The organism is Pseudotabrizicola formosa, assembly GCF_002900965.1.
Taxonomy (GTDB): Bacteria; Pseudomonadota; Alphaproteobacteria; order Rhodobacterales; family Rhodobacteraceae; genus Pseudotabrizicola; species Pseudotabrizicola formosa.
On the sequence record NZ_PJOM01000001.1, the window covers coordinates 555,418 to 608,099 of the forward strand.

The following is a 52,682-nucleotide window of genomic DNA, read 5'->3' on the forward strand; positions in this document are numbered from 1 at the left end:
CTTTCCGAATGCCATCGCTCCGGTGGTCAATGTGGTGATGCTGAACCTTGCCTATCTGGTGGTGGGTGTGGTCGTGGTCGAGGTGGTCTTTGTCTATCCCGGCATGGGGCAGTATCTGGTGGACCATGTGGCCAAACGCGACCTGCCGGTGGTGCAGGCGGTGGGGCTGATCTTTGCCGCCGTCTATATCGGGCTGAACATTCTGGCGGATGTGATTTCCATCCTTGCCAACCCAAGGTTGAGGCACCCGAAATGAGGATACCGATTTCCGCCTTGATCGGGATGGTCTTTACGGGGGCCTTCTTTCTGGCCGCGATCTTCGCGCCTCTGGTTGCCCCGTATGGCATGGCTGAAATTGTCGGTGGGGTCTGGGATCCTGCATCATCGGCCCATTGGTTCGGCACCGATGCCATTGGCCGTGATCTGCTGAGCCGGATGATCTATGGCGGGCAGACCACCATCTTCGTTGCCTCTGCCGCGACGATCCTGAGCTTTACCCTGGGGTCGGTGCTGGGGTTTTCCGCGGCGGTGGCCGGGGGCTGGGTTGATCAGGGCTTGAGCCGGATGGTCGATCTGATGATGGCGATTCCGTCGCTGATCCTGGCGCTGGTGATCCTGTCGGTGCTGCCGGTGACGCTGACGGTGCTGATCGTGGTGATGGGGCTGCTGGATGCGACGCGGGTGTTCCGTCTGGCCCGCGCCGTGGCGGTGGACATCACGGTGATGGATTATGTCGAAGCCGCACGCCTGCGCGGCGAGGGCTGGGCCTGGATCATCTTTCGCGAGATCCTGCCCAATGCGCTGTCGCCCTTGGTGGCAGAACTGGGACTGCGGTTCATCTTTGCGGTGCTGTTCATCTCGACCCTGTCGTTCCTCGGCCTTGGCGTGCAGCCACCCCTGGCGGACTGGGGTGGGATCGTGAAGGAAAACGCCTCGGGGCTGGTCTATGGCATTCCGGCCGCGCTGATCCCGGCCTTTGCCATCGCGGCGCTGGCGATTTCGGTCAATCTGGTGGCCGATTGGGTGCTGTCGCGCACCACAAGCCTGAAAGGCGGGCGCGGATGACCGGGCGTCTGGTTTTGCTGAAGATGCCGGGGGGGTTCACACCCCCCCAGCCCGTTGGTTTCTTGAACCAATGGCGGAACCAACGGGCAACCCCCGTGGGATATTTGAGAACAGATAATGAAAGAGGCGCAGAGTTCTTGGAGGATGGGGCATGAGTGACGCACTGTTGCAAATCCGCAATCTGCGGATCGAGGCCACCTCTTATCCGCCCGGCGAGGCCCCACGCGATGTGGTGCTGGTGGATGATGTCTCGGTTTCGGTCGAAAAGGGGAAGGTGCTGGGGCTGATCGGCGAATCCGGCGCGGGGAAGTCCACCATCGGCCTGTCTTCGATGGCCTATGGCCGGGGCGGGGTGCGGTTGACCGGCGGGACGATCACGCTGAACGGGCGCGATATCCGGCTGGCCGATGCGCGGGCGCTGCGCGCCCTGCGCGGGCGCGAGGTGACATATGTCGCGCAATCGGCGGCAGCGGCGTTCAACCCGGCGATCAAGCTGATGGATCAGGTGATCGAGACCTGTCTGGCGCATGATGTGATGGGGCGGGCGGAGGCAGAAGCGCGGGCGGTGATGCTCTTTGCCCGGCTTGGCCTGCCGGAGCCGGAGCGTTTCGGCCAACGCTATCCGCATCAGGTGTCGGGCGGGCAGTTGCAGCGGGCGATGACGGCGATGGCGCTCTGCCCCAAGCCTGACCTTGTGATCTTTGACGAGCCGACAACGGCGCTGGATGTGACCACCCAGATCGAGGTGCTGGCCGCGATCAAGGAGGCGATCCGCGACACCGGGGTGGCGGCGCTGTATATCACCCATGATCTGGCGGTGGTGGCGCAGGTGGCCGATGACATTCTGGTGCTGCGCCACGGCAAGCGGATCGAATATGGCGCGACCGAGCAGATCATCACCGCGCCGAAGGAGGCCTATACCAAGGCGCTGGTATCGGTGCGGTCCATCGAGCATGTCGAAAAGCCCGATGCACCGGCGGTTCTGGAGATTCAGTCTGTCACGGCGCGCTACAAGGGCACGAATTTCGATGTGCTCAAGGCCATCACGCTGGATCTGCCCGCCGGGCAGACCCTGGCCGTGGTCGGCGAAAGCGGATCGGGCAAATCGACGCTGGCGCGGGTGATCACCGGGTTGTTGCCGCCAGCGCAGGGGCGCATCCGCTTTGCCGGACGCGACCTTGCGCCGGATCTGGCGGCGCGGACCCGCGATGATCTGCGCGAGGTGCAGATGATCTATCAGATGGCCGATACGGCGATGAACCCGCGCCAGACCGTGGGCACCATCATCGGGCGGCCGCTGGAGTTCTACTTTGGCCTGAAGGGCGAGGCAAAGCGCAAGCGCATTCAGGATCTGCTGGAGCAGATCGAGATGGGCAAGGGATTCATCGACCGCTATCCGGCGGAACTGTCGGGCGGGCAGAAGCAAAGGGTCTGCATCGCCCGCGCGCTGGCGGCCAAGCCGAAGCTGATCATCTGTGATGAGGTGACCTCGGCGCTGGACCCGTTGGTCGCGGATGGCATCCTGAAACTGCTGCTGGCCCTGCAGGCGGCAGAGGGGGTGGCCTATCTGTTCATCACCCATGACCTTGCCACGGTGCGCGCGATTGCCGACCGGATCGCGGTGATGTACCGCGGCGAGGTGCGGCGCTATGGCACGAAGACCGATGTGCTGACCCCGCCATTTGATGATTATACCGAGCTTTTGCTGTCCTCGGTTCCCGAGATGAAGATGGGCTGGCTGGAAGGCGTGCTCGACAGCCGCAAAATGGAAGCTGCCGGAAACTGAGGCGCGCGCCGGCGCTCTGGAAGGCTGATGGCGGACCAGTTGCGCCTTGCCCCGTCGATCCTGACGCGTCGGGTCAGTTGGCGTAGCCGGGGGCCTCTGCGTCAAGAATGGCCCTGATCTCGCGCAGGTGGTCTTCGGCATAGCCGGGATAGGTTTCCCATTCCCGGGCGGTTTTCTCGGCGATCTCGTCCGGCAGGATGCGGAGCGGCTGGCCGGTTTGCAGGGCGCGGATATAGGTTTCGGCCGCGCGTTCGAAGTAATACAGCCGGTTGAAGGTTTCGGCCACGGTCGCCCCGACGACCAAGACGCCGTGATTGCCCATGATCAGCGTGGTGATCTTCGGGTCGGACAAAAGCTGCACGCAGCGCGCCGCCTCCTCTTCAAAGGCCATGCCGCCGTAGTGGTCGTCGACGACGGTTCTGTTGTGGAACATTGCCGTCGTCTGATCGATGGCGGGCAGGCGGCTGTCCTTCAGGCTGGCCAGCACCGTGGCGTGGATCGAATGGACATGCATCGCACAGCGGGCATGCGGACAGGCGCGGTGCAGGCTGCCATGCAGGCCCCAGGCGGTGGGATCGGGCGCATCAGGCCGGTTCAGGGTGCCGGGGTCGTTCGCGTCAATCTCGATCAGGCTGCTGGCGGTGATCCGGCTGAAATGGCGCCCGGCGGGGTTGATCAGAAAGCGGGTGCCATCGTCGCTGACCGCCAGGCTGAAATGGTTGGCGACGGCCTCGTGCATGTTCAGCCGGGCGGTCCAGCGGAAGGCTGCGGCCAGGTCGGTCCGGGCGGTCCAATGGGTCTGGTTGGGCAGATCTTTCATGACATATCTCCGGGGTGCCATTGGCCTTTGGCCATGGCGGACAGGGTATCGGTGACGCGGGCAAAGCTGGCCCGGGCGCGGGCGACAGTGTGGCGGGCGCGCAGGTGGCCGTGGACAAGGCCGAGGTCGGTGATGGCAACGGCCTTCCCGCCAGCGGCGGTGATGCGGGCGGCATAGGCGGCGGCATCATCGGCCAGCGGGTCACATTCCGCCGCAAGGGCAAGCGTGGGGGGCAGGCCAGAGAAATCGCTGGCCATCAGCGGTGCCGCCGTAGGGTCGTTGCGGTCTGCGCCCCGGATGCGGGCATAGAACGCGACATCATCGGCCGTCAGCATCGGGGCCTGCGCATGGCGCTGGTAACTGGCCCCGCGCCCGCCAAGGCCGGGATAGATCAGCACCTGCCCCAATACGCGCGGGTCGGACAGGGCCGCCGCGACCGCAGCCGCAAGCGCGCCTCCGGCGCTGTCCCCGGCCAGCAGGATGGGCCCCGGCGTGGCGCGGGCGACCGCGAGGCAATCTTCAAAGGCGGCGGGGTGCGGGTGTTCGGGACACAGGCGGTAATCGACAGCCAGCACCGAAAGCCCGGTTGCGGCGCAAATCTCGGCGCAGACATCATCATGGCTCTCCAGCCCGCCCACGACAAAGCCGCCGCCATGGAAATAGATCACAGCCGGAGCCCGGCCCTGATAGCGGCGGCAGCGCACCCCTGCCACGTCTTCATCCTGCGCGGTCACGCCAGGGGGATGACCGTTGTGAAAGCCCTGGCACATTGTGTCGTAAATGTGGCGCTGATCCGCGATGGAGAGCGCGGCGGTGTCCGGCGGATAGGCGGCCTCGGTCTGGCGGATGAAGGCCCAGGTTTCGGCGTCGATCAGGCGCTGATACTCCGGCAGGGTGATGGGGCTGTGCATGGGTTCTGGCATGGCGCAACTGTGACCTGCGTCGCGACGTGTCACAAGAGATTTCCCGCGCAGCAGCCCTTGGCGGCTGGTGTGGCCCCTGCGGATGTTTTGCGAGGGGCGAGGGGCGCAAGAGAGAGAGAGAGAGAGAGAGAGAGAAAGAAGCCAGGAAAAAGGGCGCAGCCAAAGGTGCGCCCCAGTCCGTCAGCGATCCGTGTCGTCCGTTTTCCGCTCTGCGCTGCGCGCAGATGCAGATCAGGACAGCGACAGATTGGTTGCGGATTCACGCCCGTCGCGGCCGGCTTCGATGTCGAAGGTCACGGCCTGGCCATCTTTCAGGCCACGCAGACCGGCACGTTCCAGCGCGGTGATGTGGACGAAGACGTCTTTCTTGCCACCCTCAGGGGCGATGAAGCCGTAGCCCTTTGTTTCATTGAACCATTTCACGGTGCCCTTGGCCATCGTGAAGTCTCCCGTAGTAACGCCGCCCGCGGGATTGCGGCGGCCCGGCGCAGTCAGCTGATCGTCGATTGCTGTGGCCGTGAGGCGAAGACAGTGGTCGAAATAGTTAACGTCGCCAATAAAATATGAGGTCGGACAGGCAAAAAGGCAAGAATATTTGCGCAGGCGATGCACAGGGCGGGGGGCGTCCCGTCCAAGGTCAGGCGGCGCTGGCGTCAGCGGTCATCGGCTTTGTCGAGGCTGCCGCGTCGCGGCGCAGGATGAGAGCGAGGCCAAACACCAGACTTGCAATTCCGACGCCAGACCAGATGGCCAGCGCGGTCAGCGCCCCCGAGTCAAAGACGACAAGCGACACAAGCGCGACCCAAAAACCGACCATTCCCCCCGCAAGCGCGAAAACAACTGCCATCCTATTCCCCTGTCTCTGCTGGTCTGAGACTCGGGCCGGATTGTGGCAGGAATGTGGCAGGGCCTTGCGGGCGTGGCGCCGGATTTTTCAAACTTTATGCGTGCTGCCGTCATCCGACAGGGCTTGTGCAGGCCACAGGCACTGTTTCAGACGGGCCAGGATTTGGCGGCTTCCTTCAGATGCGTCAGGAACGCCTGTACCTTGCGGGTGCGGTGCAGGTCCACATGGGTGACGATCCACAGCGGCGCATCCCATTCCGGGCGGGGCGGCAGGATCTCTATCAGGTTTTCGGCGACTTTCTGTTTGTAGGCTGCCACAAAGCCGATGCCCGTGCCCTGATGCACGGCTTCTTCGATGGCGGCCGGTTCTGTTCCCCGGAAGCTGATGGCACTGGCAGGTACCGTGCTGCGCAGCCAACGGTAGAATGGCGCGCGATTGGCCTCGTTGTCGACGCAGACAAAGCGGTGGTTGGCAAATTCGGATTCGTCCTTTGGCTGGCCATGCCGCGCAACATAAGATTTCGACGCGTAAAGCCCCGTCCGGATATGCGTCAGCGGCTGCGCCACATTGTCTGGTTCTTCCGGGGCGGCCCCGGCACGGATGGCAACATGGGCCTCGCCATAATCCAGCCGGAACACCCGCATATCGGTCAGGAACCGCACCTGCACCAGCGGATACTGTTCCTGAAACGAGGCAAGCACCGGGACCAGCAGATCAGCGATGCCGGAGATCGAGGTGACAGTCAGCTCCCCCGCGACCGCTTCGCCCTGTCCCTTGATGCGGCTGGACAGCTGGGCAAACTGCTCTTCGGTGGTTTGTGCCACGATCAGCAGGTCGCGGCCTGCCTCGGTGGGGGTGTAGCCGCGGGCGTGGCGCTGAAACAGCCGTGTGCCAAGGGTGCGTTCCAAGGCGTCGATGTGGCGGATGACGGTCGCATGATGCACGCCCAACACCTCGGCCGCACCGGACACCGTGCCCAGACGGGCCACCTGAAACGCGGTTCTGATTTCATCCCAGGCCGGTTGTGCCATGGTCGGGCTCTCTTCTTGCAGGCGGATAAAGATGGGTCAATGCTGTGCATTGGTGCACAAGGTGGCGTCAAACTTTTGTACTGTAAAGAAATAATCTTGTGCAGAGCGCCCCTCGCCAGCTTTATTCCAGGGGCCGGCCCCGCGGTTTGGCTTCGGGCTCTGGCCGCTGCCGGGCGATGGCTTGACTCGCGCCGTCATGCGGCCTATCAGGCGGGGAATTCCCCGGAGGCTGTCGCTTCCGGTCCCTTGGCTTTGCCGGGATCGCCATCTGCCAGCGCGTTGCGCCCGCAGGTGCCCTTGGTCATTGCTGTAACGCCCTTTGCGGGAGACGACCATGTTCGAGAGCCTTTCAGACCGCCTTGGCAGCGTCTTTGATCGCCTGACCAAACAGGGCGCGCTGTCCGAGGCCGATGTGATTGCCGCCCTGCGCGAAGTGCGGGTGGCGCTGCTGGAGGCCGATGTATCGCTGCCGGTGGCGCGCGATTTCATCAAGCGGGTGCAGGAGAAGGCGACCGGGTCGGCGGTGACGAAGTCGATCACCCCGGGGCAGATGGTCGTCAAGATCGTCCATGATGAGCTGATCCGGGTGCTGGCGGGGGATGAACCTGCGGACGCGCTGAAGATCGACAACCCGCCTGCCGCCATCCTGATGGTCGGTCTGCAAGGCTCGGGGAAAACCACCACCACCGCCAAGCTGGCCAAGCGGTTGAAGGACCGCAATGGCAAGCGGGTGCTCTTGGCCTCGCTCGACACCAACCGCCCGGCGGCGATGGAGCAACTGGCCATTCTGGCGGGGCAGGTCGGCGTGGACAGCCTGCCGATCGTCAAGGGTGAGTCAGCGGTGCAGATCGCGCGGCGTGCGAAAACGCAGGCCGCGATGGGCGGCTATGATGTGCTGTTCCTCGATACCGCGGGCCGGTTGCACATTGACGAAGTGCTGATGGATGAAGTGCAGGCGGTGCGCGACATCGCCCAGCCGCGCGAAACGCTGCTGGTTGTCGATGGCCTGACCGGTCAGGACGCGGTGAACGTGGCCGCCGAGTTTGATGGCAAGGTCGGCATTTCCGGCGTGGTCCTCACGCGGATGGATGGCGACGGGCGTGGCGGTGCGGCTCTGTCGATGCGGGCGGTGACCGGCAAGCCGATCCGTTTCGTCGGCCTTGGCGAGAAGATGGATGCGCTGGAGACCTTCGAGGCCGAGCGCGTCGCGGGCCGCATCCTTGGCATGGGCGACATCGTCGCGCTGGTCGAACGCGCGCAGGAAACGTTTGAGGCCGAACAGGCCGAGCGCATGGCGCGGCGGTTCTCCAAGGGATTGTTCAACATGAACGACCTCAAGGGCCAGCTGGAGCAGATGCAGAAGATGGGCGGCATGCAGGGTCTGATGGGCATGCTGCCGGGCATGGGCAAGATGGCAAAGCAGGCCGAAGAGGCTGGCTTTGACGACAAGATGCTGCGCCGTCAGGTGGCGCTGATCAACTCGATGACCAAGAAGGAACGCGCCAACCCCGACCTGCTGGCCGCCAGCCGCAAGAAGCGGATCGCGGCAGGCGCGGGGCTGGAAGTGTCAGAGCTGAACCGTCTGCTGAAACAGCACAAGCAGATGGCCGAGATGATGAAGAAGATGGGCAAGGGTGGCGGCATGAAGCAGGCCATCAAGCAGATGATGGGCAAGGGCGGCATGCCCGACCCGTCCAAGATGTCGCCCGCCGAGCTGGAAGCTGCTGCCAAGGGCATGAAAGAGTCGATGGGGCAGGGCGGGTTTCCCGGCATGCCGCGTGGCATGAGCCTGCCATCGGGCCTGTCGGGGCTGATGAAGAAGAAATGACCCCGCCCGTGCTGCATACCCAGCGCCTGACCCTGCGTCCCCCTGTCATGGCCGATTTCCCGGCCTATGCGGCGTTCTGGGCGTCGGACCGGGTTGTCTATATGGGCGGGCCGAGGGATGCGGCGGGGGCGTGGTTCTGGTTTTGCCATGATGTCGCGCAATGGGCGCTGCTGGGCCATGGCGCGCTGATGATGGATCTGACGGCCAGCGGAAAAACCGTGGGGCAGGTCAGCCTGAATGGCGGACCGAAATTTCCCGAGGTTGAACTGGGTTGGCAGGTCTATCACGGGCACGAAGGCCAGGGCTATGCGACCGAGGCGGCGGGCGCGCTGCGCGACTGGGCCTTTGCCAGCCTGCCTCTGTCGTCGCTGGTCAGCTACATCGACGCAGACAATGCCGCATCGATCCGTGTGGCACAGCGATTGGGGGCCGAGCGTGATGCGGCGGCACCCCGCCCGGACCCGGAAGATCAGGTTTGGCGCCATGCGAGGGGGACTCTATGACTGACGCCGCAACTGCCACACGCGCCGCCGAGGTGCTCAAAGAGCATCGCCAGTCGATCGACCGGCTGGATGCCATTCTGGTCTATACGCTGGCCGAGCGGTTCAAGCACACGCAGGCGGTGGGGCGGCTGAAGGCCGAGCACGAGCTGCCGCCAAGCGATCCGTCGCGTGAGGCGCGCCAGATTTCGCGTCTGGAACAATTGGCGCAAGACGCCGATCTGGACCCGGAATTTGCCAAGAAATTCCTGACCTTCATCATTTCCGAAGTCATCAGGCATCACGAGAAACTGCAAAAGTAACCCGGGAAGGCGGGGTGAACCCCGCCCTACCCAAGCGACAAACCTTAAGGAGACTACCCATGGCTGTTAAAATTCGTCTGGCACGCGGCGGTTCGAAAAAGCGCCCGCACTACTCGATCGTTCTGACCGACTCGCGCAACCCGCGCGATGGCCGTTTTCTGGAAAAGCTGGGCGTTTATGACCCGATGCTGAACAAGGACGACGAAAAGCGCGTTGTCATGAACATCGACCGGATCAAGGAACTGATGGCAACCGGCGCGCAGCCGACCGATCGCGTGACCCGTTTCCTCGAAGCCGCCGGCGTGCTGGACAAGAAGGTCCGCAACAACCCGAAAGCAGCGGTGCCCGGCAAGCAGATGGCAGAACGCGCTGCCAAAAAGGCCGCTCGCGCCGAAGCCCCAGCCGAAGAATAATCGGCCTGATGATCCCCGGCCTTGGCCTGGTGCGCCGGTCCATCACGCTTGCCCTGTGCGGGGCGGCGTTCTGGGCCGGCATGAATGTTTCCCGCATCCAGAGCCAGACGGCCTGTCTGGATGCGGGGGGATCGTTTGATCCGCGCGGATTTTGCAGCACAGGGGTGTCTTTGCCATGACGAATGACCGGATCTGTGTCGGCTCTATTGCAGGGGCCTTTGGCGTTCAGGGCGAGGTGCGGCTGAAATCCTTTTGCGCCGAACCCGAGGCGATTGCGGCCTACGGGCCGCTCTACACCGCGGATGGCAGCCGCAGTTTCGACGTGAAGCTGACCCGGCCGGTGGCGGGCGGGCTTGGCGCGCGGATTGCGGGTGTGGCGACCAAGGATCAGGCGGACGCGCTGCGTGGCACCGATCTCTATGTCGACCGGGCGCGTCTGCCGTCTTTGCCGGATGATGAATTCTACCACTCCGACCTGATCGGTCTGGAGGTCTATGACACCGGAGGCGTGTTGCTGGGGGCGCTGCGGGCCGTGCACAATCATGGCGCGGGCGACCTGCTGGAGGTCTATGCACCGACCCGCAAGCAGCCCCTTCTGATCCCCTTCACCAAGGCGGCGGTGCCGACGGTCGATCTGGCCGCACGGCGCATCGTGGCGGATCTGCCCGAGGGGCTGGAGTAGCGCATGTCTGACGAGCTTCCCGATGAGGCGGCCCTGTCGCGTGCGCCATCCCGGTCGCACGGGCGGCTGTCGGCCAAACCGGTGCTGCGCCCGCGCGATCTGTTCGACGATGCCCGCGCGGTGCGCGGTGCCTGGCTTGCGCGGGTCATCACCCTGTTTCCGCAGGCCTTTCCGGGGGTGTTGGAACAGTCCCTGACCGGCAAGGCGATGGATCTGGGGCTGTGGCGGCTCGAAACCTATGATCTGCGCAGCTTCGGCATCGGCAAGCATCGCAATGTGGATGACACGCCAGCCGGAGGCGGGGCCGGCATGGTGCTGCGCGCCGATGTGGTGGACGCAGCCATTACCCAGGCAAGCGCGGGGGCGAATCCCGACCGCGCCCGCTGGCCCGTGGTGTACCTGTCGCCACGCGGCACGCCGTTTGATCAGGCGATGGCGCGGCGCTTTGCGGGCTGTGACGGGCTGACGCTGTTGTGCGGGCGCTTTGAAGGCGTGGATCAGCGGGTGCTGGATCACCATGCGGTGGAAGAGGTGTCCTTGGGGGATTTCGTGCTGACCGGCGGCGAGATCGCGGCGCAGGCCATTCTGGATGCCACGGTACGGCTGTTGCCCGGGGTGCTGGGCAATGCCGAAAGCATCGAAGAGGAAAGCCATTCCAACGGGTTGCTGGAGCATCCGCATTACACGCGCCCCCCGGTCTGGGAGGGACGGGAAATTCCGCCGGTGCTTCTGTCGGGTGACCATGCCAAGATTGCCAAATGGCGCCGCGCAGAGGCCGAAGCCCTCACAGCAGAGCGCAGGCCCGACCTTTGGGCGCGCAAGACCCGCGGTTAACGCGTGCGCCCGGCCCTGATGGCCACCGCAACCCCGGCCGCCAGCACCATGGCCATGCCCAGCAGGCTGAGCGGGGCAGGCACATGGTCAAAGGCCAGCCAGCCCAGTAGCCCGGCCCAGACCAGATGCATGTAATTCACCGGGGCAAGCAAGGCGGGCGGGGCCTGACGATAGGCCATGGTGAACAGGAAATGCCCGGCCGTCGCCACCACCCCCAAGGCCCCGATCAGCGCCAGGTCTGACAGGGGCGGCATTGTGGCGGGCAGCGATTGCACGGCCATGACACAAAAGATCACCAGCCCGGCCACGGCGACATGAAACAGCATCGACATCGTCGATTCCGTCCGGGCCAGAACCCGCGTCATCAGGTGATAGGCCGTCGACAGGGCGGCGTTCATCAGCGCAAAGATCACCCCCCAGGTGTCGAGCCCGCCCCCCGGACGCATGACCAGAATGACGCCCCCAAAGGCCAGAACCGCGCCAAACCAGGCCGCAGGATGGACCTTTTCCTGCAACAGCGGTCCTGACAGCAGCATCACCAGAATCGGGGCCAGATAGATGATCGCCACCGTTTCGCCCACCGGCATCCGCTGCAGCGCAAGACCCATGGTAAGCGAGGCCAGCGCCAGAATGATGCCTCGGGTCACCACCCAGCTCCTGCGCTGCGCCTGCCACAGGCCAAATCCATGCCGCGGCATCATGAACAGCATCAGCAGCACGACGTTCACCAGATAGCGCCCGGTCTGGACAAAGGCGATGGGGTAGCGCTCGACCAGATATTTGGTCAACGTGTCGCCAGCGGCGAACAGGAAGACGGCACTCATGACGAACAGCACGCCTTTCAGCGCGCTTCCCCCGGCGGTTTTGTCCATGTGTTCGGGAATCTCCATTGCGGGGTTCTTTTCTGCGCAAATGCCGCAGGGTGCAAGCCTGTGCCACTTGACCGGTTGCCATGATTGCCCCTATACGCGCCTGTCCGGGACCGGAATGGTCCGTCGGACCCGATTCCTGTTTGCCTTATCCCGGGTTTCTTCCCCGGTGCGCTGGCCGACAGGGCGGTTGCTATGGAAAAGCTGGCCTGATCTCTGGCGGGCTCATCGCATGCGATGGGGACCCGGTGAAGACCAAGAGCTCTGAGGCACGGCATCACCTCTGCGGACCCACCGCAGGTTGCGAAAGGACCAGGCATGAACCTGATCGCCCAACTCGAAGCCGAGCAGATTGCTGCGCTTGGCAAGACCATCCCGGATTTCAAGGCCGGGGACACTGTCCGCGTCGGTTTCAAAGTGACCGAAGGCAGCCGCTCGCGTATCCAGAACTACGAAGGCGTCTGCATTGCCCGTCAGGGCGGCGCGACCATCTCGGCATCCTTCACCGTGCGCAAGATCTCGTTCGGCGAAGGCGTGGAACGCGTGTTCCCGCTGTATTCGACCAACATCGACTCCATCGATGTGGTGCGTCGCGGCAAAGTCCGTCGCGCCAAGCTGTATTACCTGCGCACGCGCCGCGGGAAATCGGCACGTATCTCGGAAGATACGACCTATAAACCGAAATCTGAATAAGGATCGGACCGATGAAAGAAGGCATTCACCCCGACTATCACTTCATCACCGTGAAGATGACCGACGGTTCGACCTATCAGACCCGTTCGACCTATGGCAAAGACGGCGACAGCCTGGCGCTCGACATCGATCCGCTGGCGCACCCGGCCTGGACCGGTGGCAACGCCAAGCTGATGGACACCGGCGGCCGTGTGTCGAAGTTCAAGAACAAATACGCTGGTCTGGGCTTCTGATCCCGACCTTTCGTATGATGGAACAGCCCCGCTTTTGCGGGGCTTTTTCATGTTCTGACGCCACAGGTTCAGAAAGCAATGATCCTGACCGCGCCGGGTTTGCCTTCGCGCTTCCCCTTGGGCGGCAACCCGCCTAAAAGAGCGGACAGACTGTGGCAAAGGGGCAAGGCATGGCGCATATCATCGTCGTGGGCAACGAAAAGGGCGGGTCGGGCAAATCGACCACCTGCATGCATGTGGCCACTGCCCTTGTGCGGCAAGGCTTCCGCGTCGGCGGGCTGGATCTTGACCTGCGGCAGAAATCCTTTGGCCGCTATGTCGAGAACCGCCGCGCCTATCTTGCCCGCAGCGGGCTGAACCTGCCCACCCCCGATTACCGCGACCTTCCCGAGGTGGACGAATCCACGCTTGCCCCCGGCGAAAATCCGTTTGACGCCCGCTTGTCGGCGGCCGTGGCCGCCCTCGACCCGGTGTCGGATTTCATCATCATCGATTGCCCCGGCAGCCATACCCGGCTGTCACAGGTGGCCCATTCGCTGGCCGACACGCTGATCACGCCGCTGAATGACAGTTTCATCGACTTTGACCTGCTGGCGCGGACCGATCCGGAAACCGGCAAGGTCAAGGGACCGTCGATCTATTCCGAAATGGTCTGGAATGCCCGCCAGTTGCGGGCACAGGCGGGGCTGAAGCCGATCGACTGGATCGTGCTGCGCAACCGTCTGGGTGCGCAGCAGATGCATAACAAAAAGAAGGTCGGTGCCGCGCTGGAAGAACTGTCCAAGCGCATCGGGTTTCGCGTCTCGCCCGGGTTTTCCGAGAGGGTGATCTTCCGCGAGCTGTTTCCGCGCGGGATCACCTTGCTGGATCTCAAGGATACCGGCGTTGACCAGCTGAACATCTCGAACATCGCGGCACGGCAGGAAGTGCGCGACCTGATGCGCGAGCTGCGCCTGCCGGGCGTTACACCGGAGTTCTGATAAAGAGCGTGGCCCGCACTTCGCGCCGTGCATCGCGCGTGCCAATGCGCGTCAGGCGATGGTAAAAGAAGTCATCATCGTTGGCCTTTGGGGCAAAAAAGCCGAATTTTTGAAACAGCGTAAGGGCGTAGGTCATATCCGGCTCCTGAAGTGATGTGTTATCCCCGCTGATGACAAGGTTACTGGGGCTTGCGGCAAAATCACGGCGGGCTGTGGCCCAAGGCAAGGCATTTTGGCGGGTAAACTCTGGCAGCCCAAAATTGTCACAAAGCGCCGCCCGCCATGCCCATTGGGCTTGAGCCAATCCGGCGGCAATGCCACAACATGGCCCGGAGGACCGCCATGCCCAATACCTTGTTTGACAGAGTGTTCGCGCCACTTGCCGGGCAAGACCGGCCCTTGCTGCATCTTGCGGACGGCAGCCAGATCTCTGCGTCTGCCTTTGCCGTGCTGGTGGCGCGGCTGGCCGGCGCGCTGGTGGCGCTTGGGGTGCAACCGGGTGACCGGGTCGCGGTGCAGGTGGCGAAATCGCCCGAAGCCCTTGCGCTCTATGGGGCCACTGTCGCGGCGGGGGCGGTGTTTTTGCCGCTGAACACCGGCTATACGGCGGCGGAACTGGATTATTTCATCGGCAATGCCACGCCTCGGGTCTTTGTCGGCGACCCGGCGCAGGCGGCCGCACTGGACCCGTTGTGTGCCACACATGGTGCGCGGTTTATGGGCTTGTCCGGTCACGGCAGCGGCAGTCTGATGGATCTGGCCGCGCGGCAGGAGGCCGCCTTTGCGCCGGTGGACCGGTCCGGTGCAGATCTGGCAGCGATCCTTTACACCTCTGGCACCACGGGCCGGTCCAAGGGGGCGATGCTCAGCCATGACAATCTGCTGTCCAATGCCCGGGTGCTGGCCGAGCTGTGGCGCTTTACCGATGCGGATGTGCTGCTGCATGCGCTGCCGATCTTTCACACCCACGGGCTGTTTGTCGCATCGAATGTCAGCCTGCTGACCGGGGGACAAATGGTGTTCCTGCCCGGATTTGACACAGAGGCGGTGATTGCGGCCCTGCCGAAATCCACCGCGATGATGGGGGTGCCCACCTTCTACACCCGCCTGCTGGACGACCCGCGCCTGACGCGCGATCTGGTCGGGCATATGCGGCTGTTCATCTCCGGCTCGGCCCCGCTGTTGTCAGAAACCCACATTGCGTTCGAGGACCGCACCGGCCTGCGTATTCTGGAACGCTATGGCATGACGGAAACCAACATGAACACCTCCAACCCCTATGACGGGGAGCGTCGGGCGGGAACGGTGGGGATGGCCCTGCCGGGGGTGGAGGTGCGGATCATGGCCGATGGGCAGGAGGTGGCACCGGGCGAGGTCGGCGTGATCGAGGTGCGCGGCCCCAATGTGTTTCAGGGCTATTGGCAGATGCCCAACAAGACCGCCGAAGACCTGCGCCCCGATGGCTGGTTCATCACCGGCGATCTGGCCACCCGCGACCCTGATGGCTATGTCACCATCGTCGGCCGCGCCAAGGATCTGATCATCACGGGCGGTTACAACGTCTATCCCAAGGAAGTCGAGGAGTTGCTGGACACATTGCCCGGCATCGCCGAAAGCGCGGTCATCGGCGTGCCGCATCCCGATTTCGGCGAGGCCGTCTTTGCCGTCTTGGCCCGGACAAAAGCTATGGCACCGGAACTTGATCAGGTCCGTGCCGCTGTCGCCGCCTCCTTGGCCAAATTCAAACACCCCAAGGGGTATGCGGTGGTCGACACATTGCCACGCAACACCATGGGCAAGGTGCAAAAGGCCGAGTTGCGCAAGACACACGCCCGTCAGTTCACATCCTGACCGCCGCCATTTTCGGTCTGCACCTGTCCCGGGCTCCGGGGCAGCGCCCCGGCGCTGTCGGCATCGTCGCCGTCACCAGACAATTCCCCGGCCAGAAACCGCTCGAACGCATCCAGATCGACCGGTTCGAACTGGCCGAACCCCTGCATCCAGACCGAGGCCGCGCGCAGGGCATCCGGTTCCAGCTTGCACCAGATCACCCGGCCGCGCTTTTCACGGCTGATCAGACCGGCATCTGTCAATACGGTCAGATGTTTCGAGATTGCCGCAAGGCTCATCCTGAACGGCTCTGCCACATCGGTCACCGCCATGTCATCTTCCAGCAGCATCGCCAGGATCGCCCGCCGGGTGGGGTCGGCGAGGGCGGCAAAGACCCTGGACAGCAGATCGGGGGAAAGCGCATCGGTCATGGCCAAACCATGGGCAGGCTTTGGTAAAAAGATCAACCATCCGGTTGAGGGTTTTGCGCCGCGACGGGCGGCCTTTTGAAAATCAACTGATCAGTTGAATATACCACCATGGCCGGTTCAGGGGATGCAAGGCGGGCGCGGCACAGCCCTTAGGATTATAAGTATCTGATTTTAAATAATATTGTCCTGCCGCATGTCGGCTTGACTCGGGCCTTCTCTGCCATTAGCACCGCAGCAACCATCTTCATGGGGGCAAGGCTGGTGTCCGACCCGCAAGATCCGTCCGATAGCGCCCGGTTAAAGGCGTTGGAGGCCCGGATTTCAGCGGCAAAGGCTGCAAGCGAACCGACGCCTCATATGAAGAAAGACTATTCTCAGGCACAGGTCGCCTGGCGGATGGTGATAGAGCTTGTGGCCGGTCTGTTGATCGGTTTCGGCATCGGATACGGGCTGGATACCCTGCTGGGGACCATGCCGATATTCCTGGTGCTGTTCATCGGGTTCGGTCTGGCTGCGGGGGTGAAAACCATGCTGCGGTCGGCCAATGAAGTGCAGGAACGCCGGCTGGCCCAGGACGCAGCCGAAAAGAGGGATGACTGACGTGGCGGAAGAAACAGGCTTGGTGTTCCACCCGATGGACCAGTTCATCGTCAAGCCGCTGTTCGGCGACGGCCCGGTGATGTGGTACACGCCGACCAACGCAACCTTGTGGATGCTGCTTGCCGTCGTCTGCGTGGTTGCCCTGTTTGTGCTGGGGACGCGCGGCCGTGCCGTCATCCCGACGCGGCTGCAATCTGTGGCCGAAGTGTTCTATGGGTTCATCTACAAGATGGTCGAGGATGTAACCGGCCATGACGGGGTGAAGTATTTCCCCTGGATCATGACGCTGTTTCTGTTCATCTTCTTCTCGAACATGCTGGCCCTGATCCCGACCGCCTTTGCGCCGACCTCGCATATCGCGGTCACCGCCGTGCTTGGTTTTGGCGTGTTCATCGCCGTCACGGTGATCGGCTTTGTCAAGAATGGCGCATCCTTCCTCGGGATGTTCTGGATGAAAGAGGCCCCGCTGTTCTTGCGCCCGATCATCGCCGTGATCGAAGTCATCTCGTATTTCGTGCGGCCGGTCAGCCATTCCATCCGTCTTGCGGGCAACATCACCGCTGGCCATGCCGTGGTCAAGGTTTTCGCGGCCTTCGCAGGCATCGCCTTGATCGCGCCGGTTTCCATCCTTGCGATCACCGCCATCTATGCGCTTGAAGTGCTGGTGGCCGTGATCCAGGCCTATGTCTTCACCATCCTGACCTGTGTCTACCTCAAGGATGCGCTGCATCCGGCCCACTGACACGCGCTCGACACTCTCAAAGAAATCCAAATTCCATCGTAAGGAGCATCACATGGAACTCGCAGCAGCAGCCGCACTCGGCAAATACATCGGCGCCGGCATCGCAGCCATCGGTGCAGGCATCGCAGCCGTCGGCGTGGGCAATGTCGCCGCCAACTATCTGGCTGGCGCTCTGCGCAACCCGTCGGCAGCCGCATCGCAGACCGCGACCCTGTTCATCGGTCTGGCCTTCGCCGAAGCTCTGGGCATCTTCGCCTTCCTCGTCGCCCTCCTGCTGATGTTCGCAGCCTGATCCTTATTGACGTCTTGCGAAACAGGGGTGCAGCGCAATCGCGTTGCCCCCTTGAGTTTCAAAGGGTCCGATGGAGGACATGATGGCTACTGAAACACTCGCAGATGGTGTGGTGCAGGGCGGGGCCGCTGTTGGGTCCTGCCTTGGGCTTGACGGCAGCGCCATCGGCATGCCGCAACTGTGCACCGACTGGATGCCGAACCAGATCTTCTGGCTTCTGATCGCCTTGATTGCGATCTACTTTTTCCTGTCGCGGATCGGTCTGCCGCGGATCGGTGCCGTTCTGGCCGAGCGTCAGGGCACGATCACCAATGACCTTGCCGCAGCCGAAGAAATGAAGCTGCAGGCCGTTGCGGCCGAGCGTGCCTATGTCGAGGCGTTAGAGCGCGCCCGGGCGGATGCGAACAAGATTGCGGCAGAAACCCGGGCCGATATCCAGAAAGATCTGGATGTCGCACTGGCCAAGGCTGATGCCGAGATTTCTGCCAAGACCACAGAGTCCGAGGCCCGCATCGCAGAGATCCGCGCCGGTGCCATGGACGCGGTGACCCAGGTTGCCAAGGACACGGCGAAGGAACTGGTTGCGGCCTTGGGCGGTTCGCCTGATGCCCGCGCCGTGACGGCAGCAGTATCTGCCCGGCTGAAAGGGTAAGGCGATGACCAGACTGACAACCATTGTGCTGGCCCTCGCGGCAAGCCCGGCCTTTGCGGCGACAGGTCCGTTCTTCAGCCTGCGCAACACCGACTTTGTCGTGTCTATCGCTTTCCTGGTGTTCATCGGCATCCTGCTGTACTTCAAGGTTCCGTCGCGGATCACGGGGATGCTGGATGCGCGTGCGGTGCAGATCAAGGCCGATCTGGAAGAAGCCCGCGCCCTGCGGGATGAGGCCAAGGCTTTGCTCGCGTCCTATGAGCGCAAGCAGAAAGAGGTCAAGGAGCAGTCCGATCGCATCGTTGCCGGCGCAAGGGCAGAGGCCGAATCTGCCGCGCTGCAGGCAAAGGCCGATATGCAAAACGCGATTGCGCGCCGTCTGGCCGCTGCCGAAGAGCAGATTCAGGCCGCCGAGAATTCGGCTGTGCGGGCTGTGCGCGAAGAGGCGATTTCGGTTGCCGTTGCGGCGGCGGGCGCGGTTCTGGCCAAGCAGATGACCGCCGAGAACGCGCAGGCCTCCATTGATGCCGCGATCAAGCAGGTCGATGCAAAGCTGCACTGACAGGCCATCAGGCCCGATCTGACAAGAAAGCCGGCCATCAGGCCGGCTTTTTTCTATCGGGTCCGTTCGTGCTCAAAGCGTTGCTGCGCGATGACCTCGTTCCGTTCGGCCTTGATCTGATCGGCCAGCGACAGTTCGACATAGGTCAAATGCGCCTCGACCGCGGCGCGGGCGGCCTGCGGGTCGCGTGCCTGAAGCCCGACGTTTATGGCCCGATGCTGATCCAGCAGCATGCCCCGGGTGGTGCGGTTGCGGAACATCATCTGGCGATTGTAAAAGACCCCCTGCCGCAGCAAATCATACATGGACCGCATCATGTGCAGCATGATCACGTTGTGGCTGGCCTCGATGATGGACAGATGGAATTCGGCATCCAGCCCGGCCTCGTCGGTGGGGTCGCGCTTGAGATGCGCGGCCTCCATCTTCTGAAAAATGGCGTCGACAACCTTCAGATCGGTGTCCGACGCCAGTCGCGCCGCACGCTCGGCCGCCAGCCCCTCCATGTCGCGGCGAAAGGCGATATAGTCGAACACCGCCTCTTCATGGCTGGCAAAAAGCTGGACCAGCGCATCGGAAAAGGCCGAACCCAGCACCTCGGCCACATAGATCCCGGCCCCGGCGCGGCTGATGAGCAGGCCACGGGCCTGCAGATCGGCGACAGCGTCGCGCAAGGAGGGCCGCGATACCCCCATGCGATCTGACAGTTCCCGCTCGGATGGAAGCCGTTCGCCCGGGCGCAGGATGCCGCGCAAGATCAGCTGTTCGATTTGGCGCACAACCGATTGCGACAGTTTTTCGGTCTGAATTCGTGTGTAAGGCATAACCCCGGGAACCTGCGTGTATTGGTCAGAATCTATGACCACCGGCCAGTCTTCTCAAGCGCAATCTGTCTGCGCGTCGCGCAACAAAAAAGGCCGCCCCTTGGGGCGGCCCTTTCCCGCACTGTGCGGAGCTTAAGACGTTGGCCGGATGATGATTTCCACCCGGCGATTTTGGGCGCGACCATCTGCCGTGGCATTGGACGCAATCGGCTGGTCAAAGCCACGGCCGATTGTGGTGATCCGTCCAAACGGCACACCGTTCTGGGTCAGCACGCTTGACACCGCACTGGCGCGGCGCTGTGACAGATCGTAGTTATAGGCTGCCGTCCCGGTGTTGTCGGTGTGGCCGATCACTTCGATCCGGCTGTTGGGATAGCGCAGCAGGCTGGTGGCGACGCTGCCCAGATCAGACCGCAGGTCTGGCCGAAGCGAGGCGCTGTCCACCGCAAACAAAAGATCCTGCGGCATGTTGACGGTCAGATAATTGCCGTTGTTGGTCACCGTGACATTGGGGTTGTTGATCGAGCCGCGCAGTTCTGCGGCCTGACGGTCCAGCGTGGCACCGATGGCCCCACCGGCAACGGCCCCAATCACGCCACCCACGGCCGCCTTGGCCAGACGGTCGCTGCCCGAGCTGGCCCCGGCTGCGGCCCCGACCAGGCCGCCCATGATCGCCCCTTGCTGGGCGCGGGCGTTCGGGTTGTCGGGGTAGGCATTGGGGTCAACGCATGCGGTCAGCGCCAGAAGCGATGCCGCGGAAAAAAGAAGGGGGGTCTTGAAGATCATTTCTGCCGCCTCATGAATATTATGCCCTGCGAACGTGGTCCGCAGAATGCTAGCAATGTATATCAACGCTTAAGGTCGCCAGAAAGTTCCCATCTGCCTTGCGCAGATTTCCGCGCATCACACTGTAGTGTCCTCCAAGGTGGCATCCGCGCGTGCGGCTTCATAAGCCAGCATGGCACGCTTGACCGGCAGTCCCCAATGATAGCCGCCCAAGGCCCCGCTTTTGCGCAAGGCGCGGTGGCAGGGGATCAGCAGGCTGATCGGGTTTCGCCCGACCGCCGTGCCAACGGCCCGCACTGCCTTTGCATGGCCGATGACGGTTGCGATGTCGCTATAGGTGGTGACATGGCCCGAGGGGATCTGCAGCAGGGCCTCCCAGACCTTGATCTGAAACGGGGCGCCGATCAGGAACAGCGGCGTATCGCCATTCTGGCCGGGGCGGGCGCCAAAGGCCTGCAAGGCCCAGGCCCGCAGAAAGCCGGGGTCATGGATGAACCGGGCCTTGGGCCACCGGCGCAGCAGATCGTCCAGCGCGGCCTCTTCGCCGGTTTCGGCGGCAAAGCCGATGCCGCAGATGCCGCGCTCGGTGCCGGTCACGATGGCGCGGCCAAACGGGCTGTCAAACCAGCCATGACGGATCGTCAACCCCTCGCCAGCGCGGGCAAAGTCTCCGGGCGTCATCGCCTCCCAGGTCAGGAACAGGTCGTGCAGGCGGCCAGAGCCCGACAGGCCCGCACCATCGGCGGTCGCAAGCGTGGTGTGGCGCGTGGCCAGCAGGGACTTGGCGTGATCCAGCACAAGATATTGCTGATAGCGCTTGGGGCTGACCCCGACCCAGGCCGAGAACAGCCGCTGGAAATGCGCCGCACTCATGCCCATGCGGGCGGCCAGTGCCTCCAGCGTCAGGCCCGGGCCGGCCCTGTCGATCTCGCGGATGGCGCGGCCTATGACGTTGTAATGATAGTCTGGTGACAGGTCTGACATGGCGGCCCTCCTACACCGTCAGTCTATGAGCCGGGCTGCGGCTTTGCGACCCGTTTCCTGCGGCTTTGTGCGCTTGCGGGGCCGGGCGATCTGTGGTGCAAAAGCCCATGGTCAGACAGCTTGATTACCACGCGATGCGCGCGATCTTCACCCGGTTCCAGTCAGCGGAACCGGAGCCGAAGGGCGAGTTGGAGCATGTGAACGCCTATACGCTGGTGGTGGCGGTGGCCTTGTCGGCGCAGGCGACCGATGTGGGGGTGAACCGGGCCACGCGCGGCCTGTTCGCGGTGGCCGACACACCGGCCAAGATGCTGGCCCTGGGCGAGGACCGGGTGATCGAGCATATCAAGACCATCGGCCTCTATCGCAACAAGGCCCGCAATGTCATCAAGTTGAGCCAGATTCTGGTGGACCAGTATGGCGGCGAGGTGCCATCAAGCCGGGCGGCGCTGCAATCCCTGCCGGGCGTCGGGCGCAAGACGGCGAATGTGGTGCTGAACATGTGGTTTCATCAACCGGCTCAGGCGGTGGATACGCATATCTTCCGCGTCGGCAACCGCTCGGGCATCTGCCCCGGGCGTGATGTCGATGTGGTCGAACGCGCCATCGAAGACAATGTGCCGGCCGAATTCCAGCACCATGCGCATCACTGGCTTATTCTGCATGGCCGCTATATCTGCGTGGCGCGCAAACCCAAATGCGGTATCTGCCCGATCCGGGACTGGTGCCTTTACGAGGAAAAGACGGAATGAAAACCTATCAGGTCGTAGGGATCGGAAACGCCATCGTCGATGTGTTTACCCAATCGGATGACAGCTTTCTGGAACTGATGGGCATTGAAAAAGGCATCATGCAGCTGGTGGAGCGCGAGCGCGGCGAATTGCTCTATGCCGCGATGAAGGACCGCAAGCAGGCCCCCGGCGGGTCTGTTGCCAATACGCTGGCGGGCCTGGGCAATCTGGGGCTGAGCACCGGGTTCATCGGGCGGGTGCATGATGATGCGCTGGGGCGGTTCTATGCCCGATCGATGGAGGAGAATGGCACCAGTTTTGTGAATGCCCCGGTGCCGGGCGGCGAATTGCCAACCTCGCGCTCGATGATCTTTGTCTCGCCCGATGGCGAGCGGTCGATGAACACCTATCTGGGCATCTCGTCCGACCTGGGGCCAGAGGATGTGGCCGATGATGTGGCCGGGCAGGCGGAGATCCTGTTTCTGGAAGGCTATCTTTATGACAAGCCCAAGGGCAAGCAGGCCTTTGAGCGGGCGGCGCAGCTGTGCCGGGCCAAGGGCGGCAAGGCGGGGATCGCCTTGTCAGACCCGTTCTGCGTGGATCGGCACCGCGACGGCTTTCGCCAGCTGGTCAAGGATCTGGATTACGTGATCGGCAACCAACATGAATGGGAATCGCTCTATCAGACCGACCTGAGCACGGCGCTGGAACAGGCGGCGCAGGAGTCGGGTCTGGTCGTCTGCACCCGGTCTGGCCACGATGTCATTCTGGTGCAGGGCGATGAAAAGGCGGTCGTTCCTGTCAAGCGGATCGTGCCGGTCGATGCCACCGGCGCGGGCGATCAATTCGCGGCAGGCTTCATCTATGGCATGGCGACCGGGCAAAGCCTTGCGACATCGGGCCGCATGGGCTGTGTCGCGGCGGCCGAAGTGATCAGCCATTTTGGTGCACGGCCAGAGGCGGATCTGAAAGCCCTGTTCCGGCGGGAAGGGCTGATCTGACGCCTGCCGCCTGCAGCCACAGCGCATCCAGCCGGTCGATTTCGGCCGGATCAAAACGGTCCTCTTCCTTCCAGTATTTGCCGGAGGGGACAGTGTAATCAAGCTCCGCCTCGCGCTGCAGGGCGGCTTCGGTCAGGGCAGGATCAAAGTCCTGTGGCACCTGTGCGTGCAGGGCATGCGGCACGGCACGTGGAAAGATCAGGCGGCTTTCGGGCGCGTCGGACAGGTTCACCGCCGCACAGCCCGCTTGCGCCGCCAGCAGCAGGAAGCGTGCCGATTTCGCCTCCAATGATCGCAGGCTGATATCGGTCCGCAGGGGGTCGGCGGTGCCGGTGCCGTAGAAATGCGTGTTCCCGGTGGTGGGATAGACCATATCGCAGCCGACAAAGCCGATCACCTGCGGTCGAAGCGCCGTCAGCGCCCAGTAGCCAGCAGTAAACGCCATGGTGCCCCCGGCATAGACAAACCCCCCTTGGGCGTTCTGCAAGGGCACGTAATCGGCAGAGGTCACGATGCTCTGGCCGGGGTTCAGCATCGCCGGCCGGCGGTCGGCCGGGAAATCATCAGGATGGATCAGCACATCCCAATCCGGCCGTACCTGCCAGGCGTTGTTGATCACAACCAGTGTCGCATCCCGCTTGGGCCAGGCCCGCGCCGCAAGCACACCGGGGCCCGATCCCATGATGATCACTGTCTGCATCTGGCACCCCATATCCTGCTGAGCGGGGAGTTAGAGCACAGTTTCCACAAAGCCATGACATGTCACAGGAAAAGGTCACTCTCCCAGCTTGGCATGCACCTCATCCAGATCAATCTGCCCGGTGGGCAGCTTGTTGGCCGGATTGTCGAAGTCATATCTGAACAGCTGGAAATCGCGCTTGTAGATTTCCCAGACCAGATGGCGCGACAGATCGTCGAAGTAGTCTTCAACCGGATGCGCGCGTTTTGGCCCGTGGCCCTCGCTTTCGTTGAAGCGGGGGATCTGCTTCAGATCGACCGGATGACGGTGGCTGGTATTGTCCAGCACCACCTGCATGCCGTCATTGAACATCTCGGTAAAGAAGATGTGGTCATAGCGCCCGCCGTTGACGATGAAGGTCGAGATATGGCCCGACATCGCCGACCAGTGGATGTCAGGCTCCATCGGTTTGCGCCAGCGGATGGTGTCGCGCGCGAACAACAGAAAGCGGCGGAAGCTCTTGATCTGGTCGAAGTCGAAATCCGTCTCCGGGCTGCCCACATCGATCCCGTATTTCTGCGCCAGTTGCGGCACCAGATTGCCGCGATAGCGTTTGCCATTGCGCTGGATGCCGCAGATCTTGTCAAAGAAGGACGACAGGATGCGCTGATAGGGGTTGCGCACGCAGGTGAAGGCATAGGAGTCATGCGCCTTTACATTGCGCTCGATCAGCGGCTGGCTGTCTTCCTGGGCCCATTTGTGCAGGCCGGTTTTCGAGTCGTGAATGTCGCCCTCGAAAAACCGGCCATGGTCAGAAAAATACATGATCTGGCCGATGGTCGAACAGGCGCATTTGGGCACCACGCGGTACACCATGCTTTCGCTTTCCGTCATCCAGGTGCCGGGGAACCCCATAACCAACTGCTCCATTTCCGCCGGGCTTGGCCGCCCGCTGCGTTCTTCGGTGCAGAGTCGCAAATAAACGCTGTCGTTTCAACGTGTGTTAAAGCTATCTAGGGAAACAGTACGCCAGCCGCCTTGGGGACTCTTCTTCGTATGGCAAGAATAGCCTATATCCTGCTGACCCATAAGGACCCTGATGGCATTATCGCGCAGGCCGAACGGTTGACGGCGGGTGGCGATTTTGTGGCCATCCATTTTGACGCGAATGCGCCCTTGCAGGATTTTGACCGGATTCAGCGCGCGCTTGCCTCCAACACCTCGGTCGTGTTCGCCGCACGCCGTGTCCGCTGTGGCTGGGGAGAGTGGAGCCTGGTCGAGGCAACGTTGCTTGCGCTGCGGGCGGCGGTAGAGGCCTTTCCGCGAGCCACCCATTTTTACATGCTGTCGGGCGACTGCATGCCGATCAAATCAGCCGATTACGCCCATGCCTTTCTGGACCGCGATGAGGTGGATTACATCGAAAGTGTCGATTTCTTCAGCTCGGACTGGATCAAGACCGGCCCGCGCGAAGAGCGGCTGATCTATCGCCACTATTTCAACGAGCGGACGCACAAGGACTGGTTCTATCGGTCGATCAACCTGCAACGTAAACTGGGGCTGACGCGCAAGGTGCCTGCCGATCTTCAGATGCAGATCGGCTCGCAATGGTGGTGCCTGCGCCGCCGCACGATCGAACAGGTGCTGCACCTGTGCGACCGCCGCCGCGATGTGATGCGGTTCTTCCGCACGACCTGGATTCCGGATGAGACGTTTTTTCAGACCTTGGTGCGCCATCTGGTGCCCGATCACGAAATCCGCTGCCGGTCGCTGACCTTTCTGATGTTCACCGATTACGGCATGCCGGTGACATTCTACAACGATCACTATGACATGCTGCTGAGCCAGGATTACATCTTTGCCCGCAAGATCAGTGCGCAGGCCAAGGATCTCAAGGCCCGTCTGGGCAAGCTCTACACCACGAAAAACGTACAGTTCCAGATCTCGGATGAAGGGCGCAGCCTGTTCCGCTTCCTGACCGGGCGGGGACGGATCGGCCGCCGCTTTGCGCCACGGTTCTGGGAGCGCGAAAGCACGGTCGGGCGCGAACGGCAGCTGATGATGGTGACCTGCAAGAAATGGCATGTCGCCAAACGTCTGGTGGATCGGGTGCGGCAGGTCACCAACATGGCGGCGGTGGACTATCTGTTCAACGAGGACAGCACGCCCTTGCCCGATCTGGGCGGCATCCAGAGCACGCTGGAAAAACGCACCCGCCACCGCCGCGCGCTGGTGCGGATGCTGTTCGATTATTGGGAAACCGATAAGCTTGTGCTGTGCATCGACCCGGCGAATGTCGATCTGATGCAGGATTTCTACAATGACAAGGCAACCGTGCGCCTGCTGGAAATCGACTGCGACTTTACCGATGACTATCTGATCGGGCATGCGCGGCGCGTCGGTCTTGCCGGCGACCGCACCCCGCAGGAAACCATAAACCGGCTGCTGCCGACAATCCGCTACGATGTGAAGTTCGAATCCGACCGGCTGCGCGATGCCGGCTTCAAGGGCTTTCATCGCATCCGGCAGTCCGCGAGCGTCGATGAAAACACGACGCCGCTGGCCGCGTTTCTTGATGTTCCGATAGACCAGGCGCGCGAGATTGCGGCCAGTGACTATCTGTTTGTTGACTGAACCCCTGGGTGGACCTGACCGATGACCAAAGCCTATGATCCGAACAATATCTTTGCCCGTATCCTGCGCGGTGAAATTCCCAACAAGACCGTGCTGGAAACCGCGCATTCCCTGGCCTTCCACGACATTTCACCCCAGGCACCCGTCCATGTGCTGGTGATCCCGAAAGGGGCCTATGTGGATTTCGCCGAATTTGCGGCCAGGGCACCAGCAGAAGAGCTGGTCGATTTCCACCGTGCCTGCGCGCAGGTCTGCGACATGCTGGGCCTGACCGGGCCCGAGGGCTACCGCGCGATCACCAACGCAGGCAGCCATGGCATGCAGGAAGTGCCGCATTACCACCTGCATATTCTGGGGGGCCGGGTTCTGGGCCGTCTGGTCTCGCCCGACTGATCTGATGGCGCGGCTGCGCCGCACGCTTTTATCTCGTCGCGCGCGTGCCGCGCGTCTCCTCGGCGCTGCGCGGCCTTGGGTCAGTGGGCGGCTGCCCAGTTGGGGCCTTGCCCCGATTCCACCGTCAGCGGCACCTTGAGGGTCAGCACCGGGTGATGCGCATTTTCCATGATTGCCTTGGCGATCTGCGTCAGTTCGGCCGCGGCATCTTCGGCCACGTCGAACAGCAATTCGTCATGCACCTGCAGCAGCATCTTGGCATCAAGGTGACGGATGGCCTCCGGCATGCGGATCATGGCGCGGCGGATGACGTCGGCGGCGGTGCCCTGAATGGGTGCGTTGATGGCGGCGCGTTTGGCGAAACCGGCGGTGGGGCCTTTGGCATTGATGTCGGGCGTGTGGATTTTGCGACCAAACAGGGTCTGCACATAGCCCTTGGCCTGCGCCGATTTGACCGTTTCGGACATGTATTCCTTGATGCCGGGAAACCGCTCAAAATAGCGGTCGATGAACCCTTGGGCCTCGGCCCGCGGAATCCGCAGGTTGCGGGCCAGGCCAAAGCCGGAAATGCCATAGATCACGCCGAAGTTGATCGCCTTGGCCCGGCGGCGGATCTCGGGCGTCATCTGGTCCAGCGGCACGCTGAACATTTCCGATGCGGTCAGCGCATGGATGTCGATGCCCTCCTTGAACGCCTGTTGCAGCGCGGGGATGTCAGCGACATGGGCAAGGATGCGCAGCTCGATCTGGCTGTAGTCAAGCGAGACCAGCACCCGCCCCTTGGGCGCAACAAAGGCCTCGCGGATGCGGCGGCCTTCTTCGGTGCGTACGGGTATGTTCTGCAGGTTTGGATCGGTCGAGGACAGCCGCCCGGTAACCGCTCCCACAAGCGAATAGGACGTGTGAACACGCCCGGTGTCCGGGTTGATATGGTCTTGCAGCGCATCGGTATAGGTGGATTTCAGCTTTGACAGCTGCCGCCAGTCCAGCACGCGGGCGGCCAGTTGCGCCCCCTTCGGATGGGTGTCTTCCAGCGTCGTCAGGTCTTCGAGCACATCGGCCCCGGTGGCATAGGCCCCGGTCTTGCCCTTGGTGCCGCCCGGCAGGCCAAGGCGATCAAACAGCACCTCGCCCAACTGCTTGGGAGAGCCGACGTTGAACGCATCCCCCGCAAGGGTCTGGATCTCATCCTCCAGCCCGGCCATTTTCTGGGCAAAGGCGTTGGACATGCGCGACAGCGTATCGCGGTCCACCTGAATGCCGTGCATCTCCATCCGCGCCAGCACCGGCACCAGCGGGAGTTCCAGCGTCTCGTAGACCGTGGTCACGCCCACGCGATGCAGGTTGGGGCGGAACGCCTGCCACAGGCGCAGGGTGACATCGGCATCTTCGGCGGCGTATTTCACCGCATCGTCGATCGCCACCCGGTCAAAGGTGATCTGCGCCTTGCCCGAGCCCAGCAGCGGCTTGATCGGAATGGGCGTATGGCCAAGATAGGTTTCCGACAAGATGTCCATGCCATGATTGTGCAGGCCGGCATACATGGCCGAAGACATCAGCATGGTGTCTTCCACCGGGGCGACGGTCACGCCAAGGCGGGCAAAGATCTTCCAGTCATATTTCATGTTCTGTGCGATCTTGAGGATCGCCGGATCTTCGAGCACGGGTTTCAGCACCGCCAGCACCTCCTCCAGCGCCAGCTGCCCCGGCACCAGATCGGTGGAGCCAAACAGATCGCCGCCCCCCTGCTTGTGGCCGATGGGGATATAGCAGGCCCGGCCCGGATCGACGCAGAGCGAGATGCCCACCAGATCGGCCCGCATCTCGTCCAGGCTGGTGGTTTCGGTATCCACCGCGACATGGCCGATATCCCGGATGTGATCGGCCCAGGCCTGCAAGGCGGGCAGATCGCTCACGCGCTCATAGGCGCTGTGGTCAAAGGGCAGGCGCTCGGGGGCGGTTTGCGGTTCGGCAGTTTCCGGGGCGGGAGCGGGGGCTTCGACCTGCAGCCGTTCGGACACGCGGCGGGTCAGCGTGCGAAATTCCATCTCCTGCAGGAAGGTCAGCAGCTTTTCGGCCTCGGGTTGGCGCACGGCCAGATCGGTCAGGCTGAAGTCCAGCGGCACCTGCGCATCCAGCGACACAAGGCGCTTGGAAATGCGGATCAGGTCGGCATTCTCGATCAGCGCCTCGCGGCGCTTGGGCTGCTTGATCTCGGCCGCGCGGTCCAGCAGGGTTTCCAGATCGCCATATTCATTGATCAGCAGGGCGGCGGTTTTCAGCCCGATCCCCGGCGCACCCGGGACGTTATCAACCGAGTCCCCGGCCAAGGCCTGCACATCGACCACGCGTTCCGGCCCCACGCCGAATTTCTCGATCACCTCATCCCGGTCAATGGTCTTGTCCTTCATCGGGTCGCGCATCCGCACGCCGTTGCCGACCAGTTGCATCAGATCCTTGTCGGAGGAAATGATGGTACAGGCCCCGCCCGCCTCTACCGCCTGCCGGGCCAGCGTGGCGATGATGTCATCGGCCTCAAACCCGTCAATCTCGATACAAGACACGTTGAAGGCGCGGGTGGCGGCGCGGGTCAGCGGAAATTGCGGGCGCAGGTCTTCGGGCAACTCAGGGCGGTTGGCCTTGTAGGCGGGGTAGATCTCATTGCGGAAGGTGATCGACGAATAGTCAAAGATCACCGCGATATGGGTCGGTTCCTCGCGGCCCGATTTCGTCAGTTCGCCCCAGAGAATGTTGCAAAATCCCGCGACGGCACCGACGGGCAGGCCATCGGACTTCCGCGTCAGCGGTGGCAGGGCATGGTAGGCGCGGAAGATATAGGCCGAACCGTCGATCAGATGCAGATGGTGCCCTTTGCCGAACTCTTCGCCCATTGCCACTCTCCCGTCATGCGATTTCGGGTTAGTCTTGCCATGTTCCGGGCTGCCCTGCCACCCTTCGCGCCGCAGATTGTACAGGCACCCCGAAAAGGGGCCCGCAGGAGGCACAAGGGCCGTCTTGACTGGGCCGGCTTGACAGGGGCGGCAAAGCGCGGCACGGTTTGCGCCATGCTGCACCTGATCGCCCCCAACGCTTCGGCGTCGTTTTATTGGACCTGCGCCATATAGGCGGCAGGGCAGTTTCGTTTGAAACCCCCATCAGCCGCCCGCAAGGGTCAGGCCGATGGAAATGGTTCCCCCTCGCGGGCCCTTCGCGAGAGAGAGACCAGACCGTGATTCCGAACCATCCCCCCATCGACATCCGCCCGCTTGGCCTGGCGCATCTGCCCGAGGTGCACCGCATGCTGATCGACCTTGCCGCCCATCATGGCGATGTGGCCACAATCACCCCCGCCAGGCTGCGCGCATTGGTGCTGGATACGCCCGAGGTGCGCGGGCTGGTTGCCTTTCCGGCGGACCGTCCGTCCCGTCTTCCGGTTGGCTATGCGCTGCTGACGCGGCGCACCGACCTGATCACCGGGCGGTCGGGCTATGACATCGCGCATCTGTTCGTGCAGGACGTGTTTCGGGGCCATGGCATCGGGCGGGCGCTGATTGCGGCGGCGCGGACTCTGGCACTGTCAGAGAATTGTAGCCGGCTGACACTCAGCACACATCCGGGCAATCCCGGGGCGGCGGCAGCCTACCAAGCGATGGGGCTGACGCAGCGGCCTGCGCCGGGCCCGTCCTTTGCCGTGGCTTTGGGATAAGCGTCGCGGTCAGTGATCGCCGTGAGCATGATCGCGGTCGATCACATACCGCTTGTCGCAATAACCGCATTCGACAAAACCGGTACCTTGCGGGATCGTCAGCCAGACGCGGGGATGGCCCAAAGCGCCCTCGCCGCCATCACAGGCGACCTTCCAGGTGGTGACGATCTGGGTTTCTGGCGCGTCGGTGGGCATGGCTGGAATCCTATGGTGTGCTGTGCGCGCATCATACGGAAAACCGGCGGGCGGGCAAGGGTGGCGCAGGGTTGTCCAAGGCAAGCCTGTCATAACCTGTCCGCCCCGGCCCTCCCTCTCCGCGCCCCGAAGCTGGCCTTTGGCCCTATCTGCAAGACCGCACAAGCAGCCCTACCTGTGCCATACGTTTGCCATACCTGAACCAGACGCGCACCAGACCCAAAAAACCGCTCTCCTTGCGGCCGGAATGCGCTCTGCGAGCGCTCAGGCTGGGCACGGGGGGCATCCCCCAGAAGGGCCGCCGTAATGGCGGCCCGCAGTCAGTCGCCAATCGGGCGGTGGCGGGATTTCAGCGCCTGCAGCCACATCAGCCCATGCACGGTGGCCCGGCTGGGGCGGTATTCCCCCGCCACCCAGACGTCGGCAGCCGATGCATCCAGATCGGCACACAGGGCCGGCAGATCAAAGCCGCCCCCGCCCGGCTCGTTGCGCGCTGGAAACCCGGCAATCTGCACATGGCTGACGCGGTGACGGTGCGTGGTCCAGACCGTTGTGGCATTGCCGTGTATGCGCGCTGCATGCCAGAGATCGAATTGCAGCCCGATCTGGCGGGTGTTGAGATCCTCCAGAATCCGGGCGGCCTGATCGAAGTCATTCAGGAAATAGCCAGGCATATCGTCCGGATTGATCGGCTCGACCGTCAGGGCAAGGTCAGGGGCCTGCTGCACGGCCCAGAGAAGGTTCTCACGGTAGACCTGTTCAGCCTGCGGTCCCTTGGCAACCCCCGCCATAACGTGCAGCCGATCTGCGCCCAACCGGCTGGCAAGCGACGCCGCGCGCAGAAATCCGTCGCGGAAGGTGGCTTCCATGCCCGGCACCGCCGCAAAGCCCCTGTCCCCCGCCGGCCAATTGCCCGGTGGCGTGTTCATCAATGCCAGCGGCAGGCCGGACAGGGCCTTTTCCCAGTCCGACTCGGCGTGGTCATAGGGGAACAGCACTTCAGCCCCGTCGAAGCCGGCCTGAGCGGCCAGTTCCGGTCGGTGCAGGCTGGGCACCTCGGTGAACAGCATGGTCAGATTGGCAGCAAATCGGGGCATTCAGGGCAGGTCAGCCGATGGGATCATGGGAAAGAAAACATCCGCAGACCAAACGCCGAACCAGGGTGTGCCGTCAACATCTTCCTGCATGCCAAGGTCCACAAGCCGGTAGAATGTCTTGCGGTCGATCAGCGCCTCCATCCCGCCGCGGATAAGGAGGTAAGGGGCAGGTTCCCCGGTTTCGGCATTCTGCGCGACCCGGATCGCATGGTCCGGCCCGGCCATCACCACGTCTTCGGTGCTTGTGGTAAAGGTCAGTCGTTGGCCAGGCCCCGTGCCCTCTTGCGCAAAATCCACCACCAGAAACGGCGCATCATCGACTTGGATTCCAAGCTTTTCGACAGGCGTGACAAGGTAGTACCGATCCCCCTCACGTTTCAGGATCGACGAAAACAGCCTCACCAGCGGCGCGCGGCCAATCGGGGTGCCGTCATGAAACCAGGTGCCGTCGCGCGCAATGCGGATGTCGATCTCCCCACAATAGGGCGGGTTCCACAGATGCACGGGCGGCGGCCCCTTTTTCGGCAGGGCGGCCAGCGATGCGCCAATTCCCTTGGCCGGGATGCGCGCATCAGGGGAGCGCGGGGGTCTCTGATCGGGCGGCATGACAGGCATGGCCTTTCTTGGTACTGGCAACACTCAAGGCGGGTGTTGATCCCCCTATGTAAGACTGCCCCCCGGATTTGACCACTGTCCTGCCGGATCGTGCAGCCCCTTTGGCTGACAAGACCGCGTGACAGTGCAAGACGTCGCGGCCGATGGCTGCGCCTGGCAGGTCTTGACGGCACGGCGACAAGCGGCGAAAGGCGGCCACGTGGCAGGATCCGCGCGTCATGCGCCCCCTTTGCCCTGCCGCAAGCCGCCGACTGCGCAGGTTTGGTGATTGGTCTGAAGGCGCGGTTCGACGACGCGCCACACACATTCGCAGTTGTCCACAGAAGATTTGGTTAGAAAACACTTTACAGGGTTTCGCTTCTGCAACACCATATCTAGTATAGGCTTTGTCGGGCTTACGCAGAGCCTTGCCAGACACCCTGCATTTCGTGGCTGACGCCCCACGAAAGGCATCATCAAGAGGCCGGGCAATGTCACTATCAGAAGATTTCCTGTCACACGACGATATGCACCCGATCGACATCGTCGAAACCCTGGCCGAGCACCACGCCTGGGAGTTTGACCGGGTGACCGATGACCAGATCGCCATGGCGGTCGAAGGGCAGTGGCGGACCTATTCGCTGACCCTTGCCTGGTCGGCACAGGATGAAACCCTGCGGCTGATCTGCACCTTCGAGATGGAGCCGCCGGAAGGCAAACTGCCGGGTCTGCTGGATGTGCTCAACCGCTGCAATGACATGGTCTGGACCGGTGCCTTCACCTATTGGGCCGAGCAAAAGCTGATGGTCTGGCGCTATGGACTGGTGCTTGCGGGCGGTCAGGTGGCGGGGCCAGAGCAGATCGACCGGCTGATTTCCAGCGCGGTGATGGCGGCAGAGCGCTTTTATCCGGCCTTCCAACTGGTGGGCTGGGGCGATAAATCTCCGGCCGATGCGATGAAGGTTGCCATTGCCGAGGCCTATGGTCGCGCCTAACCTTGCCCCATCAAGACGGGGAATGTGATGAATCTGGATACCATTAACCAAAGGGGCCTGGTGCTTCTGGGCTGCGGCAAGATGGGGTCGGCCATGCTGGAGGGCTGGCTGGCGCAGGGGCTTCGGCCAGAGGCGACGTGGGTGATCGACCCGCATCCGTCGGATCGGCTCAAGAGCCTTGCCGCGCAGGGGCTGGTGTTGAATGACGGCATGCCCGCAGCACCGGCTGTGGTATTGATCGCGGTCAAACCGCAGATGATGGGCGCGGCGCTGCCACAGATCGCGGGCTCTGGTGGCAGCGAGACGCTGATCGTGACCGTCGCCGCCGGCACCACGATTGCCACCTATGAGGCTGCGTTTGGCCAAAGGACCCGTATCATACGTGCGATGCCCAACACGCCGGCTGCCGTGGGGCGCGGGATCACCGCGATTATTGGCAACGGGGCCGCCACTGCCGCTGACCTCGACCTTGCCGAACTGCTTTTGTCGGCCGTGGGGCAGGTGGTGCGGCTGACCGACGAAGACCAGATGGATGCCGTGACTGCCGTTTCCGGCTCTGGCCCGGCCTATGTGTTCCACCTGATCGAGGCCCTGGCCGCGGCGGGCGAGGCCGAGGGTCTGCCAGCGGAGGTGTCGATGCAACTGGCGCGTGCCACGGTGACCGGGGCAGGGGAATTGGCCCACCGTGCGCCCGAAAGTGCGGAACAGCTGCGCATCAACGTCACCTCGCCCGGCGGCACCACGGCTGCCGCGCTGTCGGTTCTGATGGCGCCAGAGACCGGCTTTCCCGCGCTGTTGCGCCGCGCGGTCAAGGCCGCTGCCGACCGCGGCAGGGAGCTTGGCAAATGATCACCTATGATGATTTTCAGAAGGTCGATATCCGCGTGGGCGTGATCACCCGTGCCGAACCCTTCCCCGAGGCGCGCAAGCCCGCAATCAAGCTTTGGGTGGATTTCGGCGGCGACATTGGCGAAAAGCGGTCAAGCGCGCAGCTGACCCGGCATTACACGCCCGAAGGGCTGATCGGGCGGCAGGTGGTGGCGGTGGTCAATTTTCCACCGCGCCAGATTGGCAAGGTGATGTCCGAAGTGCTGGTGCTGGGCGTACCGGATGAAACGGGTGAAGTGGTGTTGCTGACGCCCGATCAGGTTGTGCCCTTGGGCGGAAGGATGTTCTGATGAAACTGCTGATCACACGACCCCTGCCGGATGAGGTGCTGGATGCCGCCCGCGCGCGTTTTGACGTGACAGTCCGCGACAGCACGCTCCCCCTTGCCGGGGAGGAGTTGCGCGCCAGTCTGCGCGACTATGACCTGATCCTGCCCACACTGGGGGACCGCTATCAGCCGGATGTGTTTGCCGATGTGCCGGAACCCCGCGCGCGGATGCTGGCCAATTTTGGTGTGGGGTACAACCATATCGACGTTGCCGCGGCACGCGCTGCCGGGCTGGTGGTTTCCAACACACCGGGAGCGGTCACCGATGCGACTGCCGATATCGCGCTGACCCTGATGTTGATGACGGCCCGGCGCGCGGGCGAGGGGGAGCGGATGGTGCGCGCGGGCCGCTGGGAAGGCTGGCACCCGACGCAGATGCTGGGGATGCATGTCTCGGGCAAACGCATCGGCATCATCGGGATGGGCCGCATCGGCAAGGCGATTGCGCGCCGCGCTCAGGCCGGGTTCGGGATGGAAGTGGTGTTTTACAACCGCTCGCCCGTGGCCGATGCCGGTGTCCCCGCGCGCCAGGTCGATCTGACCGAGGTGATGGCTGCCGATGTGGTGGTGCTGGCGGTGCCTGGGGGGAAGGAGACCCACCACCTGATCAACGCCGCAACACTGGCGCATATGCAGCCGCACGCCATTCTGGTCAACATCAGCCGGGGAGATGTGGTGGATGAGGCCGCCCTTGCCGCTGCGCTGATTGCGGGCAAACTCGCCGGCGCAGGGTTGGATGTCTATGAATTCGAGCCGCAGATCAATCCGGCCCTGATGGCGCTGGAAAATGTGACCCTGCTGCCGCATCTGGGCACCGCCGCGCTGGAGGTCCGCAGCAATATGGGGATGATGGCGGTCGACAACCTGATTGCCTTTGCCGAAGGACGTGCGCTGCCCAATCCGGTGTGATCGCACGCGTTATTCGACTTTCTCTCTCGCGCCGGTTGCCCGTGCAGGACGCTGCGCGGCGAGCATTTGAGAAAGCCGCAAGATCGGGGCGGACAGATTGTGCCGCCCCGCAGCTGGCGGGGCGGCACGTTTGGGCATGGTGCCGGTCAGGCCGCCTTGCGCGCGGTCTTGCCATAAAAGGTGGTGCCTGACGCCGCCATATCGCGCAGGAGTGCCGGTGCGGCGAAGCGTGCGCCTTCGCTGGCGGTCAGCGCGTCGCAGATCTCGACAGCGCGGGCGGCTCCAATGATATCCAGCCAGCCGAACGGACCGCCGGACCACGGCGCGAAGCCCCAGCCAAGGATTGCGCCAACATCGCCTTCGCGGATATCCGTCAGCACGCCGTCTTCCAGGGCGCGGACAGCTTCCAGCACCTGCGCCATCAAAAGGCGGTGCTGCACATGGCTCAGGTCGGGCTGCGTATCTGCCACCGGATACTGGCCTGCCAGACCTTCCCACAGCCCGCCGCGTTTTCCGGCCTCGTCATAGCTGTAGAACCCGGCATTGGCCTTTTTGCCCATCCGGCCCTGATCGGCCATCCAGAACAGCACCTCATCCACCGCACCATCGGGATAGGCGTCGCCCATGGCCAGTTTGGTGGCCTTGGCGATCTTTACCCCAAGGTCAATCGACGTTTCATCCACCAGTTGCAGCGGCCCAAGTGGCATGCCGACCAGCTTGGCGGCATTCTCGATCAGCGCCGGTTCTACCCCTTCGGCCACCATACGGATGCCTTCGTTGATGTAGGGAATGATGCAGCGGTTGGCATAGAAGAACCGGGCATCATTGACCACGATGGGTGTCTTGCGGATCTGGCGGGCGAAATCCAGCGCCTTGGCCACCGCCACATCGCCGGTTTCCCTGCCCCGGATGATCTCTACCAGCATCATCTTGTCGACCGGCGAGAAGAAGTGGATGCCGATGAACTGCTCTGGCCGCTTTGACGCCTTGGCAAGATCAGAGATGGGCAGGGTTGAGGTATTGGTGGCAAAGACGCAGTCCGCGCCGACGACAGCCTCGACCTTTGCCGTCACATCGGCCTTGACCTTCATATCCTCGAACACCGCCTCGACGATCAGGTCACATCCCGACAGCGCCGCATAGTCGGTGGTGGCAGAGATCCGGGCCAGCACATCGGCCTTTTTCTCGGCCGTAACCTTGCGCCGCGCGATGCCCTTGTCGAGAATGGCTTCGGAATAGGCCTTGCCGCGATCCGCCGCATCCTGCGCTGCGTCGATCAGCACCACCTCGATGCCGGCATTGGCGCTGACATAGGCGATGCCCGCCCCCATCATGCCCGCACCGATGATACCGACCTTTTTCACGGTCTGATCCGGTGCTTCGGGCCGGTTGGCCCCTTTTTCCAGCGCTTCCTTGTTGATGAACAGGCTGCGGATCATCGCCGAAGAGGACGGGTTCATCAAAACAGAGGTGAAATGGCGCGCTTCGATTTTCAGCGCCGTGTCGAAGGGGACCATCGCGCCTTCGTAGACGGCACTCAGCAGCGCCTTGGCGGCGGGATAGACCCCCATCGTCTTGCCATGCACCATGGCCGAGGCCCCGACAAAGGTCATGAAACCTGCGGGGTGATAGGGGGTGCCGCCGGGCATTTTGTACCCCTTGGCATCCCATGGCTTGACCAGATCGGCCTCTTTCGCGGCCAGCACCCAGTCTTTGGCGCGGGTGAGCAGATCTTCGGGGGCCACCACTTCGTCGATCAACCCGCCGGATTTTGCACCCTTCGGGTCAGACAACTTGCCCTCCAGCAGATAGGGTGCGGCCATCATCGCCCCCATTTTGCGCACCAGCCGGGTGGTGCCGCCTGCGCCGGGGAAAATGCCGACCATGATCTCGGGCAGGCCGATCTTGGCGCGTGGATTGTCCGCTGCGATGATGCGGTGGCAGGCCAGCGGCACTTCCAGCCCGATGCCAAGGGCTGTGCCGGGCAGGGCGGCAACGATGGGCTTGCCGCCTTTGAGCGTTTTCGGGTCCATTCCGGCCCGCTCGATCTTGCGCAGGATGGCGTGCATGTCCATGACGCCGGTGAAGATGCCTTCCGCTCCGCCGTCATCACGCATTTTCGCAATGACGTTCAGATCCATCCCGCCGGCAAAGTCTTTCTTGCCAGAGGTGATGATTACCCCCTTGACGGCTGCATCGGCAAGGGCGGTATCGATATGCGCGTTCAGCTCGGCAAAGCCCGCCAGGGACATAACGTTCATCGACTTTCCCGGGACATCCCAGGTGATGGTGGCGACACCGTCCGCATCTACAAGATAGGTGAAATCGGTCATTCTTCCGGTCCTTTCCGAAGGTCGGGTTTTGCCTGGCTGGCGATCAGCAACGGCCAGCTGGATTTGGCAATGGCGTTGGTTATGGAAACCGCGCGCCAGCGGCCATCGACCCGGCGCAAGGTGATCTGCGAGGAAAACGGGTCGAACACCCGTGTTCCGCCTGCGATGATATGGCTGACATAGCGCCCGCTGATCAGATCGGGATCAAGCTGGTCGGCGCTGTCCACCAAGCGGATATAGTCAGTCACCCGCTGTGACCGCAGCATGTCACAAAAGCTGTTGAACCCATCTTCAAGCTCTTGCTCGGTGTCGAGTGTGATGCTGACGGTATGGGTCAACAAAAGGAATGGCACCACCACCCCGGCCCGGTAGGCCGCAAAGTCACCGGCCAGAACGGCAGTGCTCATGTCGTCCAGAAAGGTCTGGAGGATGGTGGCCGCTGACATCGCCTAGACCCGTTCGATAATGGTGGCGGCACCCATGCCAGAGGCAATGCACAATGTGGCAAGCCCCACGCTCTTGCCGGTCCGCTCCAGTTCGTCCAGCAGGGTGCCGATGATGATGGCACCCGTTGCCCCCAGAGGATGGCCCATGGCGATGGACCCGCCGTTCGGGTTCACTGTCGCGGGGTCCACGTCAAAGGCCTGCATGAAGCGCAGGACAACACTGGCAAAGGCCTCGTTCACTTCGAACAGATCAATGTCGCCAATGGTCATACCCGCATCGCGCAGGATCTTTTCGGTCACCGGCACCGGGCCGGTGAGCATGATTGTGGGATCGGTGCCGATTTTTGCCGTAGCCCGGATGCGGGCGCGCGGTGTCAGCCCATGGGCTTTGCCGAATGCGGCATTGCCGATCAGAACCGCTGCCGCCCCGTCCACGATGCCCGAAGAGTTCCCCGCGTGGTGGATATGGTTGATCCGCTCCAGATGCGGGTATTTCATCATGGCGATCTTGTCGAAACCGGGCATCACCTCGCCCATGTCCTTGAAGGCGGGCTTGAGCGCGCCAAGCGCCTGCATGTCGGTGCCGGGGCGCATGTATTCATCGGTGGACAGGATCGGCAGGCCGTTCTGGTCGCGGATGGTGACAACCGATTTCGCAAAGCGGTTGTCCTTCCAGGCCTCGGCTGCGCGCCGCTGCGACTCCATTGCAAGCGCATCGGCCATGTCACGGGTGAAGCCGTATTCGGTGGCGATGATGTCGGCGGAAATGCCCTGTGGCACGAAATAGCTCTTCATCGCCAGCGATGGATCGACGGCAATGGCCGCGCCGTCACTGCCCATGGCCACGCGGCCCATCATCTCGACCCCGCCGGCGATATAGGCCTGGCCAGCCCCCCCCCTGATCTGGTTGGCGGCAAGATTAACCGCTTCCATGCCGCTTGCGCAAAAGCGGTTGATGGCAAGGCCGGGGATGCTTTCATCAAGGTCCGACAACAACACGGCAGAACGTGCAAGACAGCCGCCCTGTTCGGCGACCTGGGTGACATTGCCCCAGATCACATCCTCGACCGCATGACCTTCCAGCCCGTTGCGCTCTTTGACCGCGTTCAGGATCTTGGCCGATAGCGCGACGGAGGTCAGCTCGTGCAGGCTGCCGTCGGGGCGACCCTTGCCGCGCGGACTGCGAACGGCATCGTAGATAAAGGCGTCTGTCATGGTGTCCTCTCCTTATGCCCGATCCGACGGGTTGCCGGGCATCAATTCATAGGGATGTTTCCAGCCGGGCAGTGCCGCGATGCGGGTCAGCCAGGCGTCGATATGGGGCCAGTCCTTGCGGTCAAAGCCAAAGGGTTCGGGGTAAAAGAGATAGCCGCAGCAGGACAGGTCGGCGATGGTCACACTGTCCCCCACCATCCAGTCGCGCTGTGCAAGATGCGCGTTCAGAACGCCGTAAGCGGCCTTGAGCCGGCCCTGCAGGAAGGGCACCACGCCCTCTGGCCGTTTCTCGGCCGGAACAAAGTTCATCAAGAACCGCACCGTGCCGATCTGGGTGGACAGTTTGTGATTGTCCCACAAAATCCAGCGCAGCACCTCATTGCGGGCCGAAGGTGTGCTGCCGGTCAGTTGCCGGGTTTTTGATACGATGTGCAGCAAGATGGCACCCGACTGGCTCAGCACATTCTGCCCGTCAACCAGCACCGGCACTTCACCCATCTCGTTCACCTCGCGAAAGGCCTCGGTCCGGGTTTCGCCATTGAAAAAATCCACAAAGCGCGGCTTCCAGGGCGTCTGTGTCAGCGCAAGCGCCAAAGCGCATTTATAGGCATTGCCGCTTTCGCCAAAGCAATAGAGTTCCATTTCGCCCGTGGTCGGTTCTTCCATCATCATTGGCCCTCCCAGACCTGCCATTTTCATCGGGGGTGAACGCTCAGGCTTCGGTGAAATCTTGCAAAAGGCTGGCTCATCCAGCCCGGTTCAGTGCTTTCGGTCCTCGAGCTCCGAAGTGAACAGCCGCAGCCTGTGGGTCAGGTTTTCCTTGTGCGTCACGCTGTCAAAATGTTCGAACAGGAAGGACAGTGCCTCGCCTTCTTCCAGACCGGCCTCGGACGCAAACCGTTTCAGCCGGCGATATCCTTCTTCGGTCATGGCGACAGGAAAGCGTCGGGTCAGGCGAAAGCGTTTGGGCATCAGGTATCTCCGGCTTGGGGCGGGGAGAGGGTTTCGGATGAAAACCGTGCTCTCCCCGCCAAACTGCAGGTGTGTTTCGCGCAGTTTAGAAGGCCTCGGCGGGCAAGGCCATGACAGTCTCTGCCCCGCTTTCGATGCGCGCCAGATGCATGGCGCAGGCGGGCAACTGGCGGGCCATATAAAAGCGCCCGGTGGCGATCTTGGCCTCGAGATAATCACGGTCGGCATGACCGGCATCCAGCGCCTCATAGGCTGCTTTTGCCATCCGGGTCCACATCAGCCCCAGGCAGACATGGCCCATGAGGTGCATGAAATCATACGAGCCGGACAGCGCCGCATTCGGGTTTTTCATGCCACTTTGCATGAAGAACATGCCAGCTTGCTGCAACTGCTTGGAGGCGACCTTCAGCGGTTCGGCAAAGCCCGTCATCCTGTCGTCGCCGTCATGCGCCTTGCACTCTGCCTTCACCATCTCGAAGAATGCCATGACATGCTTGCCGCCGTCCTGCGCCAGTTTGCGGCCCACCAGATCCAGCGCCTGCACGCCATTGGCTCCTTCGTAGATCATGGCGATCCGGGCATCGCGGGCAAACTGGCTCATGCCCCATTCCTCGATATAGCCATGCCCGCCGAACACCTGCTGGGCCTGCACCGCCATGTCGAACCCCTTGTCGGTCTGGAACCCCTTGATCACCGGGATCATCAGGCTGACCAGCCCTTCGGCGGCAGCATCCCCTTGCCGCACCGAGCGGTCAATCAGATGTGCGGCCCAGAAGGTCAGGGCGCGGGCGCCTTCGACAAAGCTCTTCTGCTCCATCAGGTTGCGACGGATATCCGGATGCACGATCAGCGGATCAGCGGGACCGGACGGATTTTCCGCCCCCGTGACGGCGCGGCCCTGAAGACGGTCTTTCGCATAGGCCAAGGCATTCTGATAGGCGGCTTCGGCCTGGGCATAGCCCTGCAGACCCACACCCAGACGCGCCTCGTTCATCATGGTGAACATGGCACGCATGCCCTTGTGCAGGTCACCCAGCAGCCAGCCGCGGGCCCCGTCATAGTTCATGACGCAAGTGGCGTTGCCGTGAATGCCCATCTTTTCTTCGATCTTGCCGCAGGACAGGGAATTGCGCGCCCCAAGGCTGCCGTCTTCGTTCACCAGAACCTTCGGCACGATGAACAGCGAAATGCCCTTGCTGCCTTCACCCCCGCCGGGGGCCTTCGCCAGCACCAGGTGGATGATGTTTTCGGCCAGATCATGCTCGCCGGCCGAGATGAAGATCTTCTGGCCGGTGATCAGATAGCTGCCATCCTCCTGCGGCTCTGCCTTGGTGCGCATCAGGCCCAGATCGGTGCCGCAATGTGGTTCGGTCAGGTTCATGGTGCCGGTCCAGTCGCAGGACACCAGCTTTGGCAGATAGGTTGCCTTCTGGTCTTCGGTCCCATGGGTGTGGATCGCAGAATAGGCCCCGTGGGTCAGGCCCTGATACATGTTGAACGCCATATTGGCCGAGACGAAAATCTCACCCACTGCGGAGCCCATCAGATAAGGCAGGCCCTGACCGCCATATTCGGGGTCGCAATCGAGCGCGGTCCAGCCGCCGTCTTTCATCGCCTTGAACGCGGCATCAAATCCTTTGGGTGTGCGCACAACACCATTTTCCAACACACAGCCTTCACGGTCGCCGACTGCGTTCAGCGGGGCCAGCACGTCAGAGGCGACTTTTCCCGCCTCTTCCAGCACAGCAGCGGTGAAGCCTTCGTCCAGATCGCTGTAGCCGGGGGTGTCGGACCCTGTGACCTTCAGGACATTGTGCAGCAGGAATTGCATATCCTTGACGGGGGCGGTGTAGGTTGGCATCGGTGCTCTCTCCCTGAAACAGTCTTCGTTTTCGTCAGCGGCTTTATTCAGCCGCGCGACGCAGGCCGGCGATCATCGCGCCGCCCGCATCGAGTTCGGCCTTCAACTCGGCAATGGCCACATCCAGTTCGGCGCGCTGCGCCTCCATCTGCGCCAAGCGCGCTTGTGCCAGTTCATAGGTGCGTATGGTCTGGGCATGGTTGGACCCGTCACGATCATACAGGTCCAGAATCTGGCGGATGTCTTCCAGACTGAAGCCAAACCGCTTGCCGCGCAGGATCAGCGTGAGCCGGGCACGGTCGCGGCGGGTGAACATCCGGCGCGTGCCGTCGCGCTGCGGGAACAGCAGTTCCTTCGCCTCATAGAAGCGCAAGGTGCGGGGCGTGACATCAAAGGCGTCACACATCTGTCGGATGGTCATCAGGTCACTTGTCATCTGCATGCACTTTCGAACACAAAACATCTGATCTGCAGATGTGTGCTTTCGAGGGAGCATACTAGATTGCTTGACGTTAACGTAAATGTAACGTCACGTCAGAAATCAGACTGACGTGATGTCAGTCAAGCGCCGACAGATCCTCTACAGTGGTGGCACGCAGGGCGCGCAGATCGTCGATCGTGGCGTCCAGTTCCGCCTTTTGGCGTTCCAGTTCGGCCAGCTGACGATCTGCCAGACCCAAAAAGGTCTCATACTGCGGGCGGGTGCCTTGCTTGCTGTACATCAGCAGCCATTGGCGGATTTCTTCCAGACTGAAGCCAAACCGCCGCCCGCGCAGGATCAAGGTCATCCGCGCCAATTCGCGCGGACCGTAGAACCGCGCCCGCCCTTCCTTCTCTGGCGCGAGCAGTTCGATATACTCGTAATAGCGCAGCGTGCGTGGAGTAACGTCAAACCGTGCACACATGTCTTTGAAACTGAGCCGGCTGGTGTCGGTCATTGCGGTCCTCCGTCTGTCAAGACTATGCGCGGTTGAACCTGCGCGCAATGTCGGCAACAGCGAATAAGCGGCTTGCAGTGCCGCGTGAAGCGAGGATTATGGCCCGCAAAAGGAGCCTGCATGACCGACATCATCCAGATCGCCCGCCAATTCATTGAGGCCATTCCCCATGCCCGGGCTTTGGGAATGGAATTTGAAAGCCTTGGCGATGGCAAGGCTGTCATTTCCATGCCCTATGATCCGCGCTTTGTCGGCGATCCGGCGACTGGTGTCCTGCATGGCGGCGCGGTATCGGCGCTTATGGACACCGCCTCCGGGGCAGCGGTGATGTGTCACCCCACGGCACCCGTCTCGACCGCGACGCTGGATCTGCGGATCGACTATTTCCGCGCAGCCACACCGGGGCAGGCGATCACGGCGCGGGCAGAGTGCTATCATGTCACCCGCTCGGTGGCCTTTGTACGGGTGACTGCCAGCGATGACGATGACGCGAGGCCCGTTGCGGCGGCCACCGGGGCCTTTACGCTGGACCGGCCAAAGGGGGGAAATGCGCGATGACAGTGCAGCGCCCCGAGCCGGTTCAGGTGATCAAGCAGCGCCGGGACGCGGCCCTGCGCGGTCTGCTGTCTGGCGTGCCCTATATCGCCTATCTTGGCATTCAGTTCGATCGGCGCGGCGATGAGCTGACCGCCATCCTGCCCTTTGACGAAAAGCTGATCGGCAACCCGGCGCTGCCCGCCCTGCATGGCGGGGTGACGGCCGCCTTTCTGGAAGTGGCGGCGATCATCGAACTGGCCTGGGGTGGTCTGTGGGAAGAGATGGAGGCCGGGCGCATTGACCCTACCGCCGATATGGCCCCGGTCCGGCTGCCAAAGACGATTGATTTCACGGTCGACTATCTGCGCTCTGGCCTGCCACGCGATGCCTATGCGCGGGCGCGGATCAACCGGTCCGGCCGGCGCTATGCCAGCGTGCATGTCGAGGCGTGGCAGGACAATCGCGCCCGGCTGTTTGCGCAAGGAACCGGCCATTTCCTGATCCCGCAACCGCCAGACGGCACGCCGGAAAAGGGGCTGCCTAGCGCTTGATGAACCGGAACGCGGCAGAGGCCGCATAGCCCGCAACGACAGCAATCAACAGCGACAGCAGACCATAGATCAACGGCTGATCGCGTGACATGTTGAACAAAAACCGCTCCAGCCCCTCTTTGCGGACATTGATCTGCCGCTCGATCCTGTCCACGACCTGCCCGTCACGGGTCAGGAAGATGCGGACGCGGTACAGACCTTCGGTCAGGTTGGCAGGCAAGACCACGTCCGTGCGGAACAGCGTGGCTTCGGTGAACTGCACCGACCGTTCGCGCAGCCGGTACCGATCTTCCGCCTCGCGCACGCGGATCAGCGCTTCCAGAAACTCTGGTGCATTCTGTGCCTGTTGCGAAATGCCCACCGCGCGGATCGCCCGTGGAATGGTGATCTGATGGCGCAGATTTTCGGTCTCTGTCAGGATGTCGCGCAGATGGCCGGTGGTCGAAATCGCATAAAAAGACGGGGCACTGGCGATCTGCACCGCCTCGCGGTTGATCCAGATGCCCGCCGCGCGCTCTTTCTTGCGCACGGTCAGCGGACGCGACGGGCCTTCCACCGTGATGATGACATGCAAGGCACCTTCGGGCACCGGAGCCGTCCGCTTTACAGCACCGTAGATAAGGATCTCGGACCCGTCAAAATCCGCTGTGATCGACACGCGGTTCTGGCTGAGCCCCGCGACGATATCTTCGCTTGCGGCGAAGGCGGGCAGGCTTGTCAGCAGCCAGAGCAGTGCGGCGCGGATCATGGCAGCAACCCCGGTGTGATGGTGTAAAGCTCGGAGGGGCGAAGCAGCAGATCTGCGGCAATCTTGACGGCCACGCCCAACACCAACAGCGACAACAGAATACGCAGTTGCTCTGCCTTCAACCGTCCGCTGACCTGTGCGCCCACCTGCGCCCCGATGACACCGCCAAGAATAAGCAGCACCGCCAGCATCATATCCACCGTGTTGGCGGTGACGGCATGCATGACGGTGGTAAAGGCGGTGACGAATATGATCTGGAACAGCGACGTGCCGATCACGACCTTGGTCGGCATCCCCAGCAGATAGATCATGGCCGGCACCATGATGAACCCGCCGCCCACCCCCATGATCGCGGCCAGAAAGCCTACCAGCGCCCCGACGGCCAAGGGCGGCAGCACCGAAATGTACAGGCCAGAGGCCCGGAATTTCATCTTGAACGGCAGGCCATGAATCCAGTTGTGAGTATGCGCCCGACGGATTGGTGCGCCGGGGCGGTTTGCGCGTCGCAATGCGACCACCGATTCCCAGAACATGGTCAGACCGATCAGCCCCAGAAACAGCACATAGGAAAGCTGCACAAACAGATCGACCTGACCGGCGGCCGTCAGGCGCGAAAAGACCCAGACACCCAGTGCCGATCCGAAAAGCCCGCCCGCCAGCAGCACAAATCCCATCGGAAAGTCCACCGCCTTGCGCTTGACCTGCGCCAGAACGCCCGACACCGAGGACGCCACCACCTGATTGGCCCCTGTCGCCACCGCGATGGCCGGCGGGATGCCGATGAAGAACAACAAGGGCGTGATCAGGAAGCCGCCCCCCACGCCGAACAGGCCGGACAAAAAGCCCACGACGCTGCCAATGCCCAGAAGCACAAACAGGTTGACCGAAAGATCGGCAATGGGAAGAAAGATCTGCATGTCAGGCCCCGGCAGGGGAAAGGACGGTCAGTCCAAAGGCTTGCGCGCCTTTGGCCGCGAAGTCAAACGCCGATCCGCCTCATCGGAGTGTGGTCAGGAAATGCCGCAGGATGCGTTCCAGTTTTGCCGCACCCAACGGGGCCATGGCTTTGGTGTGCTCATGGCTGATCTGCTCGTCCGACATCCCGGCCGCCATATTGGTGATGGTGGAGATTGCGGCACAATGCAGACCAAGAAAACGAGCCAAGATGACCTCTGGCACGGTGGACATGCCAACCGCATCGGCCCCGAGGATCTTGAGCATCCGGATTTCAGCCGGGGTTTCAAAGGACGGGCCGGAATACCAGGCATAGACCCCATCCTTGATGTCGATCCCTTCGGCCAGTGCACTGGACCGCAGCGCCGCGCGCAGATCCGGGTCATGCGCTGTGGTCATCGGTACGAAACGGGCATCCGTCGCTTCGCCGATCAGCGGATTTAGCCCGTTGTAGTTGATGTGATCTGACAACAGCATCAGATCACCGGGTGGAATATCAGGGCGCATCGAGCCTGCGGCATTGGTCAGGATCAGGCTGTCTGCACCCAGATCGCGAAGCACCTCCAGCGCCAGCCGCATCGCCGCTGGATTGCCTTTTTCGTAGTAATGCTCGCGCGCACCGAACACCGCCACCCGTACGCCTTCCAGCGTGCCGATATGCAGGTTCGGGTTGTGGCCCGATACGGCGGCATGCGGGAAACCGGGGAGATCCGCATAGGGGATGGTCACGCCATCCACAGCATGCGCGAGGTGGCCAAGCCCGGAGCCGAGGATCAGACCAAGCCGCACCGGCGCATCGCCCGCACGCTCACGGATCAGGGCTGTGACTTCGGATCTGGTACTCATTCGCCTTGCCTTCCTGCTTGCTGATGCCCCAGGGGTGTGACCCCCCCCGGGGGGTTAGTTTCAGTCGCGCTGCTCAGCGTTCCTTGACATAGGGTTGCCCCCCGGCGCGTGGGGGGATCGCTTTGCCAACAAAACCTGCCAGGACCAATACGGTCAGCATGTAGGGCAGGGCATCCAGCAGCGGTACCGGAACCCTGACCTGGACCACCGCCTGCACGACATCGGGCCGCAGGGCAAGGGCCTGGAAGAAGCCGAACAGCAGGCAGGCCCACATCGCCGCCACCGGCCGCCATTTGGCGAAGATCAGCGCAGCAAGCGCGATATAGCCGCGTCCGGCGGTCATCTCGCGACCAAAGCCTGCCTGAAGCGCGGTTGCCATATAGGCCCCTGCGATCCCGCAGAGGATGCCCGTGATGCCAACCGCAGCAAAGCGCAGCCCGACGACCGATATGCCTGCGGTGTCCACCGCCGCCGGGTTCTCGCCCACGGCGCGCAGCCGCAGTCCAAAGCGGGTGCGGAACAGGATCCACCAGGTCAGGGGCACGATCAGAAAGGCCATGTAAACAAGGATCGAGTGTCCCGAGATCACCTCGTAATACAAGGGCCCGACCACCGGCACATCGCGCAGCGCTTCGGCCCCCGGCAGGGTGATCGCGTTGAACCGGGCGGGGCCGGAGAGCGGCGGCGTGCGGCCACCTTGCTGGAACAGGGCTTGCGCGATCAGGACCGTCAGGCCCGAGGCCAGAAAGTTGAGCGCGACACCCGAGATCAGCTGATTGCCGCGGAAGGTGATCGCCGCGATGCCATGGAGCAGCGCAAACAGCATCGACGCGCCGATTCCGGCCAGAAGCCCGGCCCAGGCCGATCCGGTCAGCGCGGCGACCGCGCCCGCCGACATCGCGGCGGCCAGCATCTTGCCTTCCAGCCCGATGTCGAAGATGCCCGCACGTTCGGAATACAGGCCCGCAAGGCAGGCCAGCAACAATGGCGTGGCCAGCCGGAGCGTGGTGTCGAGCACCTGCAGGAGGGTCGCGTAATCCATCAGGCGGCCCTCAGTGCTTTCGTCGTGCGGAACAGGCGGAACACGCGTTCCAGCATCATCCGCACCATCATGTCCAGTGCACCGGTGAACAGGATCACCAGACCCTGCACCACGATGCGCATTTCGATCGGGATATTGGTCCACAACCCAAGTTCGGCGCCGCCCTGATACAGAAAGCCGAACAGCAGCGCCGCCAGAACCACCCCAAACGGGTGATTGCGCCCCATCAGCGCCACCGCGATGCCGATGAACCCGGCCCCTTCGGAGGAATTCTGCAACAGCCGCTCGGCCTCACCCATCACGTTGTTGATGCTCATCATTCCGGCCAGACCGCCCGAGATCAGCATGGCGATGATGGTGATGCGCACCGGGTTGATACCGGCGTATTTCGCCGCTGCCTCGGATTTTCCAAAGGCACGAATCTGATAGCCAAGCCGGGTGCGCCACAACAGCGCCCAGACCACCACCGCCATGGCAAGCGCGATCAGCAGAGTCACATTCGCCGGCACAGGCCGTTGGAAAATCAGGTTGAATCCGGGAATATCATTCAATGCCGGCAGTTGCGCGCCCGCCGGAAAGCGGGCCGAGGCCGGGTCCATCTGCCCGGTGGGGCGCAGCACATCCACCAGCACATAGACCAGCAGCGCCGCCGCGATATAGTTGAACATGATGGTGGTGATCACGATATGGCTGCCGCGCTTGGCCTGCAGATAGGCCGGAATTGCCGCCCAGGCCGCGCCAAACAACGCCGCCCCCATGGTGGCCGCGATCAGCGCCACCGTCCAATGCGGCCAGGGCAGCGACAGACAGACCAGTGCGACACCAAGGCCACCCAGTTGGGCCTGCCCCTCGCCGCCGATGTTGAACAATCCGGCGTGAAAGGCCACGGTCACCGCCAGTCCGGTAAAGATGAAGCTGGTTGCATAATACAAGGTATAGCCCCAGCCATAGGGTGAGCCGAGCGCGCCATCGACCATGACCTTGAACGCCTCGACCGGGCTTTGTCCGATCACCAGCAACACCAGTGCCGATATGGCTGCGGCAAAGAGCAGGCTGACCAAGGGCACCAGCGTGATATCGGCCCATCTTGGCAAACGGTCCATCAAGCGGCCTCCCCGGCGGTTTTTCCGTCCATCCCGGCCATCAGCATGCCCAACTCGCGCTCATCCGTGGTGGCAGGGTCGCGCAGTCCCATGATCTGCCCGTCAAACATCACGGCGATGCGATCGGACAGCGACATGATCTCATCCAGTTCCACACTGACAAGCAGGATCGCTTTCCCGGCATCGCGCAGGGCGACGATCTGCTTGTGGATGAATTCGATGGCCCCGATGTCCACCCCGCGCGTCGGCTGGCCGATCAGCAGCAGGTCTGGGTTCTGTTCCACCTCGCGCGCCACGACGATTTTCTGCTGGTTCCCGCCCGAGAAGTTCTTGGCCGCCAGCGTGGCAATCGGTGGACGGACGTCATAGGTGGCCATCTTCTTTTCGGTATCGGCGCGCAACGCGTCGTTGTCCATGAACAGGGCCGATTTCTGATACTTCGGATCGTTGTGATAACCGAAGGCTACGTTTTCCCAAGCTGTGAAATCGAGGATCAGGCCGTGGTGGTGGCGGTCTTCGGGCACATGAGCGATGCCGGCCTCCCGCCGGCTCTGGCCGTCGGCACCGGCCCCGGACAGTGGCAGATCCACCCCGTTCAGCGTGATGCGGCCCGTGGCCTTGATCATGCCACCCAAGGCGGCCAGCAGATCGGACTGACCGTTGCCAGCAACGCCTGCGATCCCCAGAATTTCACCGGCCCGAATGTCCAGACTGATGCCTTTCAGCCGGTCCACCCCATGCTCGTCTCGAACGCGCAGGTTTTCAACTGACAGCACCACTTCGCCCGGTACGGCGGGGGCTTTTTCCACCTCCAGCAGCACCTTCCGGCCGACCATCAACTCGGCCAACTGCTCGGGGCTGGTCTCGCGCGTCTTTACCGTGGCGACCATCGTGCCGCGCCGCATGACGCTGACGTTGTCAGTGGCCTCCATGATCTCGCGCAGTTTGTGGGTGATCAGGATGATGGTCTTGCCCTGATCCTTCAGCCCGCGCAGGATGCGGAACAGATGGTCCGCCTCATCCGGGGTCAGAACCCCGGTGGGTTCGTCCAGGATCAGGATATCGGCCTGGCGGTACAATGCCTTGAGAATTTCGACCCGCTGCTGATGGCCGACCGACAGATCTTCGATCAGGGCGTCCGGGTCCACATCAAGCCCGTATTCCTGAGCCAGCTCGCGCAGGATGCGCCGCGCCTTGCCCAGCGACGTGTTCAGCAGGGCCCCATCCTCTGCCCCAAGTACGATGTTTTCCAAGACCGTAAAATTCTGCACCAATTTGAAATGCTGAAAGACCATGCCGATGCCGGCGCGGATGGCGCTCTGGCTGTCGGGGATCGGGGTCAGGGTGCCGCCAACAAGGATCTGACCGGAGTCAGCTTTGTAAAAACCATAAAGGATCGACATCAACGTCGATTTCCCGGCACCATTTTCGCCAATGATACCGTGGATCGTGCCTTTTGGCACCGAGATGTTGATGTCCTTGTTTGCCTGCACCGGGCCAAAGGCTTTGGAAATGCCTTTCAACTCGATGGCAAACGGGGCGGCAGTTTCCTGCCGCCCCATGATGTCAGCCGGTGCGACCATCAGAACGTCGCGGCCGGGCAGGTGTCGTCTGTGCGATAGTCATGCACCACCAGCGCGCCCGACTTGATCTGTTCGGCGGCAGCGTCCACGGTGGCCTGCATCTCGGCGGTGACCAGTTCGGCGTTGTTTTCGTCCATCGCATAGCCAACACCGTCTGACGCAAGGTTCAGCGCCTGTGTGGTGGTGTCCAGCTCTGCGCCTTGCATCATCGAGTTGTAAACCGCCACATCCACCCGCTTGAGCATCGAGGTCAGTACCGAGCCGGGGTGCAGGTGGTTCTGGTTGCTGTCCACGCCGATGGACAGGATGCCTTCGTCCGCTGCCGCTTGCAGGACGCCCAGACCGGTGCCGCCTGCGGCTGCAAAGATCACGTCCGAGCCTTGCGATTTCTGGGCCTTGGCCAGTTCCGACCCCTTGACCGGATCGTTCCAGGCCGCTGGGGTGGTGCCGGTCATGTTCGAGATGAACTTGATGTCAGGGTTCACCGCGACCGCGCCCTGTGCAAAGCCACAGGCAAAGTTGCGGATCAGCGGAATGTCCATGCCGCCGACAAAGCTGACGGTTCCAGTCTTCGACGCAAGCGCCGCCATCATGCCGACCAGATACGATCCTTCATGCTCGGCAAAGCCGATGGTCAGAACGTTTGGATGCTCTGCCGGGTCAACCCAGCCGTCGATCGTTACAAACTTGGTGTCGGGAAAGTCCTTGGACACGGTGGCAATCGGGTCCGACATGCCAAAACCGGTGGTGACAATCGGGTTCGACCCGGCTTCGGCCAAACGACGCAGGGCCTGCTCGCGCTGCGCCTCGTTCTGCATCTCGATTTCCTTGTAGGTCCCGCCGGTTTCCTTGGCCCAGCGCTCTGCGCCGTTGAAGGCAGCCTCGTTGAAGGACTTGTCGAACTTGCCGCCCAGATCGTAAATCAGTGCCGGTTCCGCAGCGGCTGCGCCGGCCGTCAGGGCAAGCGCACCGGCTGCGCCCAAAAGGTGTTTCATCATGGTCATCGAGACTCTCCCGGTTGTCATTGCGACGTTTACGTTTTTTTGCCCTGGGCTGTCCGCAGATACGAAAGCCTGAGGTCGTCGTCAATTTAGGTCAGTGTCGTGACAAAGGGTCAAGTGCCATTTGAAAGGCGTCGTGCGAGATTTGATCTTTCGATCAAATTCAAGGCGATCCACATCAGGCATAACGCTGCGTCACAGAGCCCGTGACAGAACAAGCGCATCATCGCGCCTCCCATCTGCCGCTGTGTAATAGGCTTTTCTGCGCCCCTTCAGAATGAAACCGGCGCGTTCATAGAGCCTGATGGCCGGGGCGTTGCCTGCTGCAACCTCCAGAAACGCGGTTGTGGCTGTTCGCACCTTTGCAGTGTTCAAGAAACCTTGAACGAGCCTGCCGCCAAGGCCCCTGCCTTGCGCTGCGGGCAGAACCGCCAGCGTCAGCAGCTCCGCCTCTCCGGCAACCGCGCGGCCCAGCAGAAAGCCACCCGATTCGGACAACAGAAAGACATGCGGACTGTCCAAGAGCGACCGGATCTCGGGGGCAGACCAAGGGCGGGGCAGGGTGAAGCAGGCGGCATGGATCGACGCCAACTCTGCCACCTCAGGCATCGAGGATCACCGGCGGCGGGTCGCTGGGTGGGGCCGCATCTGCGCCGCGCAAGTAGAACGGTGCCGGGCGCGGCTGCGGATCTTGCGCGCGGCTTGCGGCAATGCGGGCAATGGCTTCGACCATGGGCATCGCCGGGGCGACAGCGTCCCCTTCAACGTTACCCGCTGCGGAGCCTGTCACCGGTCCTGCCACGCTCAGGCCTGCAAGCGCTCGCAAGGCCGCCGGTTCCGGCCCGCCCACGCTGAAATGCTGCACATACACCTCGTCCCGCCGCGCGTCTTCCACC

The 52,682-nt window shown here is 62.7% G+C and carries 64 protein-coding genes (2 of these 64 only partly in view); 30 read left to right on the plus strand and 34 right to left on the minus strand.

What is annotated here, in order from left to right:
- The 3 genes from CXR43_RS02775 to CXR43_RS02785 form a co-directional block, all read left to right on the plus strand.
- Positions 1–256 carry the 3' end of an ABC transporter permease gene (locus CXR43_RS02775; protein ID WP_103332492.1) on the plus strand. Its footprint begins 701 nt before the window's first position, so only the last 256 of its 957 coding nucleotides appear in the window; its start codon lies off the left edge, out of view; it ends in the stop codon at positions 254–256.
- The gene (locus tag CXR43_RS02780; RefSeq protein ID WP_103332493.1) at positions 253–1,065 is read left to right on the plus strand and encodes an ABC transporter permease; all 813 of its coding nucleotides are present in this window, start codon (positions 253–255) and stop codon (positions 1,063–1,065) included. The genes CXR43_RS02775 and CXR43_RS02780 overlap by 4 nt, the downstream gene beginning before the upstream one ends.
- 151 nt (positions 1,066–1,216) lie before the next feature.
- A complete protein-coding gene (locus CXR43_RS02785) occupies positions 1,217–2,851 on the plus strand; it encodes an ABC transporter ATP-binding protein (protein ID WP_103332494.1) in 1,635 nt (544 codons plus the stop codon).
- Positions 2,852–2,924: 73 nt separating this feature from the next.
- On the opposite strand, the gene CXR43_RS02790 is transcribed toward CXR43_RS02785, so the two are convergent.
- From CXR43_RS02790 to CXR43_RS02810, 5 genes are all read right to left on the minus strand, one after another.
- A complete protein-coding gene (locus CXR43_RS02790; RefSeq protein ID WP_103332495.1) occupies positions 2,925–3,671 on the minus strand; it encodes a class II aldolase and adducin N-terminal domain-containing protein in 747 nt (248 codons plus the stop codon).
- Positions 3,668–4,594: an alpha/beta hydrolase fold domain-containing protein gene (locus CXR43_RS02795; RefSeq protein WP_246831256.1), complete on the minus strand. Its 927-nt coding sequence runs from the start codon at positions 4,592–4,594 to the stop codon at positions 3,668–3,670. Before CXR43_RS02795 ends, CXR43_RS02790 begins: the two co-directional genes overlap by 4 nt.
- 231 nt (positions 4,595–4,825) lie before the next feature.
- The gene (locus tag CXR43_RS02800) at positions 4,826–5,032 is read right to left on the minus strand and encodes a cold-shock protein (protein ID WP_100197370.1); all 207 of its coding nucleotides are present in this window, start codon (positions 5,030–5,032) and stop codon (positions 4,826–4,828) included.
- Between the two features lie 199 nt (positions 5,033–5,231).
- On the minus strand, positions 5,232–5,441 hold the full coding sequence (locus CXR43_RS02805; RefSeq protein WP_146036457.1) for a hypothetical protein: 210 nt from the start codon (positions 5,439–5,441) through the stop codon (positions 5,232–5,234).
- A gap of 146 nt (positions 5,442–5,587) precedes the next feature.
- On the minus strand, positions 5,588–6,472 hold the full coding sequence (locus CXR43_RS02810) for a LysR family transcriptional regulator (protein ID WP_103332497.1): 885 nt from the start codon (positions 6,470–6,472) through the stop codon (positions 5,588–5,590).
- A 334-nt stretch (positions 6,473–6,806) separates the two neighbouring features.
- Between CXR43_RS02810 and ffh the strand changes: the two genes are divergently transcribed.
- From ffh to trmD, 7 genes are read left to right on the plus strand one after another with little or no spacing between them, the layout of a single operon-like run.
- Entirely contained in the window at positions 6,807–8,300 is a 1,494-nt protein-coding gene (gene ffh, locus CXR43_RS02815; protein ID WP_103332498.1) for a signal recognition particle protein, read from the plus strand.
- The gene (locus CXR43_RS02820) at positions 8,297–8,803 is read left to right on the plus strand and encodes a GNAT family N-acetyltransferase (RefSeq protein ID WP_103332499.1); all 507 of its coding nucleotides are present in this window, start codon (positions 8,297–8,299) and stop codon (positions 8,801–8,803) included. Before ffh ends, CXR43_RS02820 begins: the two co-directional genes overlap by 4 nt.
- Positions 8,800–9,102 (plus strand): chorismate mutase, encoded by a 303-nt coding sequence (locus tag CXR43_RS02825; RefSeq protein WP_103332500.1) that lies wholly within the window; start codon positions 8,800–8,802, stop codon positions 9,100–9,102. Before CXR43_RS02820 ends, CXR43_RS02825 begins: the two co-directional genes overlap by 4 nt.
- Positions 9,103–9,161: 59 nt before the next feature.
- The gene (gene rpsP, locus CXR43_RS02830; RefSeq protein ID WP_103332501.1) at positions 9,162–9,515 is read left to right on the plus strand and encodes a 30S ribosomal protein S16; all 354 of its coding nucleotides are present in this window, start codon (positions 9,162–9,164) and stop codon (positions 9,513–9,515) included.
- Between the two features lie 8 nt (positions 9,516–9,523).
- Entirely contained in the window at positions 9,524–9,694 is a 171-nt protein-coding gene (locus CXR43_RS17815) for a hypothetical protein (RefSeq protein ID WP_168219725.1), read from the plus strand.
- On the plus strand, positions 9,691–10,197 hold the full coding sequence (rimM, locus tag CXR43_RS02835) for a ribosome maturation factor RimM (protein ID WP_103332502.1): 507 nt from the start codon (positions 9,691–9,693) through the stop codon (positions 10,195–10,197). Before CXR43_RS17815 ends, rimM begins: the two co-directional genes overlap by 4 nt.
- A 3-nt stretch (positions 10,198–10,200) precedes the next feature.
- Positions 10,201–11,031 (plus strand): tRNA (guanosine(37)-N1)-methyltransferase TrmD, encoded by an 831-nt coding sequence (trmD, locus tag CXR43_RS02840; protein ID WP_103332503.1) that lies wholly within the window; start codon positions 10,201–10,203, stop codon positions 11,029–11,031.
- On the opposite strand, the gene CXR43_RS02845 is transcribed toward trmD, so the two are convergent.
- The gene (locus CXR43_RS02845; RefSeq protein WP_210402049.1) at positions 11,028–11,921 is read right to left on the minus strand and encodes a DMT family transporter; all 894 of its coding nucleotides are present in this window, start codon (positions 11,919–11,921) and stop codon (positions 11,028–11,030) included. The two genes, trmD and CXR43_RS02845, sit on opposite strands and share 4 nt — an antisense overlap.
- A 297-nt stretch (positions 11,922–12,218) precedes the next feature.
- On the opposite strand from CXR43_RS02845, the gene rplS reads away from it, so the two are divergent.
- The 3 genes from rplS (at position 12,219) to CXR43_RS02860 (ending at position 13,806) form a co-directional block, all read left to right on the plus strand.
- Positions 12,219–12,593, plus strand: coding sequence for a 50S ribosomal protein L19 (gene rplS, locus CXR43_RS02850; protein ID WP_103332504.1), 375 nt, complete (start codon positions 12,219–12,221; stop codon positions 12,591–12,593).
- 11 nt (positions 12,594–12,604) lie between these two features.
- Entirely contained in the window at positions 12,605–12,826 is a 222-nt protein-coding gene (gene rpmE, locus CXR43_RS02855) for a 50S ribosomal protein L31 (RefSeq protein WP_103332505.1), read from the plus strand.
- A gap of 170 nt (positions 12,827–12,996) precedes the next feature.
- A complete protein-coding gene (locus CXR43_RS02860) occupies positions 12,997–13,806 on the plus strand; it encodes a division plane positioning ATPase MipZ (protein ID WP_103332506.1) in 810 nt (269 codons plus the stop codon).
- On the opposite strand, the gene CXR43_RS17820 is transcribed toward CXR43_RS02860, so the two are convergent.
- Positions 13,790–13,942 (minus strand): hypothetical protein, encoded by a 153-nt coding sequence (locus CXR43_RS17820; RefSeq protein ID WP_168219726.1) that lies wholly within the window; start codon positions 13,940–13,942, stop codon positions 13,790–13,792. The genes CXR43_RS02860 and CXR43_RS17820 overlap by 17 nt on opposite strands.
- A 206-nt stretch (positions 13,943–14,148) precedes the next feature.
- Here CXR43_RS17820 and CXR43_RS02870 point away from each other — a divergent pair, with 206 nt between their 5' ends.
- Positions 14,149–15,657 (plus strand): malonate--CoA ligase, encoded by a 1,509-nt coding sequence (locus tag CXR43_RS02870; RefSeq protein WP_103332508.1) that lies wholly within the window; start codon positions 14,149–14,151, stop codon positions 15,655–15,657.
- On the opposite strand, the gene CXR43_RS02875 is transcribed toward CXR43_RS02870, so the two are convergent.
- On the minus strand, positions 15,642–16,067 hold the full coding sequence (locus CXR43_RS02875) for an ArsR/SmtB family transcription factor (RefSeq protein WP_103332509.1): 426 nt from the start codon (positions 16,065–16,067) through the stop codon (positions 15,642–15,644). The two genes, CXR43_RS02870 and CXR43_RS02875, sit on opposite strands and share 16 nt — an antisense overlap.
- 246 nt (positions 16,068–16,313) lie before the next feature.
- Here CXR43_RS02875 and CXR43_RS02880 point away from each other — a divergent pair, with 246 nt between their 5' ends.
- From CXR43_RS02880 to CXR43_RS02900, 5 genes are all read left to right on the plus strand, one after another.
- Positions 16,314–16,667: an AtpZ/AtpI family protein gene (locus tag CXR43_RS02880; RefSeq protein ID WP_103332510.1), complete on the plus strand. Its 354-nt coding sequence runs from the start codon at positions 16,314–16,316 to the stop codon at positions 16,665–16,667.
- Complete coding sequence (locus CXR43_RS02885; protein WP_103332511.1) at positions 16,660–17,409, plus strand: F0F1 ATP synthase subunit A; 750 nt, start codon at positions 16,660–16,662, stop codon at positions 17,407–17,409. The genes CXR43_RS02880 and CXR43_RS02885 overlap by 8 nt, the downstream gene beginning before the upstream one ends.
- Positions 17,410–17,461: 52 nt before the next feature.
- Positions 17,462–17,701: a F0F1 ATP synthase subunit C gene (locus CXR43_RS02890; RefSeq protein WP_103332512.1), complete on the plus strand. Its 240-nt coding sequence runs from the start codon at positions 17,462–17,464 to the stop codon at positions 17,699–17,701.
- Between the two features lie 82 nt (positions 17,702–17,783).
- Complete coding sequence (locus CXR43_RS02895) at positions 17,784–18,353, plus strand: F0F1 ATP synthase subunit B' (RefSeq protein WP_103332791.1); 570 nt, start codon at positions 17,784–17,786, stop codon at positions 18,351–18,353.
- 4 nt (positions 18,354–18,357) lie between these two features.
- Positions 18,358–18,915: a F0F1 ATP synthase subunit B gene (locus tag CXR43_RS02900; RefSeq protein WP_103332513.1), complete on the plus strand. Its 558-nt coding sequence runs from the start codon at positions 18,358–18,360 to the stop codon at positions 18,913–18,915.
- Positions 18,916–18,968: 53 nt separating this feature from the next.
- On the opposite strand, the gene CXR43_RS02905 is transcribed toward CXR43_RS02900, so the two are convergent.
- The 3 genes from CXR43_RS02905 to CXR43_RS02915 all read right to left on the minus strand — a co-directional run bounded on the left by CXR43_RS02905 (position 18,969) and on the right by CXR43_RS02915 (position 21,506).
- Positions 18,969–19,736 carry an FCD domain-containing protein gene (locus tag CXR43_RS02905; RefSeq protein ID WP_103332514.1) on the minus strand — a complete coding sequence of 256 codons (768 nt, stop codon included), beginning with the start codon at positions 19,734–19,736 and terminating at the stop codon, positions 18,969–18,971.
- A 132-nt stretch (positions 19,737–19,868) separates the two neighbouring features.
- Complete coding sequence (locus tag CXR43_RS02910) at positions 19,869–20,522, minus strand: YiaD family glycine zipper/OmpA-like lipoprotein (RefSeq protein WP_103332515.1); 654 nt, start codon at positions 20,520–20,522, stop codon at positions 19,869–19,871.
- Between the two features lie 117 nt (positions 20,523–20,639).
- Positions 20,640–21,506: a methylated-DNA--[protein]-cysteine S-methyltransferase gene (locus CXR43_RS02915; protein WP_103332516.1), complete on the minus strand. Its 867-nt coding sequence runs from the start codon at positions 21,504–21,506 to the stop codon at positions 20,640–20,642.
- Positions 21,507–21,613: 107 nt separating this feature from the next.
- Between CXR43_RS02915 and nth the strand changes: the two genes are divergently transcribed.
- Together nth and CXR43_RS02925 are read left to right on the plus strand one after the other, a co-directional pair.
- Positions 21,614–22,258 (plus strand): endonuclease III, encoded by a 645-nt coding sequence (nth, locus tag CXR43_RS02920; RefSeq protein ID WP_103332517.1) that lies wholly within the window; start codon positions 21,614–21,616, stop codon positions 22,256–22,258.
- Positions 22,255–23,238: an adenosine kinase gene (locus CXR43_RS02925; RefSeq protein WP_103332518.1), complete on the plus strand. Its 984-nt coding sequence runs from the start codon at positions 22,255–22,257 to the stop codon at positions 23,236–23,238. The genes nth and CXR43_RS02925 overlap by 4 nt, the downstream gene beginning before the upstream one ends.
- On the opposite strand, the gene CXR43_RS02930 is transcribed toward CXR43_RS02925, so the two are convergent.
- Complete coding sequence (locus tag CXR43_RS02930) at positions 23,171–23,938, minus strand: hypothetical protein (RefSeq protein WP_103332792.1); 768 nt, start codon at positions 23,936–23,938, stop codon at positions 23,171–23,173. The genes CXR43_RS02925 and CXR43_RS02930 overlap by 68 nt on opposite strands.
- Positions 23,939–24,013: 75 nt before the next feature.
- Positions 24,014–24,832 carry a sulfotransferase family protein gene (locus CXR43_RS02935; protein WP_103332519.1) on the minus strand — a complete coding sequence of 273 codons (819 nt, stop codon included), beginning with the start codon at positions 24,830–24,832 and terminating at the stop codon, positions 24,014–24,016.
- A 141-nt stretch (positions 24,833–24,973) separates the two neighbouring features.
- Between CXR43_RS02935 and CXR43_RS02940 the strand changes: the two genes are divergently transcribed.
- Positions 24,974–26,551 carry a DUF5928 domain-containing protein gene (locus CXR43_RS02940; protein WP_103332520.1) on the plus strand — a complete coding sequence of 526 codons (1,578 nt, stop codon included), beginning with the start codon at positions 24,974–24,976 and terminating at the stop codon, positions 26,549–26,551.
- A gap of 21 nt (positions 26,552–26,572) precedes the next feature.
- Positions 26,573–26,944, plus strand: a complete 372-nt coding sequence (locus CXR43_RS02945; RefSeq protein ID WP_103332521.1) for an HIT domain-containing protein — start codon at positions 26,573–26,575, stop codon at positions 26,942–26,944.
- A gap of 80 nt (positions 26,945–27,024) precedes the next feature.
- On the opposite strand, the gene polA is transcribed toward CXR43_RS02945, so the two are convergent.
- Positions 27,025–29,835 (minus strand): DNA polymerase I, encoded by a 2,811-nt coding sequence (gene polA, locus CXR43_RS02950; protein ID WP_103332522.1) that lies wholly within the window; start codon positions 29,833–29,835, stop codon positions 27,025–27,027.
- 338 nt (positions 29,836–30,173) lie between these two features.
- On the opposite strand from polA, the gene CXR43_RS02955 reads away from it, so the two are divergent.
- Positions 30,174–30,650 (plus strand): GNAT family N-acetyltransferase, encoded by a 477-nt coding sequence (locus CXR43_RS02955; RefSeq protein ID WP_103332523.1) that lies wholly within the window; start codon positions 30,174–30,176, stop codon positions 30,648–30,650.
- A 9-nt stretch (positions 30,651–30,659) separates the two neighbouring features.
- Here the strand turns inward: CXR43_RS02955 and CXR43_RS02960 are convergent, their stop codons facing one another.
- The 3 genes from CXR43_RS02960 to CXR43_RS02970 form a co-directional block, all read right to left on the minus strand.
- Positions 30,660–30,845, minus strand: a complete 186-nt coding sequence (locus CXR43_RS02960) for a zinc-finger domain-containing protein (protein WP_103332524.1) — start codon at positions 30,843–30,845, stop codon at positions 30,660–30,662.
- Positions 30,846–31,165: 320 nt separating this feature from the next.
- Positions 31,166–31,942 (minus strand): hydroxypyruvate isomerase family protein, encoded by a 777-nt coding sequence (locus CXR43_RS02965; protein ID WP_103332525.1) that lies wholly within the window; start codon positions 31,940–31,942, stop codon positions 31,166–31,168.
- Entirely contained in the window at positions 31,943–32,557 is a 615-nt protein-coding gene (locus CXR43_RS02970; RefSeq protein ID WP_246831257.1) for a DUF1285 domain-containing protein, read from the minus strand.
- Positions 32,558–33,027: 470 nt separating this feature from the next.
- On the opposite strand from CXR43_RS02970, the gene CXR43_RS02975 reads away from it, so the two are divergent.
- Genes CXR43_RS02975 through CXR43_RS02990 form a run of 4 tightly spaced genes read left to right on the plus strand, consistent with a single transcriptional unit; the run spans position 33,028 to position 35,656 of the window.
- Positions 33,028–33,531 carry a type III secretion system chaperone family protein gene (locus CXR43_RS02975; protein WP_103332527.1) on the plus strand — a complete coding sequence of 168 codons (504 nt, stop codon included), beginning with the start codon at positions 33,028–33,030 and terminating at the stop codon, positions 33,529–33,531.
- Positions 33,532–33,558: 27 nt separating this feature from the next.
- Entirely contained in the window at positions 33,559–34,380 is an 822-nt protein-coding gene (gene proC, locus CXR43_RS02980; RefSeq protein WP_103332528.1) for a pyrroline-5-carboxylate reductase, read from the plus strand.
- Positions 34,377–34,709, plus strand: coding sequence for a tRNA-binding protein (locus CXR43_RS02985; RefSeq protein WP_103332529.1), 333 nt, complete (start codon positions 34,377–34,379; stop codon positions 34,707–34,709). The genes proC and CXR43_RS02985 overlap by 4 nt, the downstream gene beginning before the upstream one ends.
- Positions 34,709–35,656 carry a 2-hydroxyacid dehydrogenase gene (locus CXR43_RS02990; RefSeq protein WP_103332530.1) on the plus strand — a complete coding sequence of 316 codons (948 nt, stop codon included), beginning with the start codon at positions 34,709–34,711 and terminating at the stop codon, positions 35,654–35,656. The genes CXR43_RS02985 and CXR43_RS02990 overlap by 1 nt, the downstream gene beginning before the upstream one ends.
- 146 nt (positions 35,657–35,802) lie before the next feature.
- Here CXR43_RS02990 and CXR43_RS02995 read toward each other — a convergent pair whose 3' ends face one another.
- The 8 genes from CXR43_RS02995 to CXR43_RS03030 form a co-directional block, all read right to left on the minus strand.
- Complete coding sequence (locus CXR43_RS02995) at positions 35,803–37,989, minus strand: 3-hydroxyacyl-CoA dehydrogenase NAD-binding domain-containing protein (RefSeq protein ID WP_103332531.1); 2,187 nt, start codon at positions 37,987–37,989, stop codon at positions 35,803–35,805.
- Positions 37,986–38,435 (minus strand): hypothetical protein, encoded by a 450-nt coding sequence (locus CXR43_RS03000; RefSeq protein WP_103332532.1) that lies wholly within the window; start codon positions 38,433–38,435, stop codon positions 37,986–37,988. Before CXR43_RS03000 ends, CXR43_RS02995 begins: the two co-directional genes overlap by 4 nt.
- 3 nt (positions 38,436–38,438) lie before the next feature.
- Positions 38,439–39,650 carry an acetyl-CoA C-acetyltransferase gene (locus CXR43_RS03005; protein WP_103332533.1) on the minus strand — a complete coding sequence of 404 codons (1,212 nt, stop codon included), beginning with the start codon at positions 39,648–39,650 and terminating at the stop codon, positions 38,439–38,441.
- Positions 39,651–39,662: 12 nt separating this feature from the next.
- Positions 39,663–40,322, minus strand: a complete 660-nt coding sequence (locus tag CXR43_RS03010) for a glutathione S-transferase family protein (protein WP_246831258.1) — start codon at positions 40,320–40,322, stop codon at positions 39,663–39,665.
- Between the two features lie 87 nt (positions 40,323–40,409).
- On the minus strand, positions 40,410–40,622 hold the full coding sequence (locus tag CXR43_RS03015; RefSeq protein ID WP_103332534.1) for a hypothetical protein: 213 nt from the start codon (positions 40,620–40,622) through the stop codon (positions 40,410–40,412).
- A gap of 85 nt (positions 40,623–40,707) precedes the next feature.
- Positions 40,708–42,483 (minus strand): acyl-CoA dehydrogenase C-terminal domain-containing protein, encoded by a 1,776-nt coding sequence (locus CXR43_RS03020; RefSeq protein WP_103332535.1) that lies wholly within the window; start codon positions 42,481–42,483, stop codon positions 40,708–40,710.
- A 43-nt stretch (positions 42,484–42,526) separates the two neighbouring features.
- Positions 42,527–42,919, minus strand: a complete 393-nt coding sequence (locus tag CXR43_RS03025; RefSeq protein WP_103332794.1) for a MerR family transcriptional regulator — start codon at positions 42,917–42,919, stop codon at positions 42,527–42,529.
- A gap of 121 nt (positions 42,920–43,040) precedes the next feature.
- Complete coding sequence (locus tag CXR43_RS03030) at positions 43,041–43,421, minus strand: MerR family transcriptional regulator (protein WP_103332536.1); 381 nt, start codon at positions 43,419–43,421, stop codon at positions 43,041–43,043.
- A 120-nt stretch (positions 43,422–43,541) separates the two neighbouring features.
- On the opposite strand from CXR43_RS03030, the gene CXR43_RS03035 reads away from it, so the two are divergent.
- A complete protein-coding gene (locus CXR43_RS03035) occupies positions 43,542–43,979 on the plus strand; it encodes a PaaI family thioesterase (protein ID WP_103332537.1) in 438 nt (145 codons plus the stop codon).
- Positions 43,976–44,509, plus strand: a complete 534-nt coding sequence (locus tag CXR43_RS03040; RefSeq protein WP_103332538.1) for a PaaI family thioesterase — start codon at positions 43,976–43,978, stop codon at positions 44,507–44,509. The genes CXR43_RS03035 and CXR43_RS03040 overlap by 4 nt, the downstream gene beginning before the upstream one ends.
- Here CXR43_RS03040 and CXR43_RS03045 read toward each other — a convergent pair.
- From CXR43_RS03045 to tsaB, 9 genes are all read right to left on the minus strand, one after another.
- Positions 44,499–45,257, minus strand: coding sequence for a TIGR02186 family protein (locus CXR43_RS03045; RefSeq protein WP_103332539.1), 759 nt, complete (start codon positions 45,255–45,257; stop codon positions 44,499–44,501). The genes CXR43_RS03040 and CXR43_RS03045 overlap by 11 nt on opposite strands.
- The gene (locus tag CXR43_RS03050) at positions 45,254–46,174 is read right to left on the minus strand and encodes a sulfite exporter TauE/SafE family protein (protein WP_103332540.1); all 921 of its coding nucleotides are present in this window, start codon (positions 46,172–46,174) and stop codon (positions 45,254–45,256) included. Before CXR43_RS03050 ends, CXR43_RS03045 begins: the two co-directional genes overlap by 4 nt.
- A 79-nt stretch (positions 46,175–46,253) precedes the next feature.
- On the minus strand, positions 46,254–47,057 hold the full coding sequence (locus tag CXR43_RS03055) for a purine-nucleoside phosphorylase (protein ID WP_103332541.1): 804 nt from the start codon (positions 47,055–47,057) through the stop codon (positions 46,254–46,256).
- 73 nt (positions 47,058–47,130) lie between these two features.
- Entirely contained in the window at positions 47,131–48,099 is a 969-nt protein-coding gene (locus CXR43_RS03060) for an ABC transporter permease (protein WP_103332542.1), read from the minus strand.
- Positions 48,099–49,202, minus strand: coding sequence for an ABC transporter permease (locus CXR43_RS03065; protein WP_103332543.1), 1,104 nt, complete (start codon positions 49,200–49,202; stop codon positions 48,099–48,101). Before CXR43_RS03065 ends, CXR43_RS03060 begins: the two co-directional genes overlap by 1 nt.
- Positions 49,202–50,785: an ABC transporter ATP-binding protein gene (locus CXR43_RS03070; RefSeq protein ID WP_246831259.1), complete on the minus strand. Its 1,584-nt coding sequence runs from the start codon at positions 50,783–50,785 to the stop codon at positions 49,202–49,204. Before CXR43_RS03070 ends, CXR43_RS03065 begins: the two co-directional genes overlap by 1 nt.
- The gene (locus tag CXR43_RS03075; protein WP_103332544.1) at positions 50,785–51,789 is read right to left on the minus strand and encodes a BMP family lipoprotein; all 1,005 of its coding nucleotides are present in this window, start codon (positions 51,787–51,789) and stop codon (positions 50,785–50,787) included. Before CXR43_RS03075 ends, CXR43_RS03070 begins: the two co-directional genes overlap by 1 nt.
- 192 nt (positions 51,790–51,981) lie before the next feature.
- Positions 51,982–52,395, minus strand: coding sequence for a GNAT family N-acetyltransferase (locus CXR43_RS03080; RefSeq protein ID WP_103332545.1), 414 nt, complete (start codon positions 52,393–52,395; stop codon positions 51,982–51,984).
- Positions 52,388–52,682, minus strand: partial view of a tRNA (adenosine(37)-N6)-threonylcarbamoyltransferase complex dimerization subunit type 1 TsaB gene (gene tsaB / locus CXR43_RS03085; protein WP_103332546.1) — the final stretch only. It continues 335 nt past the right edge of the window; the window shows 295 of its 630 coding nt (coding positions 336–630); its start codon lies beyond the right edge, outside the window — the gene reads right to left on this strand; the stop codon is at positions 52,388–52,390. The genes CXR43_RS03080 and tsaB overlap by 8 nt, the downstream gene beginning before the upstream one ends.

Excerpts from the sequence above, each read along its gene's own strand:
- CXR43_RS02780 (WP_103332493.1), top strand. The coding sequence starts at position 253 with ATGAGGATACCGATTTCCGCCTTGATCGGGATGGTCTTTACGGGGGCC.
- CXR43_RS02785 (WP_103332494.1), top strand. The coding sequence starts at position 1,217 with ATGAGTGACGCACTGTTGCAAATCCGCAATCTGCGGATCGAGGCCACC.
- CXR43_RS02790 (WP_103332495.1), bottom strand. The coding sequence starts at position 3,671 with ATGAAAGATCTGCCCAACCAGACCCATTGGACCGCCCGGACCGACCTG.
- CXR43_RS02795 (WP_246831256.1), bottom strand. The coding sequence starts at position 4,594 with ATGCCAGAACCCATGCACAGCCCCATCACCCTGCCGGAGTATCAGCGC.
- CXR43_RS02800 (WP_100197370.1), bottom strand. The coding sequence starts at position 5,032 with ATGGCCAAGGGCACCGTGAAATGGTTCAATGAAACAAAGGGCTACGGC.
- CXR43_RS02805 (WP_146036457.1), bottom strand. The coding sequence starts at position 5,441 with ATGGCAGTTGTTTTCGCGCTTGCGGGGGGAATGGTCGGTTTTTGGGTC.
- CXR43_RS02810 (WP_103332497.1), bottom strand. The coding sequence starts at position 6,472 with ATGGCACAACCGGCCTGGGATGAAATCAGAACCGCGTTTCAGGTGGCC.
- ffh (WP_103332498.1), top strand. The coding sequence starts at position 6,807 with ATGTTCGAGAGCCTTTCAGACCGCCTTGGCAGCGTCTTTGATCGCCTG.
- CXR43_RS02820 (WP_103332499.1), top strand. The coding sequence starts at position 8,297 with ATGACCCCGCCCGTGCTGCATACCCAGCGCCTGACCCTGCGTCCCCCT.
- CXR43_RS02825 (WP_103332500.1), top strand. The coding sequence starts at position 8,800 with ATGACTGACGCCGCAACTGCCACACGCGCCGCCGAGGTGCTCAAAGAG.
- rpsP (WP_103332501.1), top strand. The coding sequence starts at position 9,162 with ATGGCTGTTAAAATTCGTCTGGCACGCGGCGGTTCGAAAAAGCGCCCG.
- CXR43_RS17815 (WP_168219725.1), top strand. The coding sequence starts at position 9,524 with ATGATCCCCGGCCTTGGCCTGGTGCGCCGGTCCATCACGCTTGCCCTG.
- rimM (WP_103332502.1), top strand. The coding sequence starts at position 9,691 with ATGACGAATGACCGGATCTGTGTCGGCTCTATTGCAGGGGCCTTTGGC.
- trmD (WP_103332503.1), top strand. The coding sequence starts at position 10,201 with ATGTCTGACGAGCTTCCCGATGAGGCGGCCCTGTCGCGTGCGCCATCC.
- CXR43_RS02845 (WP_210402049.1), bottom strand. The coding sequence starts at position 11,921 with ATGGAGATTCCCGAACACATGGACAAAACCGCCGGGGGAAGCGCGCTG.
- rplS (WP_103332504.1), top strand. The coding sequence starts at position 12,219 with ATGAACCTGATCGCCCAACTCGAAGCCGAGCAGATTGCTGCGCTTGGC.
- rpmE (WP_103332505.1), top strand. The coding sequence starts at position 12,605 with ATGAAAGAAGGCATTCACCCCGACTATCACTTCATCACCGTGAAGATG.
- CXR43_RS02860 (WP_103332506.1), top strand. The coding sequence starts at position 12,997 with ATGGCGCATATCATCGTCGTGGGCAACGAAAAGGGCGGGTCGGGCAAA.
- CXR43_RS17820 (WP_168219726.1), bottom strand. The coding sequence starts at position 13,942 with ATGACCTACGCCCTTACGCTGTTTCAAAAATTCGGCTTTTTTGCCCCA.
- CXR43_RS02870 (WP_103332508.1), top strand. The coding sequence starts at position 14,149 with ATGCCCAATACCTTGTTTGACAGAGTGTTCGCGCCACTTGCCGGGCAA.
- CXR43_RS02875 (WP_103332509.1), bottom strand. The coding sequence starts at position 16,067 with ATGACCGATGCGCTTTCCCCCGATCTGCTGTCCAGGGTCTTTGCCGCC.
- CXR43_RS02880 (WP_103332510.1), top strand. The coding sequence starts at position 16,314 with ATGGGGGCAAGGCTGGTGTCCGACCCGCAAGATCCGTCCGATAGCGCC.
- CXR43_RS02885 (WP_103332511.1), top strand. The coding sequence starts at position 16,660 with ATGACTGACGTGGCGGAAGAAACAGGCTTGGTGTTCCACCCGATGGAC.
- CXR43_RS02890 (WP_103332512.1), top strand. The coding sequence starts at position 17,462 with ATGGAACTCGCAGCAGCAGCCGCACTCGGCAAATACATCGGCGCCGGC.
- CXR43_RS02895 (WP_103332791.1), top strand. The coding sequence starts at position 17,784 with ATGGCTACTGAAACACTCGCAGATGGTGTGGTGCAGGGCGGGGCCGCT.
- CXR43_RS02900 (WP_103332513.1), top strand. The coding sequence starts at position 18,358 with ATGACCAGACTGACAACCATTGTGCTGGCCCTCGCGGCAAGCCCGGCC.
- CXR43_RS02905 (WP_103332514.1), bottom strand. The coding sequence starts at position 19,736 with ATGCCTTACACACGAATTCAGACCGAAAAACTGTCGCAATCGGTTGTG.
- CXR43_RS02910 (WP_103332515.1), bottom strand. The coding sequence starts at position 20,522 with ATGATCTTCAAGACCCCCCTTCTTTTTTCCGCGGCATCGCTTCTGGCG.
- CXR43_RS02915 (WP_103332516.1), bottom strand. The coding sequence starts at position 21,506 with ATGTCAGACCTGTCACCAGACTATCATTACAACGTCATAGGCCGCGCC.
- nth (WP_103332517.1), top strand. The coding sequence starts at position 21,614 with ATGGTCAGACAGCTTGATTACCACGCGATGCGCGCGATCTTCACCCGG.
- CXR43_RS02925 (WP_103332518.1), top strand. The coding sequence starts at position 22,255 with ATGAAAACCTATCAGGTCGTAGGGATCGGAAACGCCATCGTCGATGTG.
- CXR43_RS02930 (WP_103332792.1), bottom strand. The coding sequence starts at position 23,938 with ATGCAGACAGTGATCATCATGGGATCGGGCCCCGGTGTGCTTGCGGCG.
- CXR43_RS02935 (WP_103332519.1), bottom strand. The coding sequence starts at position 24,832 with ATGGGGTTCCCCGGCACCTGGATGACGGAAAGCGAAAGCATGGTGTAC.
- CXR43_RS02940 (WP_103332520.1), top strand. The coding sequence starts at position 24,974 with ATGGCAAGAATAGCCTATATCCTGCTGACCCATAAGGACCCTGATGGC.
- CXR43_RS02945 (WP_103332521.1), top strand. The coding sequence starts at position 26,573 with ATGACCAAAGCCTATGATCCGAACAATATCTTTGCCCGTATCCTGCGC.
- polA (WP_103332522.1), bottom strand. The coding sequence starts at position 29,835 with ATGGGCGAAGAGTTCGGCAAAGGGCACCATCTGCATCTGATCGACGGT.
- CXR43_RS02960 (WP_103332524.1), bottom strand. The coding sequence starts at position 30,845 with ATGCCCACCGACGCGCCAGAAACCCAGATCGTCACCACCTGGAAGGTC.
- CXR43_RS02965 (WP_103332525.1), bottom strand. The coding sequence starts at position 31,942 with ATGCCCCGATTTGCTGCCAATCTGACCATGCTGTTCACCGAGGTGCCC.
- CXR43_RS02970 (WP_246831257.1), bottom strand. The coding sequence starts at position 32,557 with ATGCCTGTCATGCCGCCCGATCAGAGACCCCCGCGCTCCCCTGATGCG.
- CXR43_RS02975 (WP_103332527.1), top strand. The coding sequence starts at position 33,028 with ATGTCACTATCAGAAGATTTCCTGTCACACGACGATATGCACCCGATC.
- proC (WP_103332528.1), top strand. The coding sequence starts at position 33,559 with ATGAATCTGGATACCATTAACCAAAGGGGCCTGGTGCTTCTGGGCTGC.
- CXR43_RS02985 (WP_103332529.1), top strand. The coding sequence starts at position 34,377 with ATGATCACCTATGATGATTTTCAGAAGGTCGATATCCGCGTGGGCGTG.
- CXR43_RS02990 (WP_103332530.1), top strand. The coding sequence starts at position 34,709 with ATGAAACTGCTGATCACACGACCCCTGCCGGATGAGGTGCTGGATGCC.
- CXR43_RS02995 (WP_103332531.1), bottom strand. The coding sequence starts at position 37,989 with ATGACCGATTTCACCTATCTTGTAGATGCGGACGGTGTCGCCACCATC.
- CXR43_RS03000 (WP_103332532.1), bottom strand. The coding sequence starts at position 38,435 with ATGTCAGCGGCCACCATCCTCCAGACCTTTCTGGACGACATGAGCACT.
- CXR43_RS03005 (WP_103332533.1), bottom strand. The coding sequence starts at position 39,650 with ATGACAGACGCCTTTATCTACGATGCCGTTCGCAGTCCGCGCGGCAAG.
- CXR43_RS03010 (WP_246831258.1), bottom strand. The coding sequence starts at position 40,322 with ATGATGATGGAAGAACCGACCACGGGCGAAATGGAACTCTATTGCTTT.
- CXR43_RS03015 (WP_103332534.1), bottom strand. The coding sequence starts at position 40,622 with ATGCCCAAACGCTTTCGCCTGACCCGACGCTTTCCTGTCGCCATGACC.
- CXR43_RS03020 (WP_103332535.1), bottom strand. The coding sequence starts at position 42,483 with ATGCCAACCTACACCGCCCCCGTCAAGGATATGCAATTCCTGCTGCAC.
- CXR43_RS03025 (WP_103332794.1), bottom strand. The coding sequence starts at position 42,919 with ATGACAAGTGACCTGATGACCATCCGACAGATGTGTGACGCCTTTGAT.
- CXR43_RS03030 (WP_103332536.1), bottom strand. The coding sequence starts at position 43,421 with ATGACCGACACCAGCCGGCTCAGTTTCAAAGACATGTGTGCACGGTTT.
- CXR43_RS03035 (WP_103332537.1), top strand. The coding sequence starts at position 43,542 with ATGACCGACATCATCCAGATCGCCCGCCAATTCATTGAGGCCATTCCC.
- CXR43_RS03040 (WP_103332538.1), top strand. The coding sequence starts at position 43,976 with ATGACAGTGCAGCGCCCCGAGCCGGTTCAGGTGATCAAGCAGCGCCGG.
- CXR43_RS03045 (WP_103332539.1), bottom strand. The coding sequence starts at position 45,257 with ATGATCCGCGCCGCACTGCTCTGGCTGCTGACAAGCCTGCCCGCCTTC.
- CXR43_RS03050 (WP_103332540.1), bottom strand. The coding sequence starts at position 46,174 with ATGCAGATCTTTCTTCCCATTGCCGATCTTTCGGTCAACCTGTTTGTG.
- CXR43_RS03055 (WP_103332541.1), bottom strand. The coding sequence starts at position 47,057 with ATGAGTACCAGATCCGAAGTCACAGCCCTGATCCGTGAGCGTGCGGGC.
- CXR43_RS03060 (WP_103332542.1), bottom strand. The coding sequence starts at position 48,099 with ATGGATTACGCGACCCTCCTGCAGGTGCTCGACACCACGCTCCGGCTG.
- CXR43_RS03065 (WP_103332543.1), bottom strand. The coding sequence starts at position 49,202 with ATGGACCGTTTGCCAAGATGGGCCGATATCACGCTGGTGCCCTTGGTC.
- CXR43_RS03070 (WP_246831259.1), bottom strand. The coding sequence starts at position 50,785 with ATGGTCGCACCGGCTGACATCATGGGGCGGCAGGAAACTGCCGCCCCG.
- CXR43_RS03075 (WP_103332544.1), bottom strand. The coding sequence starts at position 51,789 with ATGACCATGATGAAACACCTTTTGGGCGCAGCCGGTGCGCTTGCCCTG.
- CXR43_RS03080 (WP_103332545.1), bottom strand. The coding sequence starts at position 52,395 with ATGCCTGAGGTGGCAGAGTTGGCGTCGATCCATGCCGCCTGCTTCACC.